This window comes from Patulibacter sp. NPDC049589 (assembly GCF_040675535.1).
GTDB lineage: Bacteria > Actinomycetota > Thermoleophilia > Solirubrobacterales > Solirubrobacteraceae > Patulibacter.
The window spans coordinates 1-46,445 of sequence record NZ_JBFAPC010000024.1; the positions used below are offsets into that span (position 1 = coordinate 1).

The 46,445-nt window shown below is 75.0% G+C and carries 48 protein-coding genes and 3 tRNA genes; 30 read left to right on the forward strand and 21 right to left on the reverse strand.

Features of this window, described 5'->3' with window-relative positions:
* The 5 genes from AB0L40_RS06580 to AB0L40_RS06600 form a co-directional block, all read right to left on the reverse strand.
* A partial coding sequence (locus AB0L40_RS06580) for an FAD-dependent oxidoreductase (protein ID WP_364351020.1) occupies window positions 1-619 on the reverse strand: 619 nt, incomplete at its 3' end.
* A 1,294-nt stretch (window positions 620-1,913) separates the two neighbouring features.
* On the reverse strand, window positions 1,914-3,623 hold the full coding sequence (locus tag AB0L40_RS06585) for an FAD-binding dehydrogenase (RefSeq protein ID WP_364351023.1): 1,710 nt from the start codon (window positions 3,621-3,623) through the stop codon (window positions 1,914-1,916).
* Between the two features lie 166 nt (window positions 3,624-3,789).
* The gene (locus tag AB0L40_RS06590) at window positions 3,790-4,353 is read right to left on the reverse strand and encodes a dihydrofolate reductase family protein (protein ID WP_364351026.1); all 564 of its coding nucleotides are present in this window, start codon (window positions 4,351-4,353) and stop codon (window positions 3,790-3,792) included.
* Window positions 4,354-4,586: 233 nt separating this feature from the next.
* On the reverse strand, window positions 4,587-6,377 hold the full coding sequence (gene ilvB, locus AB0L40_RS06595) for a biosynthetic-type acetolactate synthase large subunit (RefSeq protein WP_364351029.1): 1,791 nt from the start codon (window positions 6,375-6,377) through the stop codon (window positions 4,587-4,589).
* Window positions 6,374-6,592, reverse strand: coding sequence for a hypothetical protein (locus AB0L40_RS06600; RefSeq protein ID WP_364351032.1), 219 nt, complete (start codon window positions 6,590-6,592; stop codon window positions 6,374-6,376). Before AB0L40_RS06600 ends, ilvB begins: the two co-directional genes overlap by 4 nt.
* A gap of 453 nt (window positions 6,593-7,045) precedes the next feature.
* On the opposite strand from AB0L40_RS06600, the gene AB0L40_RS06605 reads away from it, so the two are divergent.
* Both AB0L40_RS06605 and AB0L40_RS06610 read left to right on the forward strand, forming a co-directional pair.
* Complete coding sequence (locus tag AB0L40_RS06605; protein WP_364351035.1) at window positions 7,046-7,918, forward strand: alpha/beta hydrolase; 873 nt, start codon at window positions 7,046-7,048, stop codon at window positions 7,916-7,918.
* A 258-nt stretch (window positions 7,919-8,176) separates the two neighbouring features.
* A complete protein-coding gene (locus AB0L40_RS06610; protein WP_364351038.1) occupies window positions 8,177-8,401 on the forward strand; it encodes a hypothetical protein in 225 nt (74 codons plus the stop codon).
* Window positions 8,402-8,404: 3 nt separating this feature from the next.
* Here the strand turns inward: AB0L40_RS06610 and AB0L40_RS06615 are convergent, their stop codons facing one another.
* Window positions 8,405-8,719, reverse strand: coding sequence for a putative quinol monooxygenase (locus AB0L40_RS06615; protein ID WP_364351041.1), 315 nt, complete (start codon window positions 8,717-8,719; stop codon window positions 8,405-8,407).
* 201 nt (window positions 8,720-8,920) lie between these two features.
* Between AB0L40_RS06615 and AB0L40_RS06620 the strand changes: the two genes are divergently transcribed.
* Window positions 8,921-9,151: a hypothetical protein gene (locus tag AB0L40_RS06620; RefSeq protein WP_364351044.1), complete on the forward strand. Its 231-nt coding sequence runs from the start codon at window positions 8,921-8,923 to the stop codon at window positions 9,149-9,151.
* A 2-nt stretch (window positions 9,152-9,153) separates the two neighbouring features.
* Window positions 9,154-9,624, forward strand: coding sequence for a Cys-tRNA(Pro) deacylase (gene ybaK, locus AB0L40_RS06625; RefSeq protein ID WP_364351047.1), 471 nt, complete (start codon window positions 9,154-9,156; stop codon window positions 9,622-9,624).
* On the opposite strand, the gene AB0L40_RS06630 is transcribed toward ybaK, so the two are convergent.
* On the reverse strand, window positions 9,524-9,859 hold the full coding sequence (locus AB0L40_RS06630; RefSeq protein ID WP_364351050.1) for a hypothetical protein: 336 nt from the start codon (window positions 9,857-9,859) through the stop codon (window positions 9,524-9,526). The genes ybaK and AB0L40_RS06630 overlap by 101 nt on opposite strands.
* Before the next feature lie 328 nt (window positions 9,860-10,187).
* The gene (locus AB0L40_RS06635; protein ID WP_364351053.1) at window positions 10,188-11,108 is read right to left on the reverse strand and encodes an NADP-dependent oxidoreductase; all 921 of its coding nucleotides are present in this window, start codon (window positions 11,106-11,108) and stop codon (window positions 10,188-10,190) included.
* 136 nt (window positions 11,109-11,244) lie between these two features.
* Here AB0L40_RS06635 and AB0L40_RS06640 point away from each other — a divergent pair, with 136 nt between their 5' ends.
* The 3 genes from AB0L40_RS06640 to AB0L40_RS06650 all read left to right on the forward strand — a co-directional run bounded on the left by AB0L40_RS06640 (window position 11,245) and on the right by AB0L40_RS06650 (window position 14,452).
* Window positions 11,245-12,645, forward strand: a complete 1,401-nt coding sequence (locus AB0L40_RS06640) for a LuxR C-terminal-related transcriptional regulator (RefSeq protein ID WP_364351056.1) — start codon at window positions 11,245-11,247, stop codon at window positions 12,643-12,645.
* 148 nt (window positions 12,646-12,793) lie between these two features.
* Entirely contained in the window at window positions 12,794-13,402 is a 609-nt protein-coding gene (locus AB0L40_RS06645) for a TetR/AcrR family transcriptional regulator (protein WP_364351058.1), read from the forward strand.
* A gap of 258 nt (window positions 13,403-13,660) precedes the next feature.
* The gene (locus AB0L40_RS06650; protein WP_364351155.1) at window positions 13,661-14,452 is read left to right on the forward strand and encodes an aldo/keto reductase; all 792 of its coding nucleotides are present in this window, start codon (window positions 13,661-13,663) and stop codon (window positions 14,450-14,452) included.
* Window positions 14,453-14,467: 15 nt separating this feature from the next.
* Here the strand turns inward: AB0L40_RS06650 and AB0L40_RS06655 are convergent, their stop codons facing one another.
* Window positions 14,468-15,901, reverse strand: a complete 1,434-nt coding sequence (locus AB0L40_RS06655; RefSeq protein ID WP_364351061.1) for a BNR-4 repeat-containing protein — start codon at window positions 15,899-15,901, stop codon at window positions 14,468-14,470.
* A gap of 175 nt (window positions 15,902-16,076) precedes the next feature.
* Here AB0L40_RS06655 and AB0L40_RS06660 point away from each other — a divergent pair, with 175 nt between their 5' ends.
* The 3 genes from AB0L40_RS06660 (at window position 16,077) to AB0L40_RS06670 (ending at window position 18,350) form a co-directional block, all read left to right on the forward strand.
* Window positions 16,077-16,451: a VOC family protein gene (locus tag AB0L40_RS06660; RefSeq protein WP_364351064.1), complete on the forward strand. Its 375-nt coding sequence runs from the start codon at window positions 16,077-16,079 to the stop codon at window positions 16,449-16,451.
* Between the two features lie 132 nt (window positions 16,452-16,583).
* Window positions 16,584-18,074: a hypothetical protein gene (locus tag AB0L40_RS06665; protein WP_364351067.1), complete on the forward strand. Its 1,491-nt coding sequence runs from the start codon at window positions 16,584-16,586 to the stop codon at window positions 18,072-18,074.
* A gap of 108 nt (window positions 18,075-18,182) precedes the next feature.
* Window positions 18,183-18,350: a DUF1810 family protein gene (locus tag AB0L40_RS06670; protein WP_364351070.1), complete on the forward strand. Its 168-nt coding sequence runs from the start codon at window positions 18,183-18,185 to the stop codon at window positions 18,348-18,350.
* A 184-nt stretch (window positions 18,351-18,534) separates the two neighbouring features.
* Here AB0L40_RS06670 and AB0L40_RS06675 read toward each other — a convergent pair whose 3' ends face one another.
* The gene (locus tag AB0L40_RS06675; protein ID WP_364351072.1) at window positions 18,535-18,795 is read right to left on the reverse strand and encodes a hypothetical protein; all 261 of its coding nucleotides are present in this window, start codon (window positions 18,793-18,795) and stop codon (window positions 18,535-18,537) included.
* A 299-nt stretch (window positions 18,796-19,094) separates the two neighbouring features.
* Here AB0L40_RS06675 and AB0L40_RS06680 point away from each other — a divergent pair, with 299 nt between their 5' ends.
* Together AB0L40_RS06680 and AB0L40_RS06685 are read left to right on the forward strand one after the other, a co-directional pair.
* Window positions 19,095-19,640, forward strand: coding sequence for a TetR family transcriptional regulator (locus tag AB0L40_RS06680; RefSeq protein WP_364351074.1), 546 nt, complete (start codon window positions 19,095-19,097; stop codon window positions 19,638-19,640).
* Window positions 19,641-19,774: 134 nt separating this feature from the next.
* Window positions 19,775-20,275 carry a hypothetical protein gene (locus AB0L40_RS06685; RefSeq protein WP_364351076.1) on the forward strand — a complete coding sequence of 167 codons (501 nt, stop codon included), beginning with the start codon at window positions 19,775-19,777 and terminating at the stop codon, window positions 20,273-20,275.
* A 106-nt stretch (window positions 20,276-20,381) separates the two neighbouring features.
* On the opposite strand, the gene AB0L40_RS06690 is transcribed toward AB0L40_RS06685, so the two are convergent.
* The 3 genes from AB0L40_RS06690 to AB0L40_RS06700 form a co-directional block, all read right to left on the reverse strand.
* Complete coding sequence (locus AB0L40_RS06690; protein ID WP_364351078.1) at window positions 20,382-20,855, reverse strand: hypothetical protein; 474 nt, start codon at window positions 20,853-20,855, stop codon at window positions 20,382-20,384.
* Window positions 20,856-21,008: 153 nt separating this feature from the next.
* A tRNA-Pro gene (locus tag AB0L40_RS06695) sits at window positions 21,009-21,082 on the reverse strand.
* Window positions 21,083-21,706: 624 nt separating this feature from the next.
* Window positions 21,707-21,777: transfer RNA gene (locus tag AB0L40_RS06700), tRNA-Gly, on the reverse strand.
* Between the two features lie 46 nt (window positions 21,778-21,823).
* Between AB0L40_RS06700 and pheA the strand changes: the two genes are divergently transcribed.
* From pheA to AB0L40_RS06715, 3 genes are all read left to right on the forward strand, one after another.
* Window positions 21,824-22,729, forward strand: a complete 906-nt coding sequence (gene pheA / locus AB0L40_RS06705; RefSeq protein ID WP_364351081.1) for a prephenate dehydratase — start codon at window positions 21,824-21,826, stop codon at window positions 22,727-22,729.
* Window positions 22,729-23,745, forward strand: a complete 1,017-nt coding sequence (locus tag AB0L40_RS06710; RefSeq protein WP_364351083.1) for a prephenate dehydrogenase/arogenate dehydrogenase family protein — start codon at window positions 22,729-22,731, stop codon at window positions 23,743-23,745. Before pheA ends, AB0L40_RS06710 begins: the two co-directional genes overlap by 1 nt.
* Before the next feature lie 209 nt (window positions 23,746-23,954).
* Window positions 23,955-24,323 carry a hypothetical protein gene (locus tag AB0L40_RS06715; RefSeq protein ID WP_364351086.1) on the forward strand — a complete coding sequence of 123 codons (369 nt, stop codon included), beginning with the start codon at window positions 23,955-23,957 and terminating at the stop codon, window positions 24,321-24,323.
* An 89-nt stretch (window positions 24,324-24,412) separates the two neighbouring features.
* On the opposite strand, the gene AB0L40_RS06720 is transcribed toward AB0L40_RS06715, so the two are convergent.
* The gene (locus AB0L40_RS06720) at window positions 24,413-25,969 is read right to left on the reverse strand and encodes an MDR family MFS transporter (RefSeq protein ID WP_364351089.1); all 1,557 of its coding nucleotides are present in this window, start codon (window positions 25,967-25,969) and stop codon (window positions 24,413-24,415) included.
* Between the two features lie 64 nt (window positions 25,970-26,033).
* Between AB0L40_RS06720 and AB0L40_RS06725 the strand changes: the two genes are divergently transcribed.
* The 3 genes from AB0L40_RS06725 (at window position 26,034) to AB0L40_RS06735 (ending at window position 27,614) form a co-directional block, all read left to right on the forward strand.
* Window positions 26,034-26,519, forward strand: a complete 486-nt coding sequence (locus tag AB0L40_RS06725) for a hypothetical protein (protein WP_364351092.1) — start codon at window positions 26,034-26,036, stop codon at window positions 26,517-26,519.
* 71 nt (window positions 26,520-26,590) lie between these two features.
* Window positions 26,591-26,661, forward strand: a tRNA-Trp gene (locus AB0L40_RS06730).
* A gap of 716 nt (window positions 26,662-27,377) precedes the next feature.
* Window positions 27,378-27,614 carry a hypothetical protein gene (locus AB0L40_RS06735; protein ID WP_364351095.1) on the forward strand — a complete coding sequence of 79 codons (237 nt, stop codon included), beginning with the start codon at window positions 27,378-27,380 and terminating at the stop codon, window positions 27,612-27,614.
* Between the two features lie 54 nt (window positions 27,615-27,668).
* On the opposite strand, the gene AB0L40_RS06740 is transcribed toward AB0L40_RS06735, so the two are convergent.
* Entirely contained in the window at window positions 27,669-28,064 is a 396-nt protein-coding gene (locus AB0L40_RS06740; RefSeq protein WP_364351098.1) for a VOC family protein, read from the reverse strand.
* Between the two features lie 215 nt (window positions 28,065-28,279).
* Between AB0L40_RS06740 and AB0L40_RS06745 the strand changes: the two genes are divergently transcribed.
* Window positions 28,280-28,981, forward strand: a complete 702-nt coding sequence (locus AB0L40_RS06745; protein WP_364351101.1) for a stage II sporulation protein M — start codon at window positions 28,280-28,282, stop codon at window positions 28,979-28,981.
* On the opposite strand, the gene AB0L40_RS06750 is transcribed toward AB0L40_RS06745, so the two are convergent.
* Together AB0L40_RS06750 and AB0L40_RS06755 are read right to left on the reverse strand one after the other, a co-directional pair.
* A complete protein-coding gene (locus AB0L40_RS06750; protein WP_364351104.1) occupies window positions 28,978-30,210 on the reverse strand; it encodes an MFS transporter in 1,233 nt (410 codons plus the stop codon). The two genes, AB0L40_RS06745 and AB0L40_RS06750, sit on opposite strands and share 4 nt — an antisense overlap.
* Window positions 30,207-30,881, reverse strand: coding sequence for an FCD domain-containing protein (locus tag AB0L40_RS06755; protein WP_364351107.1), 675 nt, complete (start codon window positions 30,879-30,881; stop codon window positions 30,207-30,209). The genes AB0L40_RS06750 and AB0L40_RS06755 overlap by 4 nt, the downstream gene beginning before the upstream one ends.
* 247 nt (window positions 30,882-31,128) lie before the next feature.
* Here AB0L40_RS06755 and ligD point away from each other — a divergent pair, with 247 nt between their 5' ends.
* On the forward strand, window positions 31,129-33,792 hold the full coding sequence (gene ligD, locus AB0L40_RS06760) for a non-homologous end-joining DNA ligase (RefSeq protein WP_364351110.1): 2,664 nt from the start codon (window positions 31,129-31,131) through the stop codon (window positions 33,790-33,792).
* 74 nt (window positions 33,793-33,866) lie between these two features.
* On the forward strand, window positions 33,867-34,046 hold the full coding sequence (locus tag AB0L40_RS06765; RefSeq protein ID WP_364351113.1) for a hypothetical protein: 180 nt from the start codon (window positions 33,867-33,869) through the stop codon (window positions 34,044-34,046).
* Between the two features lie 76 nt (window positions 34,047-34,122).
* Here the strand turns inward: AB0L40_RS06765 and AB0L40_RS06770 are convergent, their stop codons facing one another.
* The gene (locus AB0L40_RS06770; protein ID WP_364351116.1) at window positions 34,123-35,247 is read right to left on the reverse strand and encodes a PASTA domain-containing protein; all 1,125 of its coding nucleotides are present in this window, start codon (window positions 35,245-35,247) and stop codon (window positions 34,123-34,125) included.
* 313 nt (window positions 35,248-35,560) lie between these two features.
* Here AB0L40_RS06770 and AB0L40_RS06775 point away from each other — a divergent pair, with 313 nt between their 5' ends.
* The 5 genes from AB0L40_RS06775 to AB0L40_RS06795 all read left to right on the forward strand — a co-directional run bounded on the left by AB0L40_RS06775 (window position 35,561) and on the right by AB0L40_RS06795 (window position 39,599).
* Window positions 35,561-36,580: a Ku protein gene (locus tag AB0L40_RS06775; protein ID WP_364351119.1), complete on the forward strand. Its 1,020-nt coding sequence runs from the start codon at window positions 35,561-35,563 to the stop codon at window positions 36,578-36,580.
* A complete protein-coding gene (locus AB0L40_RS06780; RefSeq protein WP_364351122.1) occupies window positions 36,580-37,407 on the forward strand; it encodes a Ku protein in 828 nt (275 codons plus the stop codon). The genes AB0L40_RS06775 and AB0L40_RS06780 overlap by 1 nt, the downstream gene beginning before the upstream one ends.
* A gap of 92 nt (window positions 37,408-37,499) precedes the next feature.
* The gene (locus AB0L40_RS06785; protein WP_364351125.1) at window positions 37,500-38,237 is read left to right on the forward strand and encodes a VOC family protein; all 738 of its coding nucleotides are present in this window, start codon (window positions 37,500-37,502) and stop codon (window positions 38,235-38,237) included.
* A gap of 104 nt (window positions 38,238-38,341) precedes the next feature.
* Window positions 38,342-38,746 carry a YccF domain-containing protein gene (locus AB0L40_RS06790; RefSeq protein WP_364351128.1) on the forward strand — a complete coding sequence of 135 codons (405 nt, stop codon included), beginning with the start codon at window positions 38,342-38,344 and terminating at the stop codon, window positions 38,744-38,746.
* Between the two features lie 145 nt (window positions 38,747-38,891).
* Window positions 38,892-39,599 carry an SDR family oxidoreductase gene (locus AB0L40_RS06795; RefSeq protein WP_364351131.1) on the forward strand — a complete coding sequence of 236 codons (708 nt, stop codon included), beginning with the start codon at window positions 38,892-38,894 and terminating at the stop codon, window positions 39,597-39,599.
* Between the two features lie 89 nt (window positions 39,600-39,688).
* Here AB0L40_RS06795 and AB0L40_RS06800 read toward each other — a convergent pair whose 3' ends face one another.
* Both AB0L40_RS06800 and AB0L40_RS06805 read right to left on the reverse strand, forming a co-directional pair.
* Complete coding sequence (locus AB0L40_RS06800; RefSeq protein ID WP_364351134.1) at window positions 39,689-40,273, reverse strand: collagen-like protein; 585 nt, start codon at window positions 40,271-40,273, stop codon at window positions 39,689-39,691.
* Between the two features lie 141 nt (window positions 40,274-40,414).
* Window positions 40,415-41,392 (reverse strand): AraC family transcriptional regulator, encoded by a 978-nt coding sequence (locus tag AB0L40_RS06805; RefSeq protein ID WP_364351137.1) that lies wholly within the window; start codon window positions 41,390-41,392, stop codon window positions 40,415-40,417.
* Between the two features lie 82 nt (window positions 41,393-41,474).
* Here AB0L40_RS06805 and AB0L40_RS06810 point away from each other — a divergent pair, with 82 nt between their 5' ends.
* From AB0L40_RS06810 to AB0L40_RS06820, 3 genes are all read left to right on the forward strand, one after another.
* Entirely contained in the window at window positions 41,475-42,350 is an 876-nt protein-coding gene (locus AB0L40_RS06810; protein WP_364351140.1) for an NAD(P)H-binding protein, read from the forward strand.
* Window positions 42,347-42,829, forward strand: coding sequence for an anthrone oxygenase family protein (locus AB0L40_RS06815; RefSeq protein ID WP_364351143.1), 483 nt, complete (start codon window positions 42,347-42,349; stop codon window positions 42,827-42,829). The genes AB0L40_RS06810 and AB0L40_RS06815 overlap by 4 nt, the downstream gene beginning before the upstream one ends.
* A gap of 127 nt (window positions 42,830-42,956) precedes the next feature.
* Window positions 42,957-43,601 (forward strand): hypothetical protein, encoded by a 645-nt coding sequence (locus AB0L40_RS06820; protein ID WP_364351146.1) that lies wholly within the window; start codon window positions 42,957-42,959, stop codon window positions 43,599-43,601.
* Here AB0L40_RS06820 and AB0L40_RS06825 read toward each other — a convergent pair.
* Window positions 43,577-44,041, reverse strand: a complete 465-nt coding sequence (locus AB0L40_RS06825; protein WP_364351149.1) for a GNAT family N-acetyltransferase — start codon at window positions 44,039-44,041, stop codon at window positions 43,577-43,579. The two genes, AB0L40_RS06820 and AB0L40_RS06825, sit on opposite strands and share 25 nt — an antisense overlap.
* Window positions 44,042-44,334: 293 nt before the next feature.
* Here AB0L40_RS06825 and AB0L40_RS06830 point away from each other — a divergent pair.
* Window positions 44,335-46,445, forward strand: a 2,111-nt coding sequence (locus tag AB0L40_RS06830) for a penicillin-binding transpeptidase domain-containing protein (protein ID WP_364351152.1), incomplete at its 3' end; no start/stop codon positions are given.

Sequence of the window (46,445 nt, forward strand, 5' to 3'; positions counted from 1 at the left end):
CGGGCCGACGAAGACCACGATCTCGCCGGCGGGGATCGTCAGCGAGAAGTCCTCCACCGCAGGGGCGGCGCTCCCGGGGTAGTGCTTCGTGACGCTGTTCCACCTCCAAGCCGAGATCCTGCTGGTCGAAGGTGACGCCGACATGCCGGGTACTCACCCCGGCCGAACCGTCCGCGCCGATCACCACCAGGGCGGTCACCTCGGCACCGTCGGCGAGACTGACGGTAGCCGTACGCTCGCTCTGGGAAACGGCCCGGACCAGACTGTTCTGCCGGACCGTCGCGCCCACCTGGACCGCCGCCTGGTACCAGGCATGGTCGAAGTCGTCGCGGCGCACCATGGTGACCACCGGCTCACCCGGCGACCGGCGGGTGAAACCGCGCCGGCCGTCATGGGTGAAGGTGACCGCGTTGATCGTGTCGCGAGCCGGCACAGCGAGCCGCTCGGCGCTCATCCGCAGCGAGATCCCGAGCAATCCGCCGCCGCAGGTCTTGTAGCGGGGATGCTCGGATCGCTCCAGAACCACCACCCGGGCCCCGGCCGAGGCTGCCGCATGCGCGGCCGACAGCCCGGCGGGACCCGCCCCGATCACCGCGACGTCCCACTCCGGGTTCTCCAGCACGTCTGCAGTTTAGATACCGTCTTCTGCGAACCTTCCTCACGATTAACGGGGTGCACTTGAGCACAGTCGTGGCGACCGACCTGCGGACCTCCACCGTGTCCGTGTCGCGGGCCACCACCGCGCCGGAGGTGACGGCCGCGAGCGCGACCCGGTACCCGGCGGGGGCCTCCAGGTCGAGGAGGGCGATGCCGGCGGCGCCCGGCAGGCCTTCGGGGGTGGCCAGCACGGCGGGAGGCGTCGCGTCGCGCAGGGTCAGCCCGTCCATCGGGACGGCGAGGCCCAGGCGGACCGCCTTGAGGATCGCCTCCTTGCGGACCCAGGTGCGCAGGAACAGGTCGACGGTCGACGGCGGCGGGCTGACGGGGCCGGCGAGGCCGGCGGGTCCGGTAGGTCCGGCAAGCCCGGCGGATCCGGCAAGCCCGGCGGATCCGGCAAGCCCGGCGGCCCGGCGCTCGACGTCGTCGACGGCCGACCGCCGGGCAGGCGCGACGTCCGGGCGGCCGAGCGCCTCGGCGCCTGCCCAGACCAGCGGACCTGCCGCGTCCCGCTCGGCCGGAGAGGTCGCGCCTCGCCAGGTCGCCTCGTCGACGGTCGGCGCGGCGCCGATGCCTCCCTCGACGTCGATCCCGATCTCCACGCCGTCGGCCAGCGCCACGAGGACGAGGTCCCCCGCGTGGGCGATCGAGACGTCGAGGGTCGCTCCGGGGACGTGCGGCTTCCCGCCGGGCCGCGGCACGACGAGGTCGACGACGCCCGGGGCGACGCCGAGCCGCGCCCCGAGCAGCCGCCGGGCGAGGGTGCGCCCGGTGACGAACCGCGCGGCGTCCTCGGGCCGGCGGAAGCGAGCGGCGCGCTCGCGCTCGTCCGCGCTCAGCCCGGCGAGGGTGCTCGCGTCGACGGGGCGCGGCGCCGCGCGGGCGACCACGACCTCCACGATCGCATCGCCGGCGCCCGCCGGGAAGCGCGGCACGTACGGCGGAGGGTCCGTGGCCCCGTCGCGCGTCGGGTCGTCGACCGGCATCGCGCGGATCCTCCCACGCGGTGGGGCCCGGGGTCGTGGCCGGCGGGCCGCCATGCCGACCAGGAAACCTTCCTACTGGGAACCAACGCTGGTGCCCGTCACCGACCGCTCCCGCCCGCCCGCCGACCCCACCACGCCCACCAGGAAACCTTCCTACTGGGAACCAACGCTGGTGCCCGTCGCCGACCGCCCGCCCGCCCGCCGACCCCCGCGGCCTCGCACCCGCCCACCGCGCCGCCCCGCGGACCCGTCCGCGGGCGCGCCCGGGTCCTACCCCACCGCCCGCGCCGCCGCACGCCCCGCGGTCCGGCCCGAGAACAGGCAGCCGCCCAGGAACGTGCCCTCGAGCGCGCGGTAGCCGTGCATCCCGCCACCGCCGAAGCCGGCGACCTCGCCCGCCGCGTAGAGGCCGGGGACCGGCTCGCGGGCGCCCGCGCCCGCCTCGCCGTGGGGCGCACTGGCGAGGCCGTCGACCTTCCGCAGCACCCGACCGTCGAGGTCCGTGTGCAGCCCGCCGAGGGTCTTGCGGGTGAGGATCGAGAGCTTGACCGCGATCAGCGGGCCGGCCTCGGGGTCCAGCAGGCGGTGCGGCTTGACGACGCGCGTGATCCGGTCCACGAAGTACTTCCGCGCGCCGTGGATGGCGGTCAGCTGGAGGTCCTTCGTGTACGGGTTGTCGACCTCGCGGTCGCGCTGCACGATCGTGCGCTGCAGGTCCTCGAAGTCGATCAGCGGCGTGTCGGTCTTGCTGTTCATCCCGCGGACGAGCGCCGCGAGGTCCTTCTCGACCACGAAGTCGACGCCGTGGTCCATGAACGCCTGGACCGGGCCGGGGGGCCCCGACGACAGGCGCGCCTTCAGGGTCTCCAGGACGCTCTTGCCGGTGATGTCGGGGTTCTGCTCCGACCCCGAGAGCGCGAACTCCTTCTCGATGATCCGCTCGGTCAGGACGAACCACGTGTGCTCGTGGCCCGAGTGCATGATGTGGTCGAGCGTGCCGAGGGTGTCGAAGCCCGGGAACAGCGGCACCGGCAGCCGCTTGCCGGTCGCGTCCAGCCACAGCGACGAGGGCCCGGGGATGATCCGGATCCCGTGCGCGGTCCAGATCGGGTCCCAGTTGTGGATCCCCTCGACGTAGTGCCACATGCGGTCGGGGTTGATCGTCTCGCCGCCGGCGTCCTGCGTGATGCGGATCATCCGGCCGTCGACGTGGTCGGGGACGCCGGAGATCATGTGCTTCGGGGCGGTGCCGAGGCGGGCGGGCCAGTTCTCGCGGACGAGGTCGTGGTTGGCGCCGATGCCGCCCGAGGTGACGATGACGGCCTGGCCCCGCAGCTCGAAGTCGCCGGTCTCCTCGCGGGAGCTCTTGACGCCGCGCGGGACGTCCGACGGCACGAGCGTCCGGCCGCGCACCCCGACGACCGCGCCGCCCTCGACGATCAGCTCGTCGACGCGGTGGCGGAAGCGGAAGCGGACCTTGCCGGCGACGACCGCCCGGCGGACGCGCTCCTCGAACGGCGCCATCACGCCCGGGCCCGTCCCCCACGTCAGGTGGAAGCGCGGCACCGAGTTGCCGTGCCCGCCGGCGTCGTAGCCGCCGCGCTCCGCCCAGCCGACCTGCGGCATGAGCTTGATGCCCTGGCCGGTGATCCACTCGTGCTTCTCGCCCGCGGCCCAGTCGACGTAGGCCTCGGCCCAGCGGCGCGGCCACTCGTCCTCGGGCCGGTCGAACCCGGCGGTCCCGAGCCAGTCCTGCCACGCCAGGTCCCGCGAGTCCCTGATCCGCATCCGCCGCTGCTCCGGCGAGTTCACGAGGAACAGCCCGCCGAGCGACCAGAACGCCTGCCCACCGAGCGACTGCTCGGGCTCCTGGTCGACGAGCAGGACGGTCCGCCCGGCGTCGGCCAGCTCGGCCGTGGCGACCAACCCGGCGAGCCCCCCGCCCACGACGACGACGTCGGCCTGCTCCTGCGCGCTCATGCCGTGATACTCGCGCTTCGGGGCGTCCGGCGGGGAACACCTACCGGCGGTAGGTCCGCGGCCCGGAACCCGGCGCCGCTGCGACCGGGCGGGACCGCGGTCCGCCTGGCCCCGTCCCCGACACGACGGCCGGTCGATCTCGCGCTCCGTCGTCCCGGTGGGGCACTCAGCGCATGGTTTCGTACCTCGTCAGCACCACGCCGCCCGGGAACGTCCGGGTCTCCACCAGGGCCAGGTCGACCCAGGTGTCCAGGGCCGGGAAGAACGGCGTGCCGCCGCCCACCAGGACCGGCGCCGTGACGAGCACGTAGTCGTCGACCAGCCCGGCCCGCACGGCCGCCGCGGCAAGCGTGGCGCCGCAGATGTCCATGGGCCCGCCGTCCTCGGCCTTGAGCCGGGCGATCTCGGCGACCGCGTCACCGGTGACCAGGCGGGCGTTGCCGTCGACCGCGCCGGCCGTCGAGGAGAACACCACCTTCGGCATGTCGCGCCAGCGGCGGGCGTACTCGGCGTGCGCCGGCGTGACGCCGGGCTGCTGGTCGGCGGTCGGCCAGTGGGAGCTCATCCCCTCCCAGATCCGGCGCCCGTACAGCGCCAGGCCCGTCGCCGCCACCCGGTCGGACCACCACTGGAACAGCTCGTCGCTCGGCGCGCTCCAGCCGAGGTCGTCGCCGGGCGCGGCGACGTAGCCGTCCAGGGTCACGTTCATGGCAAAGGTCAGTTTCCGCACAGCGTCAGCCTTCCGTCGATCGGGATCTCGGCGTACAGACCAGCCGGGCACGGAAGACTCATCGGTCGGTCCGCACCGCGGGCCGGTCGCTTCGGGATCCACCCCGGCGGCCTCGCGGGACACGAGCCGGGCGGTGCACGGCCCTCGCCCCACGGGCGCACGCCGTGCACCGCCCGACAGCCATCGCTCGAGACGTCCAGGCCGGGCACACCCGGACCTGACACCGACCCGCCTCAGTCCCGCGCCACCGCCACCGACCCGGCCGGGAAGGCCGGGTCGCAGCCCTGGTCGACCGGGATGCCGACGCGCAGGAGCGCGGGGCCCTCGGCGGCGAGCCACGAATCCATCGCGGCGTCGAGGCCCGCGGGGTCGTCGACCGACCACGTGGGGACGCCGAAGCCGCGGCCCAGGGACTCCCAGTCCAGGCCGGGCAGCGACGACGCGGCGCGGCGGCCGGCGTAGTGGGTGTCCTGCTGCTGGCGGACCATGCCGAGCGACGCGTTGTCGAAGAGGAGGACCTTGACCGGGGTGCCCTCGTCGACCGCGGTCGCGAGCTCCTGGAGGTGCATGACCAGCGAGCCGTCGCCGGTGACGCAGACGACGGGCCGGTCGTCGCCCTCGTCGGTCGACAGCGCGGCGCCGATCGCGGCGGGCAGGCCGAAGCCCATCGTCCCGAGGCCGCCGGAGGTGATCCAGCGGCGGGTCGTCGCGAAGCGCAGGCGCTGGGCGGCCCACATCTGGTGCTGGCCGACGTCGGTGGTCACCAGCGCCTGTCCGCCCGTCAGCTCCTGGAGGCGATCGAGGGTGGCCTCGGCGCTGATCGTCGCGCCACCGTCGACGCCGTGCGCGACCCGGCGGGGCGCGTGCTCGGCGCGCCAGGCGGCGATCCGCTGCCACCACGGGCGCAGCTCGGCGGCGACCGCGCCCTCCGCGGCCAGCTCCTGCAGCGCCGTGGCGATCCCGGCCAGCGCGGCCTTCGCGTCGCCGACGACGGGGACGTGTGCGGCGACGTTCTTGCCGATCTCCGACGCGTCGGCGTCGACGTGCACGACCCGCGCGAGGGGCGCGAACGCCGACAGGTCGCCGGTCACCCGGTCGTCGAAGCGCGCGCCGACGCAGACGATGAGGTCGGCCTCGTGCAGCGCGCGGTTGGCCGGCACCGCGCCGTACATGCCCGGCATGCCGAGCCAGCGGACGTCGTCGCCGGGGATCGCGCCCAGGGCCATCAGGGTCGTCACGACGGGCAGGTCGTAGCGGCGGGCGAGGGCGGTCAGCTCGGGCTCGGCGCCGGCGTGGACGACGCCGCCGCCCGCGTAGAGGACGGGACGCCGCGCGGCCGCGATCGCCTCCGCGGCCCGGCGCAGCTGGCGGCCGTTCGGCGTCGCGCGCGGCCGGTAGCCCGGCAGCGACGGGGTCGAGCGGGCGCCGCGGGCGGGCGCCTTCAGCAGGTCGGACGGCACGTCGACGACCACGGGACCAGGCCGGCCGGTGCCGGCGATCACGAACGCCTCGTGGATCGCCGCCGCGACGTCGTCGGCCCGCTCGACCGCGATGCCGTGCTTGACGATCGGCGCCGTCATGCCGATGACGTCGCACTCCTGGAAGGCGTTCGAGCCGCGCAGGGTCGTCGGCACCTGGGCGGTGATGAAGACCGTCGGGACCGAGTCCGCATAGGCGTCGGCGATCGCCGTGACGAGGTTCGTGGCGCCCGGGCCGCTGGTGACGATCGCGACGCCGGTGCGGCCGGAGGCCTTCGCCCAGCCCTCCGCCGCGTGGCCCGCCGCGGCCTCGTGCCGGACGAGGACGTGGCGCAGCGCGGAGGCGTCGATCGCGTCGTGCAGCGCCAGCGACGCACCGCCGGGCAGGCCGAAGACCGTGTCGACGCCCTCGGCCAGCAGGGCCTCGACGAGCCGGTCGGCGCCGCGCGGGGCGGACGAGCGGGCGAGCACGACGTCTTCCTCCGCCGGGGCGGCGCCGTCGGCGGGCGTGCCCGGGGCGGCGTGCGTGGACTCGGGCGCGCTCATCGAGGGGCTCCCGCGGGATCGGGGCTCACCGCGTCGGCCCACGGGCGGCGGTCGATCGCCGTGAAGGCCTCCTCGCCCATCCCGACCGCGACCGCGACCGCGGCGACGACGGCGCGGTCCGCCACGAGGGCGAGCTGCGGCGACGCGACGAGGATCGACCCGAGGCCGGTGGCCGGGATCGTGCTGCGGTGGGAGCGGTGCGTGGTGGGGAGCATGTTCGTGAGGGGTCCGGGGGAGCGCACGAGGACGCTCCCGGGTTCGGGGGCGAGCGGCGGCGTGTCGGGAGACTCAGGACTCGGGTCCGGCGGGCGGCCGGGACGCGGGTGCTGTGCCTAGCGGAGGCCGGCCGTGAGGCCGGGTACTACGAGCACGCCGAGGCGGACGCCGAGGGCGCCCGCGGGAAGAAGCGGCGTGGTGTGACGGTGAGTCACGGGCCCACATCATGCACCACCGGCCCGCGGAACGCCACCTCGGACGGTCGTCCAGGCGGTCCCTCGGGCCCGGTCGGGTGCGACCGGACCGGCGCCAGGGCCGGTGCGGCGAGCACCGCGGGACCCTTGCCGACCGGCCCTTCGGCGCTTCCCGGGTACGGGCCGGGAGTCGGCCGGCACCGCTTGTCGGTGCCGCACCGCGGGACTCCCGCCGGTCGCCCGTGCGACCCTTCCCCGGTGAGCACCGAGCGCCCCGCCGTCGACCGCCTCGTGGACGCCGGCGAGGTCGAGCTCGCCCTGATCGAGCGCGGCGAGGGCCCGCTCGTCGTGTGCCTGCACGGGTTCCCCGACAGCGTCTTCAGCATGGTCCCGCTGCTGGACACCCTGGCCGCCGCCGGGTTCCACGCCGTCGCGCCCGCGATGCGCGGCTACGCCCCGTCGTCGCTGCCGCCACGGCGTCGCACCACGCCGGTCGACCTCGCCCGCGACGTCCTCGCGATCGCCGACGCGCTCGGCGAGGAGGAGCTGATGGTCGTCGGGCACGACTGGGGTGCCGTCACCGCGCACACGGTCGCGACGCTGGCGCCGCACCGGATCCGGCGGATCGTGATGGCCGCCGTGCCGCACACGCACTCCGTGATCACGCGGCCGTCGCTCAAGCAGGCGTGGCGGTCGCGCTACATGGTCCAGTTCCAGGTGCCCGACGTGCCGGAGCGCATCATCGGCCGCGACGGCCTGCGCTGGATCGACGAACTGGTCCGCCGCTGGTCGCCCGGCTGGAGACCGTCGGCGGAGCAGCTCGCGACGATCCGCGCGGGCCTGCAGGGCCAGGGCCGGATGTCGGCCGCGCTCGGCTACTACCGTGGCATCCCCCTCGCCCTGGCGGACGCCGACGCCCGCCGGATCGTCTTCGGCGAGGTCCCCGTCCCCGCGCTCGTCATCCGCGGCGAGGCCGACCACTGCATGGGCGCCGAGCGCTTCGACGACCTCGGCGACCGCTTCACCGGCGGCGTGCGCCTGGCGTCGATCCCCGGCGCCGGGCACCACATGCACCTCGAGGTGCCGGAGGTCTTCGCCGACCACGTCCTCGCGCACCTGACCGCGGCCTGACCCGCGGCGCGCCCGCGACGGCGTCGCACGCGCCCGCCGGCCGGTCTGCGACGCGCCCGGGCCGCGGTGCGTCGGCGACCCGGCGTCGTGCCAGCACTCGGCGAACGCGCCGAGGCGACGACCGCCCGCGACGCGCCGGGCGATCACCCACCGGGGCCCGCACCGATCCGTGCCCGGCCGTCCTCCGCGCCCGGTAGGCTCGCCGCCCGAGGACGGGGTACGCGCAGCCGCGCGGCCCCGGCGCACCAGGGGGACCGCGTGTCGCAGTACGGCATCAGCACCACGATCGACGGGATGGGCGCCGCGATCGACGAGGTCGGCGTCGTGGTCGTCGCGCCGAGCGACGAGGTCGCCCGCGCGGAGCTGGCCTCGGAGCTCCAGGCCCGACCACCGGCCTGGGGACCGGCCCTGCTGCTCCCCGGCATCGTGCTCGCCGCCGTCGTCGCGGTGATCGCCTTCACCGTCCTCGGCTCGGGCGGGTAGGCGCTACAGCGCGCCCTGCTCCCCGCCGAGCGGCAGCGCCTCGTAGTTGCGGATGTCCGGCGCCCGCTCCAGGAGCTCGTCGGCACGCGAGAGGACAGCCGCGATGTGCGGGGTCCCGAAGTGGGCGCCGAGCGCCTCCGGGCCCGACCACTTCTCGACCGTCGTGAACTCCCGCGGGTTCTCCGTGCCCCGGTGCAGCGCGTAGAACAGGCAGCCCTCCTCGCCCTGGGAGGCGAGCACGAGCGCGGAGAGCGCGGCCTCGGTCTCGGCCTCCTTCCCCTCGCGGGCGTGGATGTGGGCGACCACGACGATGCTCATGGAGCGACGCTATCCGCGGCGCGTCGCGGGAGGGGAACGTGGCAGGCCGACGGCCCCGACGCGGACCGAGATCCGGAGACCGGGGGCGACGGGCCGGCGCAGGGGCCAGGTCGCGGCCGCACGGCGGTCCGGCGCGTCACGTGGCCCCGAAGACGTGGTCCGCCGCTGGTCCCCGGCGAGGCCGGGTGCGACGATCCCCCCATGAGCGCCCGCGACCTGGTCCACGTGACCACCGCCCTCGGCCGCCTGGCGCGGGGCCGCGCCGGCGTCGGGGTGCCCGTCGCGCAGATCGACGAGGAGATCGGCCGGGGGCACGGCGACATGCGCACGCCGCTGAACCTCGCCGACCTGGCCGCCCGCGGCCACGCCGAGGAGCAGACCGACGGGACCTGGGCGCTGACCGCCGCCGGCGTGGCCCGGCTCGAGGCCTGAGCGTGGCCGGCCGCGAGACGCCCGCCACCCGCGCCGCGAAGGCCGCCGGCGTGCCGTTCACGCTGCACGAGTACCCGCACGACCCGGCCGCCGACTCGTACGCGCTGGAGGCGACGGAGGCCCTCGGCCTCGACCCCGAGCGGGTTCTGAAGACCCTGGTGATCGACCGCGACGAGCGGCTCGTGGTCTGCGTCGTCCCGGCCGCGGACACGCTCGACCTGCGGGCGCTCGGCAAGCGGACCGCGATGGCCGACCCCGCCCGCGCCGAGCGCGCCACCGGCTACGTCACCGGCGGCATCAGCCCGCTGGGCCAGCGGCGGCCCCTGCCGACGCTGGTGGACGAGAGCGCCACGCACCACGACACGGTCTTCGTCAGTGCCGGCCGCCGCGGGCTGGAGATCGAGCTCGCGCCCGCCGACCTCGTCGCGCTGACCGGCGCCGAGGTCCGGCCGATCCGCCGCGCGGCGGGCTGACTGGGCCGCCGAGGACGCCGACGAGGCCCAGCAGCGTGCCGGTGTGCCGCATCCCGTCGCCCGCGGCCTCGCGCAGCCGCCCCACGCGGACCGTGCCGTCGGCCTCGACCTCGACGGTCACCGCGGCGTTCAGCCCGAGCTTGCCGAGCCGCGAGGCCTCCTTCAGGACGTCGAGCACCTCGTCCGCCCGCGCGGGGTCCTCCAGGCGGATCGAGACGACGTTCTCGTGGGTCATGCGTGCTCCGTGGTCGGCGCCGCGCCCGGACCGGTCGCGGCTGCAGGAGTCTCGTGCCCGCCCGGGTCCCCGCGCAAGCGCTGGGCGGCCAGCCAGCCGGTCCGCGCCGAGTTCCGCACCTCCACGGTCCAGAACTCGATGCGACCGGGGAGGGTCGTCCCGCCGGCCCGCCCCGGGCCGAGTTCCGTACCTCCACGGTCCAGAAGTCGATGTGACCGGCGAGGGCCGTCCCGCCGGCCCACCCCGCGCCGAGTTCCGCACCTCCACGGTCCAGAACTCGATGCGACCCTCCCGCCGATCGGCCGCCACACCCTCGCGCCCGCGGCCCTCAGGGCAGCAGCACGATCTTCCCGCGCGTCGACCGCTCCGCCAGACGCACGTACGCGTCGCGGACCTGGTCGAGCGGGTAGGCCGCCGCGATCGGGACGTCGATCCGGCCCGACGCCACGAGGCCGGCGACCTCGGCGACGGCGGCGGCGCTCGCGACCTCGGAGGTGCCCTGGGCGCTCACGCCGTGCTCCTCGACGGCGGCGAAGTCGAAGATCGTGTTGATCCGCTCCTTCGCGACGCCGAGCTCCAGCGCCAGGTCGACGTAGCCGCCGCCGAACAGGTCGATCAGCCCGTCGACCCGGCCGCCCGCGGCCTGGCGTACCCGCTCCAACGCGCCGTCGCCGTGGGCGACCGGGACGATCCCGTGCTCCCGCAGCCAGCCGTGGTTGCGCTCGCTCGCCAGCCCGATCACGGTCGCCCCGGACTCGCGGGCCAGCTGCGACGCGTAGACGCCGACCCCGCCGGCGGCGGCCGAGACCACGACCACCTCGCCGTCCTGCGGCGCGACGGCCCGCACCGACGCGTACGCGGCCATCCCGGCCACGAAGAGCGAACCGGCCACGTCCCACGGGACCGCCGCGGGCTTCGGGGCGAGCTGGTCGGCCGGGACGACCACGAGCTCGGCCTGGCTCCCGCGCTCGTCGGTCCACCCGAGCACCTCGTCGCCGGCCGCGAAGGCCGTGACGCCCACGCCGACCTCCTCGACGACGCCGGCGAGGTCGCTGCCCTGCCCGGACGGGAACGTCGCGGGCCAGCGGTCCTCGAACACGCCCTCCCGGACCGCGATCTCCCCCGGGTTGATCCCGGCCGCCCGCACCCGCACCAGGACCTGCCCCGCGCCGGGCTCCGGGCGGTCGACCTCGCGGACCTCCAGGACCTCCACGCCGCCGTATCCGTCGAACCGCACTGCCTTCGGCATCCCCTGCTCCTTCGTCGTCGTGTGCTGCGCCATCCATCGTGCGCCGCAGGGCCCCGCCCGGCGACTACCCGATCGGGCAGTCCTGCTCGCCGTCCGGGCAGGCGGGCCGGGCAGGGCGGCGGGCTACGATCGGTCCATGAGCGAGCCAGCACCGCGCGATCCGATCTGGGCCCTCGCCGCCGCGGCCCGCCTGGTCGAGTCCGCGCGGCCCGCGTCGCTGCCGACGCTGCACCCGATCCTGGGCGAGCTCCTGCCCGCGGGCGAGGACCGGCTGATCGCGATGCTCACCGGCGACTGCTCCCGCGCGCCGCTGAAGGTCCACGGCGGACGGACCCTCCCCGCCGCCCCGACCAGCGCCGAGCTCGCGCAGCTCGCCGGCCGGGTCGTGCCGGGCGAGCCGTGGGTGGGCGTCGCACCCCTCGCGGGCGCCGAGCGGCGCCTGCTCGCCGTCGCCGCGTCCCCGCCCGGGTCCGCGGGCACGCTGCTGGCGGTGGTGCTCGAGGACGACGCCGAGGAGGGCCGGACCGGGGCCGAGCCGGCCGGAGCCTCCGGCGACGCGGCCCCCGCGGCGGGCCCGGGCCCCGCCGTCCGGGCGATCGTGCAGGGCCTCTGGAACGTCCTGGCCGCCTCGCTGGCCGAGCGCGCCGCGGACACGCCGCCGGGCACCGTCGTCGAGAACCTCGCCGCCGCGCAGGAGCGGGCGCGGGCGATCGCCGAGCTCGGCGACGCGCACGAGGCGACGCTCGCGGCGCTGCTCGGCACCCTCCGGGCCCGCGACGTCGACGACCGCGCCGCCCGCGCCGCCGCGACCGACGTCGCCGTCGCCGCCCTGATCGAGCTGCGCGAGGCCGGGGACCGGGACCGCGCGCTCAGCGAGGAGCCCGCGGACGCCGCGTTCGCCCGCCTCGCCGGCGAGCTCGGGCCTCTCACGCGGTTCGGCTCCGCCGCGCTGGAGCTCGCGGGGCCCGACGGCGACCGCGCCCTGCCCGCCGAGATCGCCCACGCCGCCCGGGCGGTCTCCCGCGGCGTCGCGCTGGTGCTGCTGGACCAGGACGCCGTCACGCGGATCCGCCTGGAGTGGCGGCTGACCGACGACGCCCTGCTCGTCACCGCCCGCGACGACGGGCCCGGCGCGATCACCGGCGACGCCCTCGCCGTCCACCGCACGACCGAGCGCGTCGCCGCCCTGGGCGGCACGGTCGCGGTCGAGGCGGTCCCGGGGTGGGGCACGACGGTCACCGTCCGCGTGCCGCTGACGCCGGTGGCGGCACCGGACAGCAGCCCGCTGAGCGTCCTGGGAGAGCGTGAGCTGCAGGTCCTCGCCGAGCTGACGCGCGGAGCCCGCAACCGCGAGATCGCCGCGACGCTGTCGGTCACCGACCACACCGTGAAGTTCCACGTCGCCAACGTCCTGCGCAAGCTCGGCGTGCGTTCGCGGGGCGAGGCCGCGGCGCTCGCGCGCGAGCACGGGGTCGGCGGCACGGCCCCCGAGGCGGCCCCCGGACCGCGCCTGCGCGCCGTCGCCGGGGGCCGCTGACGCGCCGGGTGGCGGACACCTGGTCGACCGGCGCGAGATTCTTCCGCGGGCCGCAGCCCACGGAGGGTCCGCCGTTCTACTATGTGCCGATGCGCACGTCCCGTCCCACGCGTTCCGCCGCGGCCCGGCCGTGACCCCCGAGCGCGGCGTGCATCCCCGTCGCTCGGCGGTGCAGGAGCGGTCGGTCGACACCGTCGACGCGATCGTCGAGGCCGCGGCCCACGTCTTCGCGCGCGACGGCTACGAGGGCGGGACCACCGGGCGGATCGCGGAGCGCGCCGGCGTGACGGTCGAGACGGTCCACCGGTACTTCGCGGACAAGGACGCGATCCTCGTCGCGCTGGTCGAGGAGCACCTCGACGGCGCGTACGCGGCGCTCACCCCGCTGCTGACCGACCTCGTCACCCAGTCGCCGCCGATCGCCGACGGCGTGTCGCGGATGCTCAAGGCGCTCGTCGCCCTGCACCGCAGCCACCCTGCGCTGCACCGCGTGCTGTTCGAGGAGGCCCCCCGGCCCGTCGCGCTGCGCCACCGGGTCGAGCGCACGATGGCCGCCGCGGTCGAGGCCGTCACGGGCTACCTGGAGTCCCGGCCCGAGGTCGTCCCGTCCGACCGCCGGATCGCCGCGCACCTCGTGGTGCAGGTCGCCGAGAGCGTCACGCACAACCTCGTCATCAATCCCCGGGACGGCACCGATCCCGAGGAGTACGTGCGGCAGACCGAGCAGATGCTCGTGCGGTACCTCACGGGTCGCTGACGGCCGCGGACCCGGCTCGCTCCGACGCCGTCGGCACGGGTCGAGCGCGAACAGCCCGGCCCCGGGCATCCCACGGCCCCGGCGGCGGACGGCCCCGTGCCGCGAGGCCGGGCACCGGGTAGCGGTATGACTGCCGGGCGGACCCCGCCCGCCGGCGTCCGCGCGACGTCCCCCACGACCCGGAGCCACCGACCCGTGAGCACCTCCTCCACGAGCACGTCCCCCGCCCCCACCGTCCCGCTCGCCAACGGCGCGCGGATGCCCCGGCTGGGCCTCGGCACCTGGCCGCTGGACGACCGCGAGGCGGAGGTCGCCGTGGCGCAGGCCGTCGGGATCGGCTACCGCCTGATCGACACCGCGTTCAACTACGGCAACGAGGTCGGCGTCGGCCGCGGGCTGGCGGCGAGCGGCGTGAAGCGCGAGGAGCTCTTCGTCACCACGAAGCTCAACAAGGAGGACCACGGCGTCGACGAGGTCCAGCGGGCGTTCGAGCGCAGCGCGACGAAGCTCGACGTCGACTACATCGACCTCCTGCTGATCCACTGGCCCAACCCGGCGCAGGACCGCTACGTCGACGCCTACCGGGGCCTGGTCCGGCTGCTCGAGGACGGGCGCGTCAACGCCATCGGCCTGTCGAACTTCAAGCCCGCGCACGTCGACCGCATGCTGGAGGCCACCGGCGTCGTGCCCGACGTCGACCAGATCGAGCTGGACCCGACGCGGACCCGCGCGGCGGAGCGCGAGTACCTGCAGGCCAAGGGCATCCTCTGCGAGGCCTGGAGCCCCCTGGGCGGCAAGGACGCGGGGATCCGCGAGCACCCCGTCGTGACCCGGATCGCCGAGCGGCGCGGCCGGACGGCGGGGCAGATCGTCCTGCGCTGGCACCTGGAGATCGGCGACGTCCCCGTCCCGAAGTCCGCCGACGCGGGCCGCCAGCGCGAGAACCTCTCGGTCTTCGACTTCGTCCTGACCCCGGACGAGGTCGCCGAGATCAGCGCGCTGGACCGCGGCGGCGAGGGCATCACGGACTCGGACGCCTTCGGGCACTGACCGGCCCGGGCCGCCTCAGAGCGTCCCCGTCTTCGGGGGCGCCGACGGCGGGGCCGGAGCGGCCACCGGGTCCAGCGCGACGGCCTGGATCTCCGTCCGGAAGTCCGTCCAGCTGCGCGAGCGGCCGCAGACGAAGAGCACGACGGTGCGCGCGTCCGCCGCGGTGGCCGTCGGCCGGAAGCAGTCCCGCCCCTCGGGGCTGACCCGGCGGACGCCCCGCCAGGTCCGGCCGCGGTCCGCGCTGGACCACTGCTCGACGCGGATGCGGTGGTCGAGCATCCGGCCGAGGTAGACCGTGTAGGGGTCGTTCGGGTCGATCGTCATACCCCCGGCCTCGAGGCGCCCGCCGAAGTCCGAGAACGCCCGGGCGATCTGCGTGAGCCGCCAGTGCGTGCCGGTCCAGCGCCCGAAGAGGTAGTGCTGCGGTCCCCGCGGGTTGCCGACCGAGAACGCGACGAGCGGGTGGCCGTGGCCGTCGTCGGCGACGTCCATCACCCACGCCTGACGCAGGCGGCGGTCGAAGCGGTAGACCTCGTCGCCCTTCGCCGCGGGGATCGGCAGGCCGCGCAGGCCGGCGACCAGGGTGCCGTCGGCGCGGGTGAAGCGGCCGTCGCGGTACTCGAGGCAGTGGACCCCGGTGTGCCCCTGGTTCGGGTGCCGCTCGGTGTAGCACATGTGCACCAGCCCGCTGCCGGGCGGACCGGCGCCGTACTTCGCGTACGGCCGGGCTCCGCGCGGGCCGACGACGATCTCGCGGGCCCGGCCCCAGCGGTCGCCCTCCTTGATCGCGAACGTCGGCTCCCAGCACCCGCCGCGCCAGGCGACGAACGTCTTGTCGTTGCTCAGCGCGATCGCGTTGGGATAGGTGAACCCGAGCTCGCCGGGGGCGTTGACCGGCACACGGCGGGTGCGCGTCCAGCGGTCGAACCGGCCCGGCGCGACGGTCATCCGGTAGTACATGTGGCCCGGCCCGCTGCGCGGGATGAACCGCCCGGAGTGCGGGCTGAAGAACGCCACGATCCGCCCGTCGGCGGTCGGCAGCAGGCTCGGGTTGTTGTGGTCGTCGGTGCCGGTGTGGCCGATCACGACCTTGCTGGAGGCGTGCGGCGCCCCGGGCACGAAGCGCGCGACCACCACGTCGCCGCTCCGCGTCACCCAACCCGTGTAGACGATCCCGCCGACGGTGATCGCGCGCTGGTCGCCGAAGAAGCTCCAGGCCCCCCGGCCCAGGATCGTCGGCCGCCGGGCGGCGGGCGCGAGCGGCCCCGAGACCTCGGGCGGCCCCTGCACGTGCGCGACCTGGCTCTGCGCGCGCAGGCAGTCGGTGGGGACGGCGGCCCCGCGGACGGGCGGGGGCCCGGCGAGCGCGGCGACCAGCGCCACGAGCAGGGCGGCCGCAGCGCACAGGACGACCAGCGATGGGCGGACGGGGAGCGGTGGGCGCGACACGGCGCGACCTCCTCGGGGATCGGGACGGAGCAGGTCCCCGGGGGCGGACCGGACCGGGAGGATAACACTGGTCATCGCGCGCGATTCGCCGTCCGCGCGGCGCCCGGACGAGCGTCGCAGGGAGCCGATCCGGACGCGGTCACGGGCTGTCCGCATTGCAGGTGAGGGTGTCCCCATGCCTTCCATCACCCGCATCGACTTCGTCCCGATCCCCACACAGGACGCCGACCGCGCCCGCGCGTTCTACCGCGACGTCCTCCGCCTCGACGAGGACGCGCACACCGTCGGCAAGCCGTTCTCGGAGTTCAGCCTCGGCGACACGACGCTCAGCGTCTGGGACCCGACCAGCGCCGGCCGCGAGTTCCAGGCCAACACCAACGCGATCGCGCTGCACACCGACGACGTCGCCGGGATGCGCGAGGAGCTCGAGGGCCGGGGCGTCGCGTTCTTCGCCCCGACGTTCGACACCGGCGTCTGCCACATGGCGTTCTTCGCGGACCCCGACGGCAACCCCCTGATGCTCCACGGCCGCCACGTGCCGCGCGACTGAGGCCGACGCGAGCGGCGCCGCGACACAACTTTCGGCCACGTGGTGGGTTCCTACCCCCGAACACGTCGCCGACCGCGTCCACCGACGCCCCGGGCCGACGACCGTCCTCCGCCCCCATCGAGGAGCCCCTCCGTGACCTCCCTCCGCCGGTTCCGCCGGTCGGTGACGCGCGTCCTGATCGCGTGCGCCTGCCTCATCGCCCTCGCCACCGGTCTCGCCGTCGCCGCCGCCCCAGCGTCTGCCGCGAGCAGCATGGTCACGACGATGGCCGACGACGGCGTGCTGAACGGCGCGCACGGCGACCCCGCGCCGATCGTCGCGCAGTGGAAGGCCTCGGGCGTCGAGAACGTCCGGATGTTCGCCGAGTGGGCGCACATCGCCCCCAGCCCGGACGCCACGAAGCCGCCGGCGGGCTTCGACGGCACGGCCGAGGGCGCGTACGACTTCACCGACCTGGACCGCAAGATCGACCTGATCCGGCAGAACGGGATGACGGTGACGCTCGTCGTCACCGGGCCCGGCCCGATCTGGGGCTCGCTCGAGCCGGCGCGGCGCAACAACCGCTGGCGGCCGAGCCCCGCGATGTTCGGCGACTTCGCCCACGCGGTGGCGAAGCACACCGCCGCCCGGGTGGACGACTACATCGTCTGGAACGAGCCGAACGTCGCCACCTGGCTGCAGCCGCAGAACATCTGCACGGGCACCAAGTGCCGCGTCTACTCGCCGCACCTCTACCGCAAGCTCGCCGCCGCGGGCTACGACGCGATCCACGCCGAGGACCCGAGTGCCACGATCGCGATCGGCGCCACGTCCTCGCGGGGCGACCGGTTCGTCGTGCGCACCAACGGCACCACCCAGCCGCTGACGTTCCTGCGCGAGCTCGCCTGCGTCGACTCCAAGTACCGGAAGAGGACCACCGGCGACTGCCGCGGCTTCGTCGCTCCCAAGGGCAACGTGCTGGCGTACCACCCGCACTCGAGCCGGTACTCCCCGTCGTACCGCTCGCCGTACACCGGCGACGCCCGGATGGGCGACCTCGGCCGGCTGACCACCGTCGTCGACAAGCTCACGAAGGCCGGACGCCTGAAGGTCGTCGGCGCCTCGCGGTTCCCGCTGTGGCTCGACGAGTACGCGTACGAGACCAACCCGCCGGACAAGGACCTCGGGATCTCCCCCGCCGCGCAGTCCGCGTGGTCGCAGTGGGGCTGGTGGATCGCCTGGCACAACTCGCGCGTGAAGATGCTCGCCCAGTACGAGTGGATCGACGAGGGCGACGCGGACGCCGACGCCGACCCGCACGGCTGGCAGTCGGGGCTGTACTTCCAGGGCGGCAAGGCCAAGCCGATCGCCCAGGCGTTCCCGAACCCGATCTTCGGCTACCGCACGACCAAGACCGCCGTGGTCTGGGGTCAGGTCCGCACCGCGACCGGCCCCATGAGCGTGCGCCTGCAGCGGTACTCCGGCGGCGCGTGGCGCGCCTACAAGACCCTCACCACCGACTCCCGCGGCGCGTTCACCCGCACCGTCCCGCGGTCCACGACGGCGAAGTACCGCTACCAGTACGTCTCGCCCGTCGACGGCAGCACGAAGACCAGCACCTCCACCGCCCTGCGCAAGCGCTGAGCGGCGCCTCTCCCCCGATCCCCCGGAGCACCATGACGAGAACCACCGACCGCACCCCGACCAGCCCGCCCGGGCCGTCCGCAGGGCGGACCATGGGCCCTGCTCGACGTGACCGGCGCCTCCGCCGAGCACGTGCTCGGGTCGATCGACGCGATGAAGCTGCGGTCGTCGATGACGCTCTTCCTGCGGGCGGCACCGGACGAGGCCGCGTTCCGGGCCGTGCTGGACCGGTGGTTCGGCGGGGAGGCGGACGGCGCGACGGACGCGCGGGTGTGACCCGCGGCACCGGCGCGCCGCGTGGGCGCCAGGACGGCACCGGGGCCGGAGCCGCCTGCGTCGGCCCAGCACCCTCCACGGAGGCGGGAGCCGCGCGGAGGAGGGACGCCTCACGGGCGCCGGAGCCGCAGGGCGCGGAGCGCCCACGGGCCCGCAGCCGCCGGAAGACCGCGCCGCGCCCGGCCTACGCGAGGCGGTCGGGGTCGACCGTGACCTCGCCGAGGAGCGACGACGGGACGCCGCGCTCCGACCGGTCGCGGGCGACCCGGCGCACGCGCCGGGCGAACGACGCCTCGTCGGCGATCAGGCGGGCGAGCACGACGTCGGCGGACCGGGCACGGCGACCGAGGTCGTCGGCGAAGGACGGCGCGCGGGTCCCGACGGCGACGGCCGCCGAATCGTGATCGCGTCCGCCGGAGGTGGCGGCACTGGAGTGGGAGGACATCGGGTTCTCTGCTTCGACGGAGTTCGCGCCGATCGGACCTGCGGCAGCCGGCCCGATCGGTACTTCCAAAGGCTTGGAACTTCCTAGACGTTGTAACACACCGGAGTGTCCGCTCCGTTTACAGCGGGGATTCCCCGGTGCCGCGGGTCGGGCCGAAGCCCGGCGGCGGACCGTCGCCACCCCGCGCGCGCCCGGAACAGGCGGCGAGCGGCCGTCCCTGGCCGTCTCCACGGCCACAGGGAGGCGCTCCCGTGGGACGCCACTCACGGCCCACGGACGGCCGCAGCGATACTCCAGGCGTGAGCGACGACGGACGGCGGATCCGAGGGGCGGCGAGCCGCGCGCAGCTGATCGAGGCGGCGCTCGGCATCCTCGAGCGGGAGGGCGCCCAGGGCGTCACCCAGCGGGCCGTCGCGCGCGAGGCCGGTATGGCGGCCAACGCCGTCACCTACCACTTCGGATCGGTCGACAACCTACTCACGTCGGCGATCGAGGCCGGGAGCGTGGCGTGGTCGAAGGCCCTCGCGGGCATCCCGCCGGAGTCCTTCGCGCGCGACGTCGCCGCGAACCTCCTGGCGGAGCTGGCGAACGACCGCTCGCGGATGGTCGCCGAGATCGAGCTCTACCTGTTCGCCGCGCGCCGGCCCGCCCTGCGCCCGGCCGCGCGCCGATGGACGGACGCGGTCACCTCCGCCTTCGGGGACCTGACCGAGGTCGAGCGGCGGTCGCTCGTGGCGGCGGTCGACGGGGTCTGCATCCAGCTCCTGCTCGCCGACGAGCCGCCGTCGGCCGAGGCGATCCAGCAGGTGATCGAGCGGGCGCTGCCGGGACCCCGGGCGGGGTGACGGGCGCGCCGTTCGAGGTTGACAGCGCACACGGGTCGTGAATATTGTGCGAGCGAACTACTAGTTCGGTCGGTCGACTTTCTGGCAGGGTCCCGCGAGGGTCGCCCGCCGATCGTCGGCCGGACGATCGGAACGTGGAGCGGAGACGCATGACCGACGGCGAGCAGTACCGACAGCTCTTGACCCAGGCCTACGACGGCGAACGGCTGGGCGTCGTGCTCGGCCGCGAGCTGGCGGCGCGCACCGACGATGCCGGGGAACGCGCCGTCTACCACGCGTTCGAGCGGGTCGAGTCGGTGGCCCGCGCCCAGCTCGAGCCGATGATCGCCGCCGCCGGTGCCGCCGAGGACGTGCTCGACGAGGACGCGGTCGAGCGACAGGGCGCCGACCTGGCCGGGCAGATGGCAGCGCAGCCGCGCACCGTGGCCTGGACGGGGATCCTCCCGGAGTTCGAGCGGTTCATCGGCCACCTCGAGCGGCTGCGCGACCTGGCGCCGGCCGGCGACCGTCGGCCCTACAACGTCCTCGTCGACCACGAGGTGGCCTCCGTCGCGATGGTGCGGGCTGTCATCGACGACGACCTGGTCACGGCCGAGCGCGTCCTCCGGGGCTTCCTCGACGCGGCCACCTCCTGACCGGTCTCGACGGAGGCCTCGAGCGTCGGCCGGCCGGTACCGCGCCGGGCGACGACGCCCGCCCGGCGGACCCGCGCCGGGCCGCGACCCGGCGCTCGTCGACGCCTCAGTCGCCGCCGAGGAGATCGGCGCCCGCCGTGTCGTTCAGCGCCGTCAGGACGTTGGAGGACACGCCGCGGGTCGAGCGGTCGTAGTCGAAGTACAGGTGACGGCCCCCGGGGGTCGTCGCGGTCACCGACGTGCGGGTGCCGTCGAGCCAGACGCCGATCGTCCCGGCCTGCACCTGCACGTCCGGGCCCGCCAGCGCCACGGCGGACACCGCCTTCCCCAGGACCGCGGTCCCGCTGATCACCTGCGCGGCCGTCGGATGGCGGTGGGACGGGATCCCGGTGAACGCCAGGCTGGTCGCGCCGGCCATGAGGCCCGCGAGGTCGCGCTCGTGCAGGTCGTCCTCTTCGGCGGCGTTCAGCGCGACGCTCGCCGTGGCGACGGTCGACATCGACTGCGACCGGCGCGTCTTCTCCACGGCGACGACCTTGGCGACGCAGCAGTCGAACCCCTTCGGGATCTGCAGGTGCACCCCGCATCGCCGAGCGTTCAGCGTCCGGCGCCGTTCCGCGTCCCGCACGGGGCCGGGGAACCGCGTTGCCGCGTTTCGGGGCCGGGCGTCGGTCACCCCGGAAACGCCGGAGGGCCCGCTCTCGCGGGCCCTCCGTGTCCTCGGTGTCCGTAGTCGGGGAGACAGGATTTGAACCTGCGACCGCCCGGCCCCCAGCCGGGTGCGCTACCAGACTGCGCCACTCCCCGAGGACGCGGAAGGCTACCGCAGAAGGCCGTCCGCGGTCGCCCGGTATCGCCTCGCGTGCGTCCCGGCCCGACCCCGATCGACGGGACGCTCGCCGGCCGGTCCCGCCGGCCCGCACCGAACCGGCCGTCGGTCCCGGCGCGGCTGGGCTTAGAGCCTGGATCCACCGATCCTCGGGTCGTCTCGACGCCGATGACCTTCGCGTGACCCGACCGGACACGATCGAATGGTCACCGACCGTCCTCACGTGTCCGATCGACCCACACTCGGCCCTCGACGCCGAGACTCAACCGACTATCGGTGGATCCGGGCTTAGGCCCCTGCTCCCCAACCCTTAGGAACTCCAGAGGTGCGGACTCCCTCGCGCCAAGGGTCCGGTGGTTCTATGGATGGCACCAGAGGACGAAGCCCCCGAGAAGGAGCCACCTGAATGACGAACACCGCCCGCACCGTTTCTCCCCGCCACTCCAGCTGATGGAGCCCCCAAGACCCCCGCGTCCGCAGCAGTAGGGCGGGCGCGGGATACCCAGAGCAGGTCCTGCAGGACGACGAAGGCCCCGGTCACCGACCGGGGCCTTCGTCCGTTCCGGGTCCGGGCCGCCGACGGGGGCGATCCGGACGAGAGGAGCGGGCGACGGGAATCGAACCCGCCCTAAGAGCTTGGAAGGCTCCTGTGCAACCACAACACCTCGCCCGCGAGGACGTCGGAGTCTAGCCAGGAGAGCGCCGGGTAGGCTCGCCCGATGGCCGACCTGGCGTTCCTCGGGCCCGAGGGCACCTTCACCCACCGCGCGGCGATCGACCTCGCGCGCGACGGCGAGCGGCTCGTGGCGCTCGACCACGCCGACGAGGTGATCGCGGCGATCGCCGGTGGGACGGCGGACGGCGCGGTGATCGCGTTCGAGAACAGCCTCGACGGGCCGGTCGCCGCGAACCTCGACCTGCTGATCGCCACCGACGAGGACGTCGTGATCGTGTCCGAGCGCGTGATCCCCGTCGCGTTCGACCTGTGGCGCCTGCCGGGCGACGACGCGCCGCTCACGGGCGTGATCTCGCATCCCGTCGGCCTCGCGCAGTGCCAGACGTTCATCCGCGGCCAGGACCTCGCCACGCGGGGCGCCAGCTCCAACGCCGCCGCCTGCCGCGACGTCGCCGAGGAGGCCCGACCCGGCTGGGCGGCGCTCGCCGGCCCCGACGCCGGCGAGCAGTTCGGCCTCGTCGCCACCGAGCGCGGGATCCGCGACGACGAGCGCGCCGCGACCCGCTTCCTGCGCCTCGGGCACCGCAGCCCCGGGCCGACCGGGCGCGACCGCTCGGCGTTCGTCCTCTTCCCCGCGCAGGACCGGGCCGGCAGCCTCGTCTCGCTGCTGCAGGAGTTCTCGGGCCGCGGCGTGAACATGACCGCGATCAAGTCGCGACCGACGAAGGAGCTCCTCGGCGAGTACGTGTTCTTCGTCGAGGTCGAGGGGCACCTGCACGACGCGCGGGTGCGCGACGCGACGCTCGGCCTGCTGTCGCGCTCGGTCGACGTGCGCTTCCTCGGGTCCTACCCCGAGGACCCGACGCGGCCGGAGTCGCGGCGCGGGCAGGACGACGACGCCGACGAGCAGCGGCGCCTGGCCGCCATGCTCGCGCGGACGGAGCGGTGATGGCGGCGCCGCGGGTCGGCGTCTGCGGGCTCGGCCTGATCGGCGGGTCGGCGCTCCTGGCCCTGCAGGCCGCGGGGCTCGACGTCCGGGGCTGCGACGTCTGGCCCGACCCGCGCACGTGGAGCGAGGCGCAGGGCGCCCCGGCGGACGGCTCCCCCGAGGCCACGGCCCGGGCGGTCGACGTGCTGCTGCTCTGCGTCCCGCCGCACGCCGCCGCGAAGGTCGCCGCCGCCGCGCTGGCCGCGAACCCCGACGTCGTCGTCGTGGACACCGCGTCGGTCAAGGGGCCCGTCGTCGACGAGATCCGCGCCCGCGCCCCGCAGGACGCCGGCCGCTTCCTGCCCGCCCACCCGCTGGCCGGCGGCGAGCGCGGCGGCTTCGCGGCGGCCCGCGCCGACCTGCTCGACGGCGCGACCTGGGCGATCTGCCCGCCGGCCGACGACCCCGACGGCGTCGTCGACACCACCGCGACCCTGCTGCGCGCCGCGCCGGTCCTCGACGCGCTCGGCGCCCGGCTGCTGGCCTGCACGCCGGAGGACCACGACCGCGCGCTGGCCGCCACGAGTCACGCGCCGCACGTCGTGGCCGGGGTCCTCGCCGAGGTCGCGGCCGGGCCGCCGACGGGCGGGCCGCTGGCCGCGGTCCTCTCCGGTGGCGGGCTGCGGGACATGACCCGCGTGGCCGCCGCGCCGTCGGGCCTGTGGGCCGAGATCCTCCACGCCAACGCCGACGCCACGGCCGACGTGCTCGAGGCCACCGCCGACCGGCTGCGGGCCGCCGCCGACGACCTGCGCTCCGGCGACCGCGACCGGCTGCAGACCGGGTGGGAGCGCGGCTCGGCGGCCCACGACGCGGTCGCGACCGCGCGCTGGTCGAACGTCGCCTGGGAGCCGCTCGCCGTCGACGACGGCTGGACCGGGCTGCTGGAGCTCGGGCAGCGGGGCGTGGTCGTCCGACACCTGACGGACGCGGGCGACGGCCGCGTGGTCGGCGAGCGCGGGGCGTCCGGCGGCTGACCGGGCGCCGTGTCGGTCACCTGCGCCCGGTGCGGTCCGTAGGGGTCACCACCGCCGGGTCCGGACCGGTCCTCCCAGCGGCCGCTCGGGCGCCGGGACCCGTCGATCCCCCGTCCCGACTGGGTGACCGCCCAGGGCGCGTCGAGCGGCACGCGTCGAGTGCGTCAGATGACGCGGACGGCACGATCTGGCGCCCATACGGTGTGCCCATGTTCAAGAACGCATCCGCCACCCGCCTCTCAGTCCTCCCCATCGCCCTCCTGGCGACGATCACCCTCGCCGCCTGCGGCGGCAACGACGAGAAGGTCGAGAAGATCCAGCAGCAGGGCGTCGAGCTCCAGGAGCAGGGCAAGCAGCTCCAGAACGACGCCCAGAAGGCCGCCGAGGACGTCAAGTCCGGCAAGCGCTCCGCCGAGGACGTCCAGAAGGAGCTCGAGGAGAAGACGAAGGACATCACCGACAAGGCCAAGGACGCGACCAACGACGCGATCGACGCCGCCAAGGAGCAGGGCAACCTGCCCGACGAGGCCAAGAAGGCCCTCGAGGACGCGCAGAAGCAGGTCAACGCGACCCCGTAGTCCGCGGCGCGGCGCGGCTCACGCCCGCCGACCCGTCCCCCGGCCGCCCCGCGGCCGAGCCCCGACCACCCACCTTCGGCCCCGGCGGATCAGTCCGCCGGGGCCGTCGCCGTGCTCGCGACCGGCGGCGCGACGCGCGGCACGACGGCCGTCACCACGACGAGCGTCGCGAGCGCGACGACGGCCAGACCCAGGAAGACGTGCTCCGTCGCCGCCGTCACGGCCGCCGCCAGGTAGTCGGACGCGCGGTCGTCGAGCGTCCGGCCCGACTGGAGCGTCCGGCTGATGCCGTCGACGTCGGACGGCAGCGCGCCGCGCAGCGCCGCCGGTGCGTCCTGCAGCCGCTGGTGCAGGGTCGCGTTGGCGATCGCGCCGAAGACCGCGGCGCCGAGGCTCTGCCCGAGGATCCGGCAGAACATCGACGCGCTCGTCGCGACGCCGCGCTCCTCCCAGCCGACCTCCGACTGGACCGCCACCACCATCGGCACCGACAGCAGCCCGCAGCCCGCGCCGAGGACCAGCCCGACGCCGAGCACGGCGCCCGCGGGCGGGGCCTCCGGCAGCAGGACGAACGTCGTGCACGCGACCAGCGCGAGCGTCGCCCCGAGCATCGAGGAACGCCGGAAGCCGATCCGCAGGTAGAGCCGCGGCGAGACCGAGGCGGCGACCGGCCAGGCGATCAGGATGCTGGCCAGCAGCAGGCCGGCGACCGCCACGCTGAGGCCGAGCACCAGCTGGCCGTAGATCGGCAGCACGATCGACGGACCCGCGAACAGGAGCCCGAGGCCCGCCATCGCGAGGTTCGGGCCGACGAACGCGCGCCGCCGCCACACCCACGGCGGCATCACGGGCTCGGCCGCGCGGCGCTCCACCCGGATCGCGAGCGCCGCCGCACCGAGGGCGACCGTGAGGATCGCCAGGCTCGGGGCCGACGTCCAGCCCCAGGCGACCCCGCCGCGCAGGAGCGCGAAGACGAGCGACCCGGCGGCCAAGAAGATCAGCGCGGTCCCCAGCACGTCGATCCGGTGGGGACGCCGGACGACGTCCTCGCGCAGGTGCCGGTGGATGATCGCCATCGCCAGCAGCCCGACCGGGACGTTGAGCAGGAAGATCCAGCGCCACGACAGCGCCTCGACCAGGACCCCGCCGAGGATCGGGCCGGCGAGCGCGGAGACCGCCCAGACGCTGGAGAGCCGGCCCTGGATCTTCCCGCGCTCCTCGACCGCGTAGAGATCGCCGGCGACGGTCTGCACGGTCGCCTGGATCGCGCCGGCGCCGAGACCCTGCAGGGCGCGGAAGGCGATCAGCGCGACCATCCCCCACGCCGCCGCGCAGAGCGCCGAGCCCGCCAGGAAGATCGTGATCCCGATCAGCAGCACCGGCTTGCGGCCGTACTGGTCGGCGAGCTTCCCGTAGAGCGGGATCGACACGGTCTGGGTCAGCAGGTACGCGGAGAAGACCCAGCCGAACAGCGAGAAGCCGCCGAGGTCGCCGACGACCTGCGGCGCGGCGGTCGCGACGATCGTGCCCTCCAGCGCCGACAGCGCCAGCGTGGTCATCAGCCCGGCGACGACCCAGCCGCGGCGCGTCGTCGCGCCTCGCGGGTCCGCCGGCGGGGCGGAGGAGGCTGGACCCGGACGACGCACCCGTCGATCGTAGGCGGCGGGCCCCGCCGTGCACCGCGTCCGTCGTTCGCGGTATGACCTGGGAATGCGCCTGACCTCCGTCTCCGCCGCCGTCGTGACCGCCGGGATCCTCGCCCTGTCGGGGTGCGGCGGATCCGACTCCGAGGACGTGCGCGTGGTGTCGACCGGCGCGAAGCCCGCCGCGACGGACACGCAGGGCGCCGTGGTGACGTCCACCCAGGCCGCGCCGCAGCAGACCGTCGTGGTCCCGCCGCCGAGCACCGTCGTGGTGCCGAGCACGACCGGCACCTCGACGACCAGTGGCGGCACCGCCCCGCCCACGACGACCGTGACGGTGCAGAAGCCGCCGACGGTCGCCGGCGACCAGCCGACGATCACCGTCCGCGCCGACGGCACCGCCCGCACCACCGCGGCGGACGACGGCCAGGCCCAGATCTGGTGCGACGCGGCGCGCCAGGGCTCCTACGACGACCAGCTCGGCGACGCGACGACGCTGGTGATCGCCGTCGCGGGCAGCGATCAGGTCACGCGCTGCGCCCTGCCGCGCTGAGCCGGGCCGGCGTTCGCGCCCGGGCGAGCCGACGGCGGGCACCTCGGCCTGGGTAATATGCGCGACCGCGAGGGGGATTAGTGTATCGGTAACACGGCGGTCTCCAAAACCGCAACGGGAGGTTCGATTCCTCCATCCCCCGCCTCCTCGCACGACGGCGCCATCCGGCGCCGTTCGTCGTTCCGGGGCCGCGCGATCGACCGTCGGGGACGTCGATCGGGCCGCGCGCCCACCGTCCCGCGGACGGCGCCGGCCACGGGCGGAGCGCGGTGAGGGCCAGCCCCGAACCTCGCACGGGGGACGAGGACGGACCGCGGTCGACGCCGTAGCCTGGCCCGCAGGAAGCGCGTCGCCGTCCCCCTCCTCCTGACCGCCCTCGCCCTGGCCGGCTGCGGTGGGGGCGACGAGACGACGACCACCGTCACCGCCGCCGCGCCACCGACGACGACGTCGTCGACGACCGTCGAGCCCGCGACCACGAGGACGACCGAGGCGACGCCACCCACCACGACGCCGACGGCGGCCGGCGACCGCGCGATCGCCCAGCAGGGGCTCCTGCGCAAGGCCGACCTGCCGTCCAACTGGACGGAGGCCGACGACGCCGACGACGACCCGACCGACGGGCCGTGCCCGGCCATCCGGGCCGCCAAGCGCGCGGTCTCGGCGCGGGCGACGTCGAACACGTTCTCCAGCGGCTCGAACACGATCAACAGCGTCGTCTACCTCTACGCGACGGAGGCCGAGGCGCAGACCAGCTTCCGCGGCCTCTCGTCCGCGGCGACGCAGCGCTGCCTGGCCCGCGAGGCCCTGAAGCCCGTCGAGGCCGCGGCGAAGAAGGCGAAGGCGACCATCGGCCCGGTGCGCAGCGGAGTCCCGGAGGCCGCGCCGCTCGGCGACGAGTCCTCCGCGTTCCGGGTCGCGGTGAAGATCCGCCAGGACGGCAAGACCGACGATGTCACGCTGTCGGTCAACTACACGCGCATCGGGCGCGGCCTGGCGCTCCTGGCCCTCGTCGGCCTCAACGACGAGGCGCAGCGCCAGATCGCCGCGCCCGCCGCCCGCCGCCTGACCGACGCGCTGGCCGTCGGGCCGTAGGCGCCGGCCGGCGGGGCCGCGTCCACGACCGTCCCGACGCGGGACCGCGGGTCCTCACCCCTCGGTGGACACCGGCGCGTAGCGGTGGTGCAGGTCCAGGGCGTTGCCCGCCGGGTCGAGGAAGATCGCCTGGTGGCAGACGCCGCTGTCGATCAGGTCGGTCACGAACGTCACCCCCTGGGCCTCCAGGTGCGCCCGGGCGGCGGCGACGTCCGCGACCTGGAGCGCCAGCGGGACCCGGTGGGCGTGGAACTCCTGGCCGAACGCGGTGGGCTCCATGATCGCGAGCGTCAGGTTGCCGGCCTGGAACTCCGCCGCGGGCATCGTGCCCCAGCGCTTGACGAACGGCAGGCCGAGGACCTCGCCGTAGAAGCGGAACGACGCCTCGAAGTCCGAGGCGGGCACGGTGACGAAGTCGACGCCGGTGATCTGGAGGGCGGTGGTGCTCATGCGGGGCTCCGGGGTGGTGGTCGGTCCCGATGATGCCGACCCGGGCGCGTGCCGGCCAGGGGGCCGATCCGGTCGGCGTCCGCGGGGCTGGACGGGCGTCCACGCCCCGGCCGGCGGGAGCCCCGGGAACGGACGGGCGGGCACCCCTGTGACGCGGTCGCCGGTGGACGATGAAGCGCTCCTGATCGGGCCCCGCGACCCCTACCCTTCGGTCCATGGCGCACAGCGAGGAGATGGCCGCAGCCCGGCTCGCGGCCCGGGCGTCGGCGATCACGGACACGCGGTACGCACTGCGGGCGTGGTTCCGTCGCCCGTCGGAGCTCCTGCCCTGGGTCGGGCTGAGCTTCGTCGTCGCGTCGATCCTGTTGCTCGGCACGTACATCGTGTCGATCACGGCGATCCCGTCGGGCGACACCGGCTCGCTGATCGCCGCCGACCCGAGCGCCCGGTGGAGCGACGTCGCGTTCATCCTCGGTCGCAACCTCACGGTCCTGCTGCTGCACCTGATGGTCTGCTTCGCGACCTACCTCGTGCGGCGCTCGCTGCCGATCCAGGCCGACAACCTCTCCGGCGCCCAGCGGTGGATCCACCGCCACGCCGCCACGCCGGCGCTGTTCCTCGTCATCGCCCTGACGCTCTACTCGATCGTCCAGCAGGCCCTCGGGCTCGGCCACGCCCTGGCCGACATCTCCGCCCGCGGCGACATGTCGCAGGCCGCGATCCTCGTCCGGCTGCTCCCCCACGCCCTGCCGGAGCTGATCGCGGTCTTCCTGCCGCTGGCCGCCGCGGTCTGGCTCGAGAGCCGCGACCGCAACCGCGACCTGCTCGCCGCCGTCGCCGCCTGCACGCTGATCGCCGTCCCCGTCGTCATCGCCTCGGCGTTCGTCGAGGTCGTCATCGCGTCGGACTTCTTCTAGGACGGGGCGCCCGGGCGAGCCGCCCGGCGCGCCGGAGGGCCCTGGGCGACGTCCTCGATCGTCCGGTCCTCCCCCGCGCGCCACCCGGCCGCGGCGAGGGGGACCAGCCCGACGATCAGCGCGGCGATCGGCAGCGTCCAGCCGCCGCTGAGGTCGTGGAGCGCCCCCGCCGCCAGCGGTCCCCCGGCGGCGATCAGGTAGCCCACCGTCTGCGCCATCCCGGAGAGCTCGCCGGCCGCCTCGGCGGTCCGGGTGCGCAGAACGAACATCGTCAGCGACAGGCTGATGCCCGTCCCCTGGCCGAGTCCCAGGACCATCACCCAGAGCAGCGCCCCGCCGGCCGGGGCGATCAGGAGTCCGACGGACCCGAAGACGAAGCACCCCGCGGCCGCCGCGGTCAGGCCACGCTGGCGCCGAGAACGTGCCGCGACGACGGGCACGACGAGCGACGCGCCGATGCTCGAGGCGCTCATCAGCGCGACCATCAGCCCGGCGGTCGACGCGGACATGCCGTCGTCGCGCAGCACCGTCGGCAGCCACGCCGAGAGCGCGTAGAACTCGAGCGACTGCAGCCCCATGAACAGCGCGACGGCCCAGGCAACCCGCGAGCGCCAGACGCCGCGCGCGTGGACGGACGCGCCGGCGGACGGCGGCGGGGCGGTCCGCGCCTGCGGCAGCCAGAGGACCGCCGTGGCCAGCGCGACGATCCCCCAGAGCGCCAGCGCGCCGCGCCACGAGAGGCCGAGCGCGTCCTCCAGCGGCACCGTCAAGCCAGCCGCGAGCGCCGCGCCGCCGTTGAGCGCGACGGAGTAGACCGCCATCATCGGCCCGGTGTGGCGCGGGAAGTCGCGCTTGATCACCCCGGGCAGCAGGACGTTGGCGATCGCGATCCCCGCGCCGGCGACCGCGGACCCGGCGAAGAGCGCCGCCGTCGGCGCGGCCAGGCGCAGCGCGATCCCGGCCACCAGCAGCAGGATCGCCGCCAGCAGCGCCCGCTCGAGCCCGACCCGCCGGCCGAGCCGCGGGGCCACGGTCGCGAAGAGCCCGAAGCAGACGAGCGGCAGCGTCGTCAGGAGGCTCGTCGCCGACGCGCTGAGGCCGGTGTCGTCGCGCAGCTGCGGCGCGAGCGGGCCGACGGCGACCAGCGCCGGCCGGAGGTTGAGCGAGAAGAGGGCGATCGCGACGGCGAGGACGAGCACGTCGCGGCGGGACCGCCCGACGCCACTCACGGGGTCCGCTCGATCCGGCGGGTCGCGTCGGCCAGCAGCGCGGTGACCGCCGCGGCCGCGGCGTCGGGATCCCCGTCGCGGACGGCGGCGACGAGCTCGTCGTGCGGCGCGGGTAGGTCGTCGCCCGGCGCGGCGGAGCGCACGACGGCGCGGACCGCCGCGGTGATCGATCCGTAGAGGTCGGCCAGCAGCGCGTTGTGGGCCGCCGCCACGACCGCGACGTGGAGCGCCACGTCGGCCTCGACGTACGCGGCCGCGTCGCGGGCGTCGAACGCCTCGTGCTGCCGTCGGTGGGCGGTGTCGATCGCGTCCAGGTCCTCCGAGGTGCGACGGCGGGCGGCCAGCACGGCGGCGTCGCGCTCGAGCGACGCGCGGACCTCGAGCGCCTCCAGCGCGTCGGCCCGGCGGATCCGGCGGGCCAGCGGCGCCTCGAGCTCGTTGTCGGCGCGGACGTACGTCCCGTCGCCGCGGCGGACGTCCAGCAGCCCGCCGTACGCGAGCGCGCCGACGGCCTCGCGCACCGCGTTGAGCCCGACCCCGAGCGTCGTCGCGAGCTCCGGCGCCGGCGGCAGGCGGTGACCGACCGGCCACTCCCCCGCGGCGATCAGGGACTCGATCTGGGCGATCACGTCGTCGGTGACGCTCGACCGGGGGCTGGGGCGCAGTGGCATCGGGGGATCCGCTCGGTCCGGGGTCCGCGCCGTCGTGGGCGGGACCGACTCCGCAGACAACCTAACATGGGATGTCTGTGCGGTCGGCCCGGATCCCGGTCGGCGGACGGAGCCGTGGGGCGGCGGATGCGCCGGCCGATCGAGGGTCGACACCGGCCCGCGGGAGCGTCCGCCGGCTCCGGACGACCGACGCCGGCCGCGCCGCTTCGCGGTGACGCCCCGCCCCCGCGGGTACCGGGACCGGACCATGGCCGAACCGCTTGACGAGTACCGCCGCAAGCGGCACTTCGACGACACCCCCGAGCCGACGGGCGACGAGGACGCCGGCCGCGGCGACGCGCCGCGGTTCGTCGTCCACGAGCACCACGCCACGCGGCTGCACTGGGACCTGCGGCTCGAGCACGAGGGCGCGCTGGCGAGCTTCGCGATCCCCAACGGCCTGCCCACGGACCCGAAGCACAACCGCAAGGCCATCCACACCGAGGACCACCCGCTGAAGTACCTCGACTTCGAGGCGACGATCCCGGACGGCAACTACGGCGCCGGGGAGATGACGATCTGGGACGCCGGGACGTTCACCGTCGAGAAGTGGCGCGACGACGAGATCGTCGTCGTCTTCGCCGGCGAGCGCCTGACCGGGAAGCACGCGCTGTTCCACGCCGGCAAGGACGCCAAGGACTGGATGATCCACCGCATGGACCCGCCCGTCGACGACGACGCCGAGGAGATGCCCGACGCGATCGAGCCGATGCTCGCGAAGCCCGGCGCGCTGCCCAAGAAGCCCGACGACTGGGCGTTCGAGGTCAAGTGGGACGGCGTGCGGGCGATGATCCGCTCGCAGCCCGGGCGCTTTCACGTGTTCTCCCGCGCGGGCAACGACATCACGCCGGCCTATCCCGAGCTGCGGGCGCTGAACCGGCAGCTGTCGTCGCACGAGGCGATCCTCGACGGCGAGGTCGTCGCGTTCGACGACGACGGTCGGCCGAGCTTCCAGGCGCTGCAGTCGCGCATGCACGCGCGCGGTGCGTCCGTGAAGCGCCTCGCAGCCGAGCGGCCGGTGACGCTGATGGTCTTCGACCTCCTCTGGCTCGACGGCCACTCGCTGGCCGACCGACCGTGGACCGAGCGCCGCGCCGCGCTGGAGGAGCTCGGGCTCGACGGCGAGCACTGGCAGACGCCGGGCGCCTACGTCGGGCAGGGCGAGGGCCTGCTGGCCGCCACCGCGGAGCAGGGTCTCGAGGGCGTGATCGCCAAGCGGACCGACGCCGTCTACCGTCCGGGCCGGCGATCGGATGCGTGGATCAAGGTGAAGAACGAGCAGCGGCAGGAGTTCGTGGTCGGGGGCTGGCTCCCCGGCAAGGGCGGCAGGTCGGGCGTGCTCGGCTCGCTGCAGCTCGGCGTGTACGACGCCGAAGGCGCGCTGCGCTACGCCGGCGGCGTGGGCACGGGCTTCGACCAGGACACCCTGCAGGAGCTGACCACCAAGCTGGAGCGCCTGGAGCGCAAGACGTCCCCGTTCGACGGCCGCCAGCCGCCGAAGGAGGCGCGCTTCTGCACGCCGTCGCTGGTCGTCGAGGTGCGCTTCGCCGAGTGGACGACCGAGGGCTCGATCCGCCAGGGCGCGTACCAGGGGATGCGCGACGACAAGGACGCGAAGGACGTCGTGCGGGAGGTCCCGGCGACGGTGGGGGCCGACGCCGGCGACGCCGCAGCCGATGCCGGGAATGACGGGAAGGACACGCCGTCGACCGCCCGCGGCGCGACGAAGGGCGGCGGCGCGAAGGCCGGGGCCGCCGGCGCTTCGGACGACGCGCACCACGTCCCCGACGACGTGCTCGCCGCGGCCCTCGGCGGCGCGCCGGATCCCGGCGCCCCGGTCGCCGCCGCGGTCGTCTCCGAGCCGGAGCTCCCCGACCCGGACGACGCCCCGGACCCGCCCGCCGCCGACGCCCCCGACGTCGACCCCGACGACCTCATCCCCTCCTCCGGCAAGGCCGTCGAGATCGAGGTCGACGGCCGCACCCTGAAGCTCTCGAACCTCGACAAGCCGCTCTACCCCGGCGGCTTCACCAAGGCGCAGGTGCTCCGGTACTACGCCGCGATCGCGCCCGTCGGCCTCCCCCACTGGCGCGACCGGCCGATGACGCTCAAGCGCTACCCCAACGGGATCGAGGAGAAAGCGTTCTTCCAGAAGCACGCCGACAAGCACCGGCCCGACTGGGTCGCGACGACGACGGTCCCGTACGGCAAGAAGGACGGCACGGTCGACTTCGTCCTCGTGCAGGACCTGTCGACGCTGCTGTGGGCGGCGAACCTCGCGGCGATCGAGCTGCACCCGTCGCTGTCGGTCGGGATGCCGGAGGCCGAGTACGGGGTGTCCGGCCCGCGCAGCCTGGTCTTCGACCTCGATCCCGGTCCGGGCGCGTCGATCGTCGACTGCTGCCGCGTGGCGATGGCCGTCCGGGACGTCCTCGGCCGGTTCGAGCTGCAGGCGTTCTGCAAGACGTCCGGGTCCAAGGGCCTGCAGATGTACGTGCCGCTCGCCGACGACGCAGACTACGACCACACCAAGCCGTTCGCCCGCTGGCTCGCGCGGTTCCTCGAGAAGCACCTCCCCGACCTCGTGGTCTCGAAGATGGCCAAGGACCTGCGCCACCGCAAGGTCCTGATCGACTGGAGTCAGAACGACCAGGCGAAGACGACCGTCGGCGTCTACTCGCTCCGCGCCCGCCGCCGGCCGTCGGTCTCGACGCCCGTGGACTGGGACGAGGTCGAGGCCTGCGAGCGGTCCGACGACCCGGAGACGCTCGTCTTCCTCGCTGACCGGACGCTCGACCGCGTGGCGCGCCGCGGCGACCTCTTCGCGCCGCTCCTGACCCTGGAGCAGCGGCTGCCGGAGCTCAACCTCTGACTCCCGCCGGCGGCCGAGTGGCCGCTTTGCAGGCGTTCTCTTGCCGTCCGGAGTGCGTACGAACGTGTGTTCGCATGAAGCACGTCACCGTCACCGTCCGCGACTACAAGCGGGGCCAGCCGTGGGTCGTCGAACGGGTCCACGAAGAGGTCGTCGAGGTCCCCGAGGGCGTCCCGTTCTGGGCCGCCGCCGACGACGCCTGGCCGCGCGAGCGCCACAGCGTCGAGCCCGCTCCCGGCGAGCGCGTGTCCTGAGCGCGGCCCCGCCGCGCGTCCCGGAGGTCGGGACGCGCGGCGGCTCCGGCGCCGCGGACGGGCCTCGCGGCCCGGCTCAGGCCTTGCGGCCGAGCGTCACGCCGACCTTCGTCCCGACGGCCAGCGACGTGCCGGCCTTCTTCGTCTGGGACAGGACCCGGCCGACCTTCTTCTTCGTCGCGGCCTTGCGCTTGACCGTGCCGATCGTGCAGTTCGCCTTCTTGAGCTTCGCCTTGGCGCCCGCGAGGGTCTGGCCGGTGAGGCTCGGCACGACGCACTTCTTCGCCGGGGCGAGGGGCGGCCCGACGGTGCCGCTGCGACCGGCCGGGCCGGCCGGACCCGCGGGGCCCGCAGGCCCGGCCAGGCCCGCCGCACCGGTGGCGCCGGCGGGGCCGGGGACCGGGGCGCCGATGACGCTCGTCGGCGTCCCGTCCGTGCCGTTGCCGTGGATCTGGTTGGTGCCGAAGTAGTCGGTGATCGTGCCGGTGCCCAGCGGCTCGAGCCCGAGGGTGTTGCCGGTGATCAGGCTGCCCGAGAGCCACGCCCGACCGCCGCTGTTGACGCGCAGCGCCGAGGCGAAGTTCGAGATCGAGCTGTTGCGGACCGTGGCGTCGACGGTGCCCGTGCCGGTCGGGGCGACCGAGACCGCCGGGTCGCAGGCGGCGCCGCGCAGCGTGGCACCGTCGACGACCAGGTCGGTGGCCGTCGCCGTCGGGGCCGCCAGGATGGCCGTCCCGATCCCGCCGAACGAGCCGCCCTCCACGGCGACGCTCCGGGCCGAGAGGACCCGGATGCCCGCGGCGGTCGGCGTGCCGCACACGGACGGCGACACGACCTGGACGTCGAGGTTGCGCAGCCGCACGTCGTCGGTCGGAGCGGCGTTGATGATCACGCCACTGCTGCCCGCGGCGAGGATCCCGCCGCCGGCGCTCCCGTCGATCGTGATCGACTTCGTGATCGTCACGGCGCCGAAGCCGCCGGGATCCAGCGTGTTGATGACGCCTCCGGCCGCCGTCTTGGAGATCGAGCCGGCGAACGTCTTGCACGGCGCCGTGCGCGAGCACGGGTTGACGTCGTCGCCGACGCCGGAGACCCAGGTGCGCGTGGCCTGGGCGTGGGCGCCCGGCGCGGCGACGCCGGCGAGCAGCAGGGCCCCGAGCAGCGCGATCAGCGCCAGGAGCCGTGGGTGGGTGAGCGACATGCGAGTACCTCGGTTCAGGAAGCGCGCGACGGGCGTCGCTGCGGCACGAAGATATGCCGGAGGAGACGTCCCGAGGCCGCGGTGGGACCGGATCGGGACCCCGTACGCGTCCGCCGGACGGCGTAGGTCGGGTCCCTGACGCGGATCCGGCGAATCCGGGGCCCGATCGCGCCGGCTGGACGAACGGCGGGTGACGCTGCGATGCGCGCCGTCGATCCGGACGTCGGCCCGTGACGAGCGGCGGAGGTTCCGACCGCGATCGCTGCACGACCCGGCCGGTGATCCGGGCGCCGATCGGGTACCCGGAGGGCCCATGCCCGCCGCGCGCTCCCTCTGGAACGGGACCATCACCTTCGGATCCGTCGCGATCCCGGTCAAGCTGTTCTCGGCCACCAGCCCCCACACGCTGCGGTTCCGCGAGGTCCGGGCGAGCGACGGCGCGACGATCGAGCACCGGCGGATCGGCGCGGAGTCCGGCGACGAGATCGCGTACGCCGACATCGAGAAGGCCTACGACGAGGGCGAGGGCCAGATCGTCCTGACGAAGGAGGAGATCGCCGCCGCCGAGGGGCCGCACCCGAAGGTGATCGCGATCGAGCACTTCGTCGAGGCCGCCCAGATCGATCCCGTCTACTACGACAAGCCGTACCTCGTCGGCGCGCAGGACGACGGCGTCCACGGCTACCGCGTGCTGCTCGCGGCGCTGGAGACGTCCGGCAAGGTCGGCATCGGCCGGTTCGTCCTGCGCTCCCGCGAGAACCTCGTCGCCGTCCGCCCCTTCGGCGGCGCCCTGGGCCTGCAGACGATGCGCTTCGACGACGAGCTCGTCGACAAGTCCGACCTGGAGCTCCCGTCGCTGCGCAAGAAGCCCGGCGACCGCGAGGTGAAGATGGCCGGCGCCCTCGTCGAGATGCTCCAGGGCGACTGGGAGCCCGAGGAGCAGCAGGACACCTACCGCGACGCGGTGATGGACCTGATCGAGCGCAAGCGCCAGGGAAAGAAGCCGAAGAAGGCGAAGCGCAAGGCGGAGGACGGCGGCGACCTGGCCGACGCGCTGGAGGCGAGCCTGAAGGGCGGGACGGCGAACAAGAAGGCCCCCGGCGGGAAGGCACGACACGCGGACTCTGCTTCCGCTGCTGGCACGGCGAACTCAGAATCCACCGCGCAGAAGGCACCGAAAAAGGCCAAGGGGAAGCCGTCGGAATCGAAACGCCCGAAGCCGAAGTCGAACGCCAAGGCTGCGACTTCCAAGCCGTCCTCCGGCAAGGCCGCACCGAAGAAGCGGTCGACCGCGAAGAAGAAGTCCACGACGACCAAGAAGGCGAGCTCCTGATGGCCCGCTCCCTCTGGACCGGCTCCCTGAGCTTCGGTCTCGTCAACGTGCCCGTCCAGCTCGTCTCGGCGGTGCGCGACCGCGACGTCCACTTCCACCAGGTGCACCGCGAGACCGGTGAGCGGGTCCAGACGAAGCGCGTCGCGTCGACCGACGGGAAGGAGGTCGACTGGGAGGACGTCGCCAAGGGCTGGGAGACCGACGACGGGCAGATGATCGTCCTGACCGACGACGACTTCGAGGCCGCCCAGCCCGAGAAGACGCGGACGGTCGACATCGACCTCTTCGTCGCGCTGCAGGACATCGACCCGGTCTCCTTCGACCACCCGTACTGGCTGCTCCCGGCCGGCGACGGCGACGGCCCGATCCGCGCGTACCGCCTCCTCGTCGACGTCATGGCGAAGGCCGGCCAGGTCGCGATCGGCCGGATCGTCCTGCGCGCCAAGGAGTACCTCGTCGCACTCCGCGAGCAGGACGGCCTGCTGTCCCTCACGACCATGCACTTCGCCGACGAGCTCCGGTCCCCCGACGACATCGGCGCGATCCCCCAGGGCGCGAAGGGCAGGCCGACCAAGCGCGAGGTCGACGACGCCGTCGCCCTGATCGGCGAGCTGACCGACGACTTCAGGCCCTCCCGCTACGACGACTGCCACCGCGTCCGCTTGCTGGCCGTGATCGACGAGAAGCGCCGGCACGGCGAGGTCGAGATCCCCGAGCACGACCCGGAGCCCAAGCCCCAGAAGGCCCCGAAGGACCTGATGGCGGCGCTGGAGGAGAGCCTGGCGAAGGCACGGAAGGGCCCGAAGCGCGCGAAGTCGCGGGCGTAGCGCCGACGCGCACGCGATGATCTCACGGGAGCCGGGAGCCGCCGGCGGGTCCGTCCGAGGACGCCACCGCGGCCCCGTCACCGAGGAGCCCCGTGTTCGACCACGTCACCATCCGCGTCGCCGATCGCGACGCCTCCGAGCGCTTCTACCGGACCGTGCTCGAGGCGGCCCGCCTGGAGCGGCCGACCGGCGGGCCCGTGTACCGGCAGTGGCGGGACTTCTCGCTCGCGCAGGAGGAGCCCGGGCGGCCGGTGACGCGGAACCTGCACCTCGCGTTCTCGGTGGACTCGCGGGATCACGTCGACGCGTTCTGGCGGGCCGGGGTCGCCGCCGGGGCGCCGGACGACGGCGGGCCGGGGCCGCGCGACTACACGCCGAGCTACTACGGGGCGTTCCTGCGCGACCCCGACGGCAACAGCGTCGAGGCGGTCCACCGCGACGGGCGGCGGACGGACGGCAACGTCGACCACCTGTGGATCCGGGTCGCCGACGTCCGGGCCGCCCAGCGCTTCTACGACGCGGTGGCGCCGCACGCACCGATCCGGCTGGCCACCGACACCGACGGGCGCGTCTCGTACGTCCGCGACGGCGAGGGCGGAGGTACCTTCTCGCTCGTCGCCGACGGCGCCCGCACCGAGCACGTGCACCTGGCCTTCGAGGCGCCCGACCGGGTGACGGTCGACGCGTTCCATGCGGCGGCGCTCGCGGCGGGCTACGCCGACGACGGCGCCCCGGGACCGCGGCCCGAGTACGGACCGCACTACTACGGCGGCTACGTGCTGGACGCCGACGGGCACCGGGTGGAGTCGGTGTACGTCGGGCCCGCCTGAGCCGACCGCGTCACGCCAGGCCGTCGCGACGGGCCGCGCCCCGTGTCGCGACCGAACGTCCGCAAGGCCCCACTCGCCCGGCCTGCCACCCGTAGGCTCGCCCCATGCGACTGATCCTCAACCTGATCTGGTTCTTCCTCGCGGGGTTCTGGATGGCGCTCGCCTACACGTTCGCCGCGCTGATCATGGTGATCCCGATCATCACCATCCCGTTCTCGATCGCGGCACTGCGGATCGCCGGGTTCTGCCTGTGGCCGTTCGGGCGGACCGTCGTGCCGGCCGCCGACGCCGGGGTGATGTCGGGCATCGGGAACGTCATCTGGCTGGTCCTCGCCGGCTGGTGGCTGGCGCTCGGGCACCTGATCACGGGGTTCGTCCTCTGCCTGACGATCATCGGCATCCCGTTCGGCATCGCGAACTTCAAGCTGATCCCGATCAGCCTGCTGCCGCTCGGCCAGCGGGTCGTGCCGATCGGGTCGGCGCAGGACGCGGCCGGCGTCGCGTTCTGAGCGTCCTGCCCTTCCGAGCGGCACCGGGCCCTGAGCGGGGTCGCCCGCCGCGCCTCCGAGCCCCTGCCGCCTGGGTCGCATCACGCGACCTGTATGTTCGCCTGAGTCTTTTTACGCGACTCAGCACCGAGGAACAGGAACCACCATGCAGCTCGAAGGCATCACCGCACTCGTCACCGGCGCCAACCGCGGGATCGGCGCCGCGTTCGCCCGCGCCCTCGTCGAGGCCGGCGCCGCCAAGGTCTACGCCGGCGCCCGCGACCCCGAGACCGTCACCGACCCGGGCGTCGTGGCCGTGAAGCTCGACGTCACCGACGACGCGAGCGTCCGCGCGCTGGCGGCGGAGCTCGGCGACGTGCAGCTCGTCATCAACAACGCCGGCGTCGGCGCCCCGTCGCTGCCGCTGGACATCGACATCGAGCAGGCCCGCTGGGAGTTCGACGTCAACTACTACGGCACGCTGCGGGTCGCCCAGGCGTTCGCGCCGATCCTCGCCAAGAACGGCGGCGGCGCGCTCGTGAACATGCTCTCCGTCGTCTCCTTCATCGCGATGCCGCACCTGGCCAACTACTCCGCGACGAAGTCGGCTGCCTGGTCGCTGACCAACGGCCTGCGTCAGCAGCTGCGCGAGCAGGACACGCTCGTCGTCGGCGTGCACGTCGGCTACGTCGACACCGACCTCACGGCCGGCCTCGAGGGCGACAAGATCCAGGTGTCGCAGGTCTCCGACGCGCTGGTCGCCGGGCTGCTCGCGGGCGACGAGGAGGTCCTCGTCGACGAGATCAGCCGCAACGTGAAGTCCGGCCTGTCGGCGCCGCTGTCGGTCCTCTACCCGGACCCGGCCGCCGCCTGATCGGGACCGGTCGGGCGACCCCGCGCCGGCGAGGCCGTCCCGCCGACCGCCCTCGGCCGGCCGCCGCGTGCGCCCGCCCCGAGCGGCCCTCAGGGCCGCTTGATGCAGAGCACGAAGGCACGGAACGTGCGCTTCGAGCCGGTGCCGTTGGTCCCGGTGGTGGTCCAGCCGTCCGCGCTGTTCTCGCCACCGGGGACCTCGTCACCGATCGCCTCTCCGGCGGCGTCGCGCTTGACGTGGTGCGGCGCCGAGCGGTTGATGACCCCGCCCGCGGCGTTGCCGTCGGCGAACGTCGCCCCGCCGCCGGTGGCGACCTCGTCCGCGTTGCAGCGCGGCAGCAGGCTCAGCGTCTGGCCGGAGTTGATGTCGATCTCGAGCGACCGGGTGACGACCGCCGCGACCGCGCCCGTCGCGCCCTGCGGCCCCTGGGCACCCGTCGCGCCCGGGACGCCCTGCGGCCCGGACGGGCCGGCCGGCCCCGGCACGCCGGCCTTGCCGGCCTTCAGCTGGCCGGACTTGAAGTCCTTCGCCGTCAGCGAGCCGTTCTTGACCTTGTCGGACGTCACGGCCGACGCCTTCAGCTGCTTCGAGCCGACGGACTTCGCCGGCAGCTTCACGGCGGCGTAGCCGGTCCCGCCGAGCGCGACGAAGAGCGCGATCGTGCTGACGACCATCGGCGGGGTCAGGTGACGCCGAAACCGAGAAGGTGGTGCAGGGGCGACGGGCGCGGGGGGATCCTCGTCCACGCCCCAATGATGCCGCACTCCGGGGTGACCGTCGCCATCTCGATCACCAGCAACGTTCGCAAACACCGTTCAGGCGGGGACGGCGACGGTCGCCTCGTCCGCGCCGGCTCCCGCCCGCCAGGCGCTCGGGCTGACCCCGCGGACCCGCTTGAACGCGGTGCTGAGCGCGAACGCGCTGCCGTAGCCGACCTCGTGGGCCACCGACCCGATCGTCGCGCCCGGCTCGAGCAGGAGATCCGCGGCCAGGGCGATCCGCCAGCCCGTCAGGAAGCTCATCGGGGGCTCCCCCACCAGCTCGTGGAAGCGGCGCGCCATCGCGGCGCGCGACACCCCCGCCTCATCCGCCAGCGCCGCGACGGTCCACGGCCGCGACGGCTCGTGGTGCAGCAGCCGCAGCGCCGGCCCGACGACCGGGTCCGCCGCGGCGCGGTACCAGCCCGGCGGCTCGGCCTCGGGCCGGGCGAACCACGCGCGCAGCACCGCGATCAGCAGCACGTCGAGCAGGCGGTCGAGCACCGCCTCCTGACCGGGCGCGTCCTTGACGATCTCGTCCGCGAGCAGCGGGATCAGCGGGCAGTCCCACTCGTCGTCGCGCAGCACCAGACGCGCCGGCAGGGCGCGCAGCAGGCGGCGGCTGACCTCGCCCTCCAGCGCGTAGGTCCCGGTCAGCATCACCGTCTGGCCGTCGGGGTCGTTGCCCCACGTCCGCACGCCGAGCTCGCGCATCGCGTCGATCTCGACCCCGTCCGGCGTCGTGCAGCGTTGACCGGGGTGGATGACGGCCTGCGGCGCCGTCGCCGGGTCGTCGGCGACGACGTAGGGGTCGGGGCCCAGCAGGATCGCGACGTCGCCCGTCCCGATCCGCATCGGCGGCTCCCCCGCGTCCCGCCCCTCGGGCACGACCCAGGCGGTGCCGCGGACGACGGCGACGATCGTGAGCGGCGCCTCGTCCCGCACGCGCAGCGACCAGGGCGGGTCCATCGACGAGCGCAGCAGGAAGGCCCCGCGTGCCCGCGGACCGTCGAGGAGCCCCGCCATAGCGTCCATACGCCACATCCTAGACGCTGAAGCATGCATGCGCGAGGAACAACTATGGATCGTCCAACCGATCGGGGCTTGAATGCTGCCCATGACCACGAACCAGCCCCAGACCACCCCGACCACCGCCGACGAGCGGCCCGTCCTCGTCCTCGGCGCCACCGGCAAGACCGGCCGCCGGGTCGCCGCCCGCCTGGCCGACCGCGGCGTCGCCGTCCGGCCCGGCTCCCGCGCCGCGAGCCCGGCCTTCGACTGGGACGACCGCTCCACGTGGGCGGACGCCCTGCGCGGCGTCCGAGCCGTCTACGTCGCCTACGTCCCCGACCTCGCCGTCCCGGGCGCCGCGGCGACGGTCGGCGCGTTCGCGTCCGCCGCGGCCGACGCCGGCGTCGAGCGCGTCGTCCTGCTGTCGGGGCGCGGCGAGCCCGAGGCCGAGCGCGCCGAGCAGGCCGTCCGCGACGCCGGCGTCCCGTGGACGATCGTCCGCTGCGCCTGGTTCGCCCAGAACTTCGACGAGAGCTTCATGCTGGAGCCCGTCCTGGCCGGCGAGGTGTTCCTCCCCGTCGGCGACGTCCGCGAGCCGTTCGTCGACGCCGAGGACATCGCCGACGTCGCCGTCGCGGCGCTGACGGAGGACGGCCACGCCGGCCGGCTGTACGAGCTGACGGGCCCCGAGGCGCTGACGTTCGCCGAGGCGCTGGAGTCCATCGGCGCGGCCTGCGGCCGGCCGGTCGCCCACGTCCCGATCCCGATGGAGGCGTTCCTCGCGGAGCTCGCCGGCGCCGGCGTCCCCGACGACGTCGCGGGCCTCATGGGCTACCTCTTCGGCGAGGTCCTCGACGGCCGCAACGCTGCGACGACGGACGGGGTCCGGCAGGCGCTCGGCCGCGAGCCCCGGCCGTTCGGGTCCTACGCGCACGCGGCGGCGGCGACCGGCGTCTGGGACACGACGGCCGTGGCGCGATGACCGGCCTGCTCTACGGGACGACCTTGGCGACGGTGCTCGCCTGCGGGCTCAGCGCCGGGGTGTTCTTCGCGTTCTCCGCGTTCGTGATGCCGGCGCTGGACCGGCTGGACTCGGGCGCGAGCATCGCCGCGATGCAGGCGATCAACGTGAAGGCCGTCACCCCGGCGTTCATGGTCGTCCTGATGGGCGGCGGGCTGCTCTGCGTCGTCCTCCTGGTCGTCGCGCTGCGGTCGTGGGGCGACGCGTCGTCGCCGTGGCTGGCCGCCGGCGCGGGCGTGTTCCTCGTCGGCGTGCTCGGCCTGACGATCGGCCGGCACGTGCCGCTCAACGACGCGCTGGCCACGGTCGACGCCCAGGCGTCCGGCGCCGCGACCCGGTGGCACGACTACACGGGCTCGTGGACGCCGCTGAACCACGTGCGGGCGGCCGCCGGAGCGGTCGCGACCGGGCTGCTGGTCGTCGGCATGACGGTGGCGTGAGCGGTCCCGCGGGCCCGCGCCGTCGTCGTCCGACGCCGCGGCGCGCCCGCCAGGGGGCCCGGGCTCGAACCTCGGGGCTCCCCCCGCCACCCACGGAGGGCCGGGGCCCGCGTAGTACGGTCGACGCATGCGGGTCGGACGGCGCACACCCCTCGCCGCGGCCGCCGCGGTCGTCGGGCTGGCCTGTGCGGTGGCGCCGGCGCTGACCTGGCTGACGGCGACCGGGCACCCAGGGCACTGCGGCTGGACGTGCTACCGGCCCCTCGCGAACCCCGCGCCCGTCGCCGCGCTCGGCGGCCGCGGCGGGATGCAGGTGGCCCCGGCGATCGGCGTGCTGCTGATCGTCGTCGCGATCCTCTGCGCACTGGCCCTCGTCGGCGCCCTGCGCTCCGCGGGGCCGCCGGTCGCGCTGGGCTGGGTCCTCACGGGGACGTCGTTCGCCACGCTCGTGGGCACCGTCGTCGTGATCGTCCGCTACGCCGAGGGCGGCACGATGGTCCGCACCGACGAGGACGGCGTCTTCACGGCCAACCCCGGCGTCGGGGCGATCGTGGCGCTGGTCTCCGCCGGCGCCGCCGTGCTCGTCGGCGGCATGGTCGCCCTGCGGTCCGGCCGGACCGACCCGGCGGTCGCCGCGGCGGCCGAGGGGTTCATGGCCGGCGATGCGGCCCGGGCCCGGACCGGCGACGATCCCGAGGGCGGCCGGGCCGCGCCCGAGGACGCGCACGCCGCCGCCCGGCTGGGGCGTCAGCCCGGCAGGTCCCGCTCGTAGATCACCGACGACGACAGGGTCCCGACCTGGTCGTAGAGCGACCGCGCGCGCCCGTTGAACGCCTGCGTCTGCCAGTAGAGCTTCGTCGTCCCGCGCGCCTGCGCCTCCGCGGCGACCGCCTCGATCAGCAGCCGCCCGACGTCGCCGCCGCGCGCCGCGGGATCGACGAACAGGTCCTCGAGGTAGCAGTAGCCGCCCGGCGACCACGTCGACGCGTGGACGACGCCGTGCGCCAGCCCGACCGGCTGGGCGTCCGCGTCGCAGGCCACGAACGCGAACGTCCCGCCGGCCCCCGCGCACAGCCGCCGGAACGTCTCGGCGGTGATCTCCGCGGGCAGGTCCTCGCGGTAGAAGCGCAGGTAGCCGTCCCACAGCTCCCCCCAGGCCCGGTGGTCGTCCGGGCGGAGCGGGCGGACGGTCACGGGCGCGGGGACGGGCACGCCGGGAACGCTACCGCCGCGCGGCCCGCGCACCCGCGGACGACGCGCGCGGACCCGTCCGATCGCCCCCCGCGGGGCCGTCCCGGACGGCACAGCCCCCCGGGCATGCGGCTGGTGCGGCACGATGGTGCGGTGCTCGCGCGCTCCAGCCACCGATCGGCCACCCCCGCGCCGGTAGCCTCGACGGGTCCCGACCGGGAGGCGTCCCGGCGATCCCCGGAGCAGCCCATGCCGTCACGTCCCCGCCCCGTCCCGGGGCGGACCACCGTCCCGCCGTCCCGCCGGAGCCGCGCATGAGCTCCTGGGACGACGCGGACGACACCGAGGAGCTCCGGCCGCTGAAGCCGTTCCGGCCCGTCATCCCGCGCGCCGGTCACTCGTCCGATCGCGGCCGCTCGCGCCAACGCCCCACGGGGCCCGTGCGCGATCCCGACGGACCCCGCGGTCCGTACGGCGGGGGCGGCGGACCGCGCGAACCGCGGCGCCCGACCGGCGGCCCGGGCGGCGAGCCCGACGACGAGGGCCCGACGGGCTTCACCCCGTCCCGGCAGCTGCTGCTGGCCGCGGTGGGCGGCATCGCGCTGGTGCTCGTGATCCTGCTCGTCTCCTCGTGCCACTCCGGCGACTCGGACCGCGACGCCGAGCAGGGCGTCGTCGACCGCTTCCTCGCCGCGTACGCGACGCGCTCCTACGAGGACATGTTCGCCACGATCGACACCGACGCCCAGCGCGTCTACCCGATCAAGCGCTTCGCCGGTCTCAACCGCGACGCCTCCCGGCTGGCCACCGCGACGTCGATCCAGGTCGGCACCACGACCCGCACCGGCAACGAGTTCGTCGCGCCGGTGACCGTCGAGACGAAGCTGTTCGGCACGATCGCGTCCGAGATGCGCCTGCGCATCGTCGGCTCCGGCGACGACGCCCGCGTGGCGTGGTCGCGCAATCTGACGTTCCCGGGCCTCGGCACCGGCGAGCAGCTCTCCCGCGCCTCGGTCGTCCCGCCGCGCGGCACGATCCTCTTCCGCGACGGGACCACCCCGATCGCCAAGGGCGCCGCGCGCACCTCGACGGCGCCGGAGGACGTCGTCAAGGAGATCCGCGGCAGCCTCGGGCCGATCCCCGACACCGACAAGCGCCGGTACCAGGACCTCGGGATCCCGTCCACGACGCAGGTCGGCGTGTCGGGGCTCGAACGGCTCCTCAACGACGACCTGATCGGGCGGCCCGGGCTGACGCTGAAGGCGGGCGACCGCGTCATCGGGCGCCAGAAGGCGAAGCAGGCCAAGGCGGTCGTGTCGTCGATCTCGCTGCCGATGATGCAGGCGGCCGTCGAGGCGCAGGCCTCCGCACCCTCGGGCGGGGGCCTGACGGCCCTGGACACGCGGACCGGCGAGGTGCTCGCGTTCTCCGGCGACGCCTGGAAGGACGCCCGTGCGCCCGGCTCGACGATGAAGATCATCACCGCCGCCGCGGCCCTGGCGGAGAACAGCGCCACGACCGACACCGACTACCCCTACGCGACGTCCGCGCTGGGCATCCAGAACGCCGACGGCGAGTCCTGCGGCGGCACGCTCGTCCAGGCGTTCGCCAAGTCCTGCAACTCGGTCTTCGCGCCGCTGGCGATCGAGGTCGGCTCCACGCCGTTCGTGCGGACCGCCGAGGCGTTCGGGTTCAACCGCGACGCCCCCGTCCCCGGCGCGGCCCGCAGCACGCTCCCCGACGACCTCGACGACACCGGCCTGGCGCTGTCGGGCATCGGCCAGGCGGACGTCCGCGCGACGCCGCTGGAGGTGGCGATGATGGCCGCGACGGTGGCGACCGGCGGCGAGCAGCCCGCCCTGACGTTCCGGCGCACCGACGCCGAGGCGAAGACCCGCAAGGTCATCGACTCCGGCGTCGCGTCGGACCTCCTGGAGATGATGGAGGCCGTCATCACCGAGGGCACCGGCACCGCCGCGCAGATCTCCGGCGAGACCGTCGCCGGCAAGACGGGCACCGCCGAGGTCCGCACCACCCAGGGCGCGGCGTGCACGGCCGGCGGGGCGAAGGACCGCTCCGCCGACGGCGCGAGCGACGACGGCGCCGCGTACCGGGGCCGTCCCGGCGAGCTCCTGCGCCCCGCCTCCGTGACGCTGGCCCAGGGCACGACGACCGACGGCGGTACCGACCCCGACGGCGTCGACGACGACCCGTCGCTCGACGACCCGGCCACGACCGACGACACGACGCCCACCGAGCCGACGACGACCGACGACACCACGCCGTCGACCCCCTCGACGCCGACGACGCCCGCGACCCCGGACGACGCGCCGACGATCTGCGACCCGTCGGACTCGACGGACACCGACGCGTGGATGTCCGCGTTCGCGCCCGCCACGGGCGGCGACCGCTCCCCCGTCGCGGT

Bases quoted from the DNA above. Each gene is read 5' to 3' on its own strand.
- AB0L40_RS06790 (WP_364351128.1), top strand. From the start codon at position 38,342: ATGCGACTGATCCTCAACCTGATCTGGTTCTTCCTCGCGGGGTTCTGG.
- AB0L40_RS06810 (WP_364351140.1), top strand. From the start codon at position 41,475: ATGACCACGAACCAGCCCCAGACCACCCCGACCACCGCCGACGAGCGG.
- AB0L40_RS06650 (WP_364351155.1), top strand. From the start codon at position 13,661: ATGCCCCGGCTGGGCCTCGGCACCTGGCCGCTGGACGACCGCGAGGCG.
- AB0L40_RS06770 (WP_364351116.1), bottom strand. From the start codon at position 35,247: ATGTCGCTCACCCACCCACGGCTCCTGGCGCTGATCGCGCTGCTCGGG.
- AB0L40_RS06740 (WP_364351098.1), bottom strand. From the start codon at position 28,064: ATGAGCACCACCGCCCTCCAGATCACCGGCGTCGACTTCGTCACCGTG.
- AB0L40_RS06725 (WP_364351092.1), top strand. From the start codon at position 26,034: ATGCGCCTGACCTCCGTCTCCGCCGCCGTCGTGACCGCCGGGATCCTC.
- AB0L40_RS06675 (WP_364351072.1), bottom strand. From the start codon at position 18,795: ATGTCCTCCCACTCCAGTGCCGCCACCTCCGGCGGACGCGATCACGAT.
- AB0L40_RS06635 (WP_364351053.1), bottom strand. From the start codon at position 11,108: ATGCCGAAGGCAGTGCGGTTCGACGGATACGGCGGCGTGGAGGTCCTG.
- AB0L40_RS06820 (WP_364351146.1), top strand. From the start codon at position 42,957: ATGCGGGTCGGACGGCGCACACCCCTCGCCGCGGCCGCCGCGGTCGTC.
- AB0L40_RS06755 (WP_364351107.1), bottom strand. From the start codon at position 30,881: ATGCCACTGCGCCCCAGCCCCCGGTCGAGCGTCACCGACGACGTGATC.
- AB0L40_RS06630 (WP_364351050.1), bottom strand. From the start codon at position 9,859: ATGACCCACGAGAACGTCGTCTCGATCCGCCTGGAGGACCCCGCGCGG.
- AB0L40_RS06795 (WP_364351131.1), top strand. From the start codon at position 38,892: ATGCAGCTCGAAGGCATCACCGCACTCGTCACCGGCGCCAACCGCGGG.
- AB0L40_RS06600 (WP_364351032.1), bottom strand. From the start codon at position 6,592: ATGCTCCCCACCACGCACCGCTCCCACCGCAGCACGATCCCGGCCACC.
- AB0L40_RS06765 (WP_364351113.1), top strand. From the start codon at position 33,867: ATGAAGCACGTCACCGTCACCGTCCGCGACTACAAGCGGGGCCAGCCG.
- AB0L40_RS06660 (WP_364351064.1), top strand. From the start codon at position 16,077: ATGCCTTCCATCACCCGCATCGACTTCGTCCCGATCCCCACACAGGAC.
- pheA (WP_364351081.1), top strand. From the start codon at position 21,824: ATGGCCGACCTGGCGTTCCTCGGGCCCGAGGGCACCTTCACCCACCGC.
- AB0L40_RS06710 (WP_364351083.1), top strand. From the start codon at position 22,729: ATGGCGGCGCCGCGGGTCGGCGTCTGCGGGCTCGGCCTGATCGGCGGG.
- AB0L40_RS06815 (WP_364351143.1), top strand. From the start codon at position 42,347: ATGACCGGCCTGCTCTACGGGACGACCTTGGCGACGGTGCTCGCCTGC.
- AB0L40_RS06775 (WP_364351119.1), top strand. From the start codon at position 35,561: ATGCCCGCCGCGCGCTCCCTCTGGAACGGGACCATCACCTTCGGATCC.
- AB0L40_RS06585 (WP_364351023.1), bottom strand. From the start codon at position 3,623: ATGAGCGCGCAGGAGCAGGCCGACGTCGTCGTCGTGGGCGGGGGGCTC.
- AB0L40_RS06800 (WP_364351134.1), bottom strand. From the start codon at position 40,273: ATGGTCGTCAGCACGATCGCGCTCTTCGTCGCGCTCGGCGGGACCGGC.
- AB0L40_RS06640 (WP_364351056.1), top strand. From the start codon at position 11,245: ATGAGCGAGCCAGCACCGCGCGATCCGATCTGGGCCCTCGCCGCCGCG.
- ligD (WP_364351110.1), top strand. From the start codon at position 31,129: ATGGCCGAACCGCTTGACGAGTACCGCCGCAAGCGGCACTTCGACGAC.
- AB0L40_RS06620 (WP_364351044.1), top strand. From the start codon at position 8,921: ATGAGCGCCCGCGACCTGGTCCACGTGACCACCGCCCTCGGCCGCCTG.
- AB0L40_RS06745 (WP_364351101.1), top strand. From the start codon at position 28,280: ATGGCGCACAGCGAGGAGATGGCCGCAGCCCGGCTCGCGGCCCGGGCG.
- AB0L40_RS06805 (WP_364351137.1), bottom strand. From the start codon at position 41,392: ATGGACGCTATGGCGGGGCTCCTCGACGGTCCGCGGGCACGCGGGGCC.
- AB0L40_RS06780 (WP_364351122.1), top strand. From the start codon at position 36,580: ATGGCCCGCTCCCTCTGGACCGGCTCCCTGAGCTTCGGTCTCGTCAAC.
- AB0L40_RS06615 (WP_364351041.1), bottom strand. From the start codon at position 8,719: ATGAGCATCGTCGTGGTCGCCCACATCCACGCCCGCGAGGGGAAGGAG.
- ilvB (WP_364351029.1), bottom strand. From the start codon at position 6,377: ATGAGCGCGCCCGAGTCCACGCACGCCGCCCCGGGCACGCCCGCCGAC.
- AB0L40_RS06715 (WP_364351086.1), top strand. From the start codon at position 23,955: ATGTTCAAGAACGCATCCGCCACCCGCCTCTCAGTCCTCCCCATCGCC.